Origin of the sequence: Streptosporangium sp. NPDC050284, assembly GCF_044459525.1 — a bacterium.
In the GTDB taxonomy this organism is placed as follows: Bacteria; Actinomycetota; Actinomycetes; order Streptosporangiales; family Streptosporangiaceae; genus Streptosporangium.
Window position 1 is genome coordinate 1 of sequence record NZ_JBITIZ010000029.1, and the last position, 54718, is coordinate 54718.

Sequence of the window (54718 nt, forward strand, 5' to 3'; positions counted from 1 at the left end):
CGGAGAGCACCCCCGGATAACCGCCGAGCCTGACCGAAGGGCGGGCGGGGGGGGGGGGGGGCGCCCCCCCCCCCGCCGCCGCGGGGTCGCGGCGGGGGGGGGGGGGGGGGGGCCCCCCCCCCCCCACCTCTCCGTATTTCAGTTGACGGTTACCCGTCCGGTGCGGCCGTTTCCGGACTTCACTCTCCCGGTCCTAGGGACCTTCGAAGTGAACCGCAGGACGGGAACATCTCAATCGACCTGTTTCCATGAGACCGCTGAAAATCTCAGCAGACTCTCACGGCCGTGCAGATGGTCGGAGGAGCGGCAGCAGCCCAGACGATCGGGGCGGTGACAATCGGCGCCCTGACGATGTGGGTACTGACGATCGGGTAACCGAAAGCCGTTCCGCTGGTTGTCGCCGTTCCGGGCGGGCCTTGCGGTCCGATCGGCCCCTGAGGTCCTGCGGGTCCGACTGGTCCTGCCGGTCCTTCGGGTCCGGGAGCACCGTCAGCGCCTGCCGGTCCTGGTGCGCCATCAGCGCCTGCGGGTCCTGTCGGCCCTGCGGGCCCTGCGGGTCCTGGTGCGCCGTCAGCGCCGTCGAGTCCGTCGGCACCAGCTGGCCCTGCGGGTCCTTCGGGCCCTTCAGGTCCTTCAGGTCCTTCAGGTCCTTCGGGTCCGGGTGCGCCATCGGCGCCTGCCGGTCCTTCGGGTCCGGGTGCGCCGTCAGCGCCTGCGGGTCCGGGTGGTCCTTCGGGTCCGGGTGCGCCGTCAGCGCCTGCCGGTCCTGCGGGTCCTTCGGGTCCGGGTGCGCCATCGGCGCCTGCGGGTCCGGGTGGTCCTTCGGGTCCGGGTGCGCCATCGGCGCCTGCGGGTCCGGGTGGTCCTTCGGGTCCGGGTGCGCCGTCGGCGCCTGCGGGTCCGGGTGGTCCTTCGGGTCCGGGTGCGCCATCGGCACCAGCTGGCCCTGCGGGTCCGGGTGCGCCGTCAGCGCCTTCGGGTCCGGGTGCGCCGTCGGCGCCTGCCGGTCCTGCGGGTCCGGGTGCGCCGTCGGCGCCTGCGGGTCCGGGTGGTCCTTCGGGTCCGGGTGCGCCGTCAGCGCCTGCCGGTCCTGCGGGTCCTTCGGGTCCGGGTGCGCCATCGGCACCAGCTGGCCCTGCGGGTCCCGGTGCGCCGTCAGCGCCTGCGGGTCCCGGTGCGCCGTCAGTCCCCGCTGGGCCCGCCGGACCTGTGTAGCCTCGGGGGCCCACCGGACCCCTGGGGCCTGCTGGGCCTGCTGGACCTGCTGGGCCCTGGATCCCCTCAGGGATTCGGCAGAGGAAGATCGGCAGCCCCAGCCACCTGCACAGCGGGATGTAAATCGCATCGCTCGCGGTGGGCTGCAGGCCCCTGTGGATGATCGCTCCGGTGGTTATGACATCCCTGCTGCGGATCACGGTGGGCAGGGATACGAAGTTCGTGCAAATGCTGGAAAGCACCACAGGGCAGGGGTCCCCCTGCGTGCTTCTGGCGGATTGGATTTCGTCGTGGCGAGCCTGCGCCGATATCTGAAGTTGCGAATCGGCCGAAACTGGGACAGGGGAGTGCAGAAGCAGGACGGCCCCGGCGAGCGCGCCGCCCGCAAGGGTCCGTTTCATGAAAGTAGACACGTGCGTTGTTTCTCCCTTCCCGTTGAGAGAAAACTCCGCGCGGACATTCTTGGGGCGCCCAGGAGATAGGCCGTAGAAGTGTGCTTCAAATCTGGAATGGAAGCTTGATGGAGGGCGCGCGTTTCTTTACGCTCCGGATATTTGAGTATCTTTATAGAGTATTAATGTCGCCGTTTCTGTGATTGTTCGGATAGGTGAACAATGATGGGATAAAGCGTAAATTACGCTATGGGATTGTTTCGCGCCAAGATTCCGTGGCCGGATCCGGACCTCGGGGCTGCCGCGTGTATCCATGCGGTTTCGCATGGCCAGACGATGCCGGGGTGCGGAAGGCCCGCCGGTTTCCGGCACCGCCTGCGCCTGCTGACGTCATCTCGGCAGACGGCGGACGTACGCGGTGGGCGGCATGCCGATGACGCCGGTGAAGTCGCGGGTGAAGTGGGACTGGTCGCTGTAGCCGAGATCGGCGGCGAGCCGCGACCAGTCGGTGGCGGGTCCGGCTCTCTCGGCGGCCTCGTGGATGCGGTAACGGCGGATCACCCACTTGGGGGAGACACCGACGCGGTCGCTGAACAGCCGCTGCAGGTGCCGGACGCTCAGCCCGTGCAGGGCGGCCAGATCGCCGACGCGGACGATGGCCGGGTCGGCGAGCACGCTCGCGACGAGGTCCGCCGCCCGCTCGGCGACGGGGTCGCGGACGGGGAGCCGCGTGAGCAGGAACCCTTCCAGCGCCCGCACCGCCTCCTCGTCGGAGGCGGCCAGTACGGCCGGGGTCACCGCGTCGGCGTCCGGACCGAGGATCCGGGAGGCCGGGACGCGGAGATCGGTGATCGTGGAGAGCGGGGCGCCGAGGAAGGGACGGAAACCGGCGGGCCGGAAGCGGGTGCCGACCACGATCCCGGTGCCGTTCAGGACCTCCAGATAGTCACCGGTGATGACCCCTGCCACGTGGGAACCGCGCTCGTGGAAGACCAGGTTCACCGATGGGTGGGACACGATCCGCTGCTCGTACGGTTCTTCCAACTCCCAGCGGACGATCCAGTGGTGCTCGACGAAGGGGGCCAGGGCCGGGTGGCACGCGTGGCGCCCGTAACGGAACCGGGCCGCCCCGAAGTTCAGGATTCCGCGGGTGTCGTCGGCGGGCGTGCCCGTCACGACGGGATGGGGATGTGGATTTTCGGCAGACCCTGTGGTTCCTTGCCCGGATACTCGCCCCCCAGCATGGTGGCCACGGTGTAGAGGTGCCAGGCGTGGGTGGGTTTCTTCAGGACGGGTTCGGCGAACAGCTTACGTACCTCGTCGGGCTTGACGATGGGAGACAGCAGGTCCAGGCGGCCGAGGACGTGGTCGCGCATCAGGCCGGTCAACTCGGCGCCGGGACTGGTCCGCCAGTTCCAGCCGCCCCCTCCGGTCTTCTGCGCGGTCAGCGCCGGCGGCCTGCGCTGCCAGGGGTAGTAGCGCTTCCCCGCGGTGAACCGCCACGGCTTGCCCTCGACCGGGATGTTCCGCAGAGACGGGGCCAGGATGCCGAGCAGTTCGTAGATGACCTCCTCCGACAGCCGCCAGGTCTGGTCGAGACCCAGCGCGGCGCGGACCACCCGGTTGTCGAAGAACGGCCAGATCTGGTCGCCTCTGCGCAGCGATCCCGCCCGCGCCCCCGCCTGCCAGCGGCCGACCTTGTAGGAGATGTACATGTGGTCGAGCGCCTCCAGCGGAGCCCGCTTGCGCCAGGGCTCGGCCAGTTCGCGGGCGTGCTCGTTGGCCTCCTCGGTGAACAGCGCGGGATCTCGCAGGAAGGTCACGTCCACCCGGCGGCGCAGCGCCTTCTCGCTCAGGTCGGTTTGGAGCAACAGCAGGCTTCCGGCCCGCAGGCTCTCCCCGCTCTGCCCCGACATGGTGGGTTTGGCGCTGTAGGGGAGGTAGCCGACGATCGACTCGTACGCCGACGTCATACCCTCACAGGCGCGCAACGTCTCGTAGGTCCGCGCGAGGGGGTGCTCGACGACGATCGCGTCCTTCTTCTCGACACGGGCCGGAGGGATGACGGTGTGCTCGATGCGGAGCGCGCGGGCGACCTTCCCGGCGATGACCACGTCGGGATGGGTGTCCAGGCCGTTGGTGGTCGCGCGCAGCGGGATGCCGGCCGCGTGCAGCACCGCGGCGATCAGGCGGCTGTCCCTGCCGCCGGTGAGGGCGAGGTTCACCGGCTCCCTGGTCGTGCGCAGCGGCTCCACCGTGGCCAGAAGCGCCTCGGCCAACTCCCGGACGAGGTGTTTCTTCTGCCTGCGTGACTCGGGCGCGGGCACGGCCGTGGGGAGCGGGGTCGTGACGATCGTACGCCGGCCGTTCCTGACGGTCACCGACGAGGACGGTGGCAGCGCGCTCACCCCTCGGTAGGGCGTCTCGTCCGACAGGAAGTATCCCTGCCTGACCATCGACTGCAGAGCGAGCACGTCCCACTCCACGCGCTCACCGCAGCCCGCGAGGTGGACGAGCAGCGCCCGGCTGCCGATCACGTGCACGTCGGGGGTCTCGGCGTAGTAGACCGGGCAGATCCTGTGGACCGCGGTGGCGGCGGACAGCTCGTCCTCGGTCGCCCGGAACACCGAGAAGCACCCGCCGATCGCCTCGGTGTCCAGCACCGGCATGGCCGCCAGCCGGTTCACGTCACCCGGTGCGGTCAGGTAACCGTTCACCCCGGTCACCCGGTCGTGGCCGGTCTCCAGCAGGGGAGGACGCCGCGAGTCGTCGGGCTCGTTGGTCCAGGAGAACACCGCGATCCCGGGACGGTGCCACTCCCGGGATCTGATGACCTCGGGCGGTACGGCGAACGCGCTCTCGATCGCGCCCCTCACGGTGTGCAGCATCGCCTCGGGTATTCCGGCTCCTGGGTGTTTGGCCGCGAGGCCGAGATACACGCGCATGCTGCAGGATCCTATGACGCGTTTTTTCAAGACAGCTGTGAGTTCGGCTCGACAGCATGGCAGGCATGAACGAGATGCTGTCACGCGCCGTCACCGGCACGGCGGCCGTCGCCCGCGGCGTCCGCGACGACCAGCTGGGCCTGCCCACCCCCTGCGACGGCTTCGACGTACGGGAGCTGCTCGACCACCTGGCCTGGACGGCCGCGATGTTCGAGGCACTGGCCCGCCGCGAGCAGCCGCCGTCGCAGGACGCCGACCACGCCCCCTTCGCGGACCGGGCCGCCGCGCTGCTCGCCGCCTGGTCGGAACCCGGGGTGACCGAGGGCACCAGCCCCGCGATGGGGATGCCCATGGCCATGGTGCTCCAGCTGGTGCTGGGCGACACGGTGATCCATGGCTGGGACCTGGCCAGGGCCACCGGTCAGGACTACACGGTGGACACCGCGACCGGCGAGGTCGTGGCCGCCTTCGTCGAGGGGATGGCGCCGCAGGGACGGCGCCTGGGAGTCTTCGGTGAGGAGGTGCCCGTGGCACGCGACGCCTCGCCGTTCGAGCGGGCGCTCGGGATCAGCGGGCGGGACCCGGCCTGGAAACCCTGATCACGCGCCGAACACGGTTAGCGCTCGCTTGGGTCAAGCTCCCGGCGGACCGCGGAGAGGAGTCGTCGTAGGGGATGACACGCATCCCCAGGAGGCGACATGAAGTCACGTCCGCTCACCATCGTCCTCGCCGTGCTCGCGCTGCTCGCCCTGATGTTCGTCGCCGCCTGCGGCGGATCCGGCAGTCAGCCGATGCCGGAATCCGGAAGGGCGGGCCCGTCCATGCCCTCGGACGCCGCCCCCGAGGCCGGAGATCAGAGTTCCGCAGGAACCGAGTCCGAAGTCCGGGCCACTCCCAGGAGCGAGGCCACCCGGAGGCGCGACACCTCCGCCGAACAGATCTCGACCTTCGCCCTCGACGTGGACACCGCCTCGTACGGCTACAGCAAACGGACCCTCACCGAGGGCAGGTTGCCGGAGGCGGGCCAGGTCAGGCCGGAGGAGTTCGTCAACTCCTTCGCCCAGGACTACGCGGAACCCGAGGACGACGGTTTCACCGTGCACATGGACGGCGCCCGCACCCCGGGAAACGGCACCGCGCTGCTCCGTGTCGGCCTGCAGACTCGGAGGGCGAGCGCGCAGGCCCGGCGACCGGCGAACCTCACCTTCGTGGTGGACGTGTCCGGCTCGATGGGCGAGCCGGGCAGGCTCGACCTGGTGAGGGATGCCCTGCACAAGCTCGTCGACCAGCTCGGACCCGGCGACCAGATCTCCCTCGTGGCCTTCAGCGACGAGGCGGACGTCATCCTCTCCATGACCCCCGCGACCGACAAGGAGAAGCTCCACGCCGCCGTCGAACGCCTCGTCACCCAGCAGTCCACGAACCTGGAGGCGGGGCTGACCAGTGGGTACGCCGAGGCTGCGGCGAGCTTCAGAGCGGTGGCCGTCAACCGCGTCATCCTCCTCTCTGACGGCCTGGCCAACGTCGGCGACACCACCTGGCGCGGCATCCTCGACCGGGTCGAGGATGCCGCGGCCAAGAAGATCACCCTGCTGTGTGTCGGCGTCGGCCGTGACTACGGCGACGAGTTGATGGAGCGGCTCGCCGACAACGGCGACGGCGCCGCGGTCTACGTCGGTTCCGTCGACGACGCGCGCAAGGTCTTCGTCGAGCAGCTCGCCACCAACATCGACCTGCGCGCCCGCGACGCCAAGGCGCAGGTCGTGTTCAACCCCTCGGTCGTGGAGTCCTACCGCCTGATCGGCTATGAGAACCGGCGGCTCGCGACCGAGGACTTCCGTGACGACAGCAAGGACGGCGGAGAGATCGGCCCCGGCCACTCGGTGACGGCCCTGTACGAGCTCCGGCTGCGCGGGGGGTCGTCGGGACAGCTGGCCACCGCCACCGTGCGCTGGCAGGATCCCGACACCCGCGACCCGGCGGAGGCCTCTCGCTCCCTCGCGGCGGGCGATCTGGCGACCTCGCCGTGGGAGGGGCCCACGCCGAGGTTCCAGGTCGACGTGGTGGCCGCGGGCTTCGCCGAGTATCTCCGCACCGGGGAGGGGATCGCCGGAGCCACGCCCGGTGATCTCGCCGCCCACGCCACCCGCCTGGCCGCCTCCACCGAGGACCCCGCGGTGACCGAGCTCGCCGAACTGATCGAGAAGGCCGCGTCGCTCCGATAGGCACCCGTAGGCACTCCATGATCGAGTGGGCCGGCTCCTCGTGAGCCGGCCTCGTGGGCGGCCCGCGCCGGTTACGCCGGTTACAGGGTGCGGGGTGATCTCCTATACACTGGCGTGGTCGCCGGGTCAGGCCCGGGGCATCGACGAGGGGCTATGGCGCAGTTGGTAGCGCGCCTCCATGGCATGGAGGAGGTCTGGGGTTCGAATCCCCATAGCTCCACCTCTGACCGTTCTTGAGTCAGCTCAGTGACGGTCGACGAGATCCCGTCCGATCGCTTGATCGGGCGGGATTTCGTCGTTTCCGAGGTCTTGCGATCGCCGGCCGGGCTTCGGGTGAGCTTTGGAGCGGGGAATTATCGCGCCGGCCCTTGAGTGATCAAGGGGCGGCGACGCTTCTTGCGCATTCCGTACGGTGTCGCCGTCGGCTCGTTCCTGGAAATTTGTCCACGCTCTGCACTAATTCGCGTGGCCCCATGGCGGTGATGAAAGTTTCTTCGGGATTTCGTGCGCGGGCGAGGTCTGAGAACGAACCGAAAGGGCCTTGACAACCATCTTGAGGGGTCGGCAATGGGATGACCTTCCCCTTCCGAGCAGCCAGAAGGCGTCCACGGCGGGCGTCGTGCGCCTTTGGCCGAGATGTGGTGTTTCCATGCCAGGCTGATTGGCCGGATCCGGCCCGGAAGGGATGCCTTGACTTAAAGGGTTAAGTGAACTTGGCTCACCGAAACCATGTGAATGACCTGGGGTTTCAGTGCGTTCGGCTCCGGTCCTGCGCCCAAGAGGGAGGCAAGAACATGATCTTGCGACAACGAGGACCGGCGATCCTCAGGAGCGCGGCGGGAATCCTCTGCCTGGCGGCGGGCCTGGTCGCGGCGCCGGTCTCCGCCGCGTCGGTCTCCGCGGCGCCCGGCTGCCAGGTCGCCTACTCGGTGGCCTCCCAATGGGGCGACGGGTTCGGCGCGAGCGTCACGATCACCAATCTGGGGGACCCGCTCAACGGCTGGCAGTTGAAATGGTCGTTTACGGCCGGACAGGCCGTGACGCAGGGCTGGAACGCGACCTTCTCCCAGAGCGGTAGCACGGTGACCGCCGCGAACGCCGCCTACAACGGCGCTCTGGCGACCGGTGCCGCCACCACGATCGGTTTCAACGGCACCTGGAGCGGATCCAACCCGGTGCCCACCTCCTTTACTCTCAACGGGGTCGCGTGCACCGGTTCGGTCACCAACCCGCCGTCGCCGAACCCCACACCCACACCCACCCCCACTCCGACGCCTCCGCCGCCCAACACCACCGGTCTGGTCGGCTGGGCGACCCAGGGGGGAGGCACGACCGGTGGTGGCAGTGCGGCCGCCACCACGGTGACGAGCGCGTCGGCCCTGACGAGTGCAGCCTCGGGGACGGGCGCGGCCGTGATCCGGGTGTCGGGCACGATCTCCTGCTCGGGCATGCTGAGGATCGGCTCCAACAAGACGATCATCGGTAACTCCGGAGCGACGATCGTCGGCTGTGGCCTGAACGTCTCCAACGCGTCCAATGTGATCATCCGGAACCTGACCTTCAGGAACTGGGACGACGACGCGATCAACGTCCAGTACTCGACCCGGGTCTGGATCGACCACAACACGCTGTCCAACGGTTACGACGGCGCCATCGACATCAAGCGCGCCAGCGACTACGTCACCGTGTCGTGGAACCGCCTGTACAGCCACGACAAGGCCATGCTGCTCGGGCACAGCGACGACAACGGCTCCGAGGACAGGGGCCACCTGCGCGTGACCTACCACCACAACTGGCTCGACGGCACCAACCAGCGCAACCCCCGGGTGCGCTTCGGCAACCCGGTGCACGTCTACAACAACTACTACTCCAACGTCAGGGGATACGGGGTCGCCTCCACTCAGGGCGCCGGTGTGCTGGTCGAGGGCAACTACTTCGAGAACGTCCCCGACCCTTACCACCTGGGCGAGGCCGCGTCAGGACCCGGCACCCTGGTGGCCCGCAACAACCATCTGACCGGTTCCGGCAGCGGGCAGCAGGGTGGTTCGGTGGCCTCCATCCCGTATTCCTACGGTCTTGATGGAGCGTCCGCCGTCAAGTCCATCGTCACCTCCGGTGCGGGAGCAGGAAAGATCAACGTCTGAACGGCCGTGAAGCCGATTTCCCGGAGCGTTATGTCCGCCCCGGACGGTGTCCTCGCTCCGCAGGGCCGGGCCGGGGAGGTCCCGGCCCGGGGCGGAAAAGAGAAGAAGTCGAATATCGCTCACCGTCTTGACGCTCCCAATGGCGCTCCTTAGCATTCTTTCACCGATATCGGGAGCGAGCCGATCGACGACGACCCTCAATATGGCACTCGACCAGAAATTTGGTCGAGTGCCATATTGCTGTGTGTCTCGACGGCAACGTGGTGGGTGCGAAGGAGAAGGCTTGAACAAGCCGTTCGGCCGCGGCGGAAACTGTCGACGCGGCGGGTCGACTCACCAGGACAACCACCTCCGGCAGGAACGCGCGCCGGAGAATACGCGCGGGATTTTATGCGGTTTTTTGTGCGGTCCCCCGGCAAGGAGGACCGCGATGACCGGTAGTGGCCGGAGATGAATGACCTGAAAGTTCGCTTCTCCGGCTCCCGATCGGGCCGATGGCCCATAACGACCGGTCAGAGGAATGTGCTGAGCTGGATCAGCCCGGATCTGCCGGGGCCGGCCGACATCCTGTCAACGGTTGTGCGTGTGCCCCGGGGAAGCACCATGGACGCGGTCGGTGCGGCGCTGGGTGCGCTGATCGGTCGTCAGGAGGCACTGCGGACCCTCCTGCGGGACGGCGAGCAGTTCGTGCACGCGTCGGGGACGCTCATCGCCAGGGTGGTCGAGGCCACGGGCACTCACCAGGACTGGTTCCTGCCGGGCAGGGTTTTCGATCCCGCCGTCGACCTCCCGGTGAGGGCGAATGTGGTGACCCGATCGGGATCTCCGCTCCTGGTCGTCCTGCACGTGTCGCACGTGGCGGCGGACCTGTCGGCGATGACGATTCTGCGCGCCGAACTCGCCGCGCTGCTGGCGGATCGGCGGCTTCCTTCCGCCGTGTACCATCCCGCCGACCGTGCCACCTACGAGCTCACCCCGGCCGGGCAGCGCCAGCTGGAGGGGGCGACCGGATACTGGGCCCGTCAGCTGGCGGAAAGGCCGTTGTGCTCGCTCGGTCTGCCCTTCCGCTTTCCCGAGGCCCGCGGCCATCATCACGTCCTGCTGGGCTCCCAGGTCGCCGCGGAGGCGGTGGTCCACGTCGCGGCGAAGACGGGCGCGCAGCCGTCGGCGGTGGTGATGGCCGCGTTCGCGGCGCTTCTGACAAGCTGGACCCAAGAGCCGGAATGTCAGCTGCACTGCCTGTGCAACAACCGTTTCTCCCCGGAGTTGCGCGACTACGTCGGCACGCTCGCCCAGGATACGATCATTCCTTTCAGCGCCTCCTCCTCGTTCCTGAGGTCGGTCCAGCGGACGAACGCCGCCGCCCTGACGGCTTACAGGTACGGCCGATACGACCCGGTCCGACTGGACGAGACGATGGGCGCGGCGGAACGGGCCCGCGGCATGCGCTGTCACCGCGACGTGGTCGTCAACAACACGAGCGGCCACGTTCATACGATCCTGCCGAGGGCCGGCGTGGAACCCGGCGTGGGCGATCGCGTGTTCGGCGCTCCCGCGGAGTTCGACATCTACCGGCTGGACGGCAAGCTCGGCTGCGGGCTCGGCCTCGATGCCCGACTGGCCACCGCCGACGAGACCGCCGACATCCTCGGCGGAGTCGAGCGGCTCGTCGTCGCCGCCGCGGACGGCGACGTCGATCCGGCGGACTTCGGGATCCCTCCGGCGGAACGGGGACCGGGCTGGGTGCGTGCCCGCTCGTGCTGGGTCGATCTCTCCGGTGTTCAGGCCGCGGTGGATCTCGCCCTCGGCTCCGATGTCGCGCGGATCGAGGCCGTCGGCGACGGGCTCATCGCGCGGGTCGGGCGTGACATCGACCTCTCCGCTGCCGCCAGGGCGGTGGTCGAGGTGGTCCTGCGCGAAGGGCGTCACGGTGTCGTCGCCCCCAGCGACTACGTGCGGACCGTCGGCTGAGAACGACCGGCCATGAGCGTGCTCCCCGATGTTCTTCCCGGGGTGCACGCCGCATGACCTGTCGTCCTCACGTGCCGGACCTGAGGGGGTCAGCTGCCGGTGATCACGAAGGTCGTCCCCGGCTGTCGCACGATGTCGCCGGTGGCCGAGTTGGTTATGGTCACGTTCGTCAGCGTCGCGTTACCGCGAGCGCCGCTCATGGCGAGGATGCCGGCCCCGTTGTTGGACCTGTCGATCCTCACATTGGTGATCGCGACGTTCGGCATGTTGCCGCCGCCCGTCTTGAACTGGATGCCGTCGTAGGTCGAGTCGCGGATCTCGGTGTCGCGGATGGTGACGCCGGTGATGTCACCGCCCTGCGGGAACAACGTGATCGCTCCGAACTCCTGATCCTCGTTCCAGAAGGCGCCACCTGTGCGGTAAAGCCCGTTGTTGGCGATCAACGTGGTCCCCGAGAAGGGCAGGGGGCTGTGGTCGGTCGCCAGCATGATGCCCGGGTAGTTCATGGTGTCGTAGATCAGGTTGTTCTCGATCGAGTTGTTGTAACCGCCGTAGATCGCGATGCCGTTCGCCCGCCAGGGCAGCTGGATGGTGTTGTTGACGAAGTGGTTGTCGTGCGTGTTGTCGACGACCCGGTCCTTCACCGCCTGGTTGGCCCAGATCGCGAGGGCGTCGTCGCCGGTGTTGCGGAACGAGGAGTTGAACACCCGCGAGTTCCGTGTGCCGTTGGTGAAGTTGATGCCGTCGGCGTAGGTGTTGCGGATACGCATGCCGCTGAACAGCAGGTTGTCGCCCGGACCCCACAGGGCGGGGATGTTGTCGTAGTCGCGGCCGACCCAGGCACCCACGTTGGCGTGTTCGATCCACACGTTTGTGATCTTGGTGTTCTCGCCGAACCGGCCGTTCAGGCCCACCCCGCCCTCGTCGTTGCCGTCTCCGCCGCGAATGCGGCCGGAGCCGAAGATGGCGATGTCGGAGATCTGGGTGTTGCTGTCGACGTCGAAGCCGAAGTTGCCCTCGTGCGGGTGGTTGATGCCGCCCACCACGTCCTGCGGCTCGGTCAGGGTGTACAGCTGGGAGTGCCACATGCCCGCGCCGCGGATCGTGACGTTCCTGATGCCCACCTGGTTCCACTGCCCACGGTTCAGCGGGTCGTCGGTGAGGATCTTCTGCTCCTGCCGCCACTGTCCCGCCGGGATCCACACGCAGCCGATGACGCCGTTCTGGTCGTCGGTCACCGCCCGCTGGATGGCGGCCGTGTCGTCGAGCCCGTCGTTGGGCACCGCGCCGTAGTCGGTGATCGAAGCGCATTCGGCCGGTCGGCTCGTCGGAGGCGCCACCTGCTCCAGGTCGATCAGGTCGATGACGTAGAAGGCGGCCGTGTCGGTCGCGTCACGCTGCAACCGGAATTTGGTGCCGGCCGGGTAGGTCTGCGAGAGCAGCGCGTGCGACTCGTCGAACAACCGCCGGGCGTCGGCCTGGGGGGTGTTCGACAGTGACTCGGGGCCGTCGGTGTTCCCGTACAGCCAGCTGTGGCGCGAGGAGAGGGTGAGCTTCCGCGAGAAGGTGCCGTTGACGTAGAGGCTGATGGTCGCCTCGATGCCACCGCCGCCCGGCGCGTCGGGGATGGAGTTGCGGACCACGATCGAGTTGGAGGGGTTGGTCGAGGTGAACTCGACGAACTGACCTGTGCTGTTCAGCCGTACCGACTTGCGGCCCGAGGACTCGGTGGCGAAGTTGGTGTGCCCGAAGGTGCGCAGCGGGTCGGTCTCCAGCAGGGTGCCCTGGTAGTCGGCGGATTCGGCCTCGTACTCGACCCATGGGACGGCCGCACCGCGCCCGACCACGATCGACAGCGAGAACGTGTTGTTGTTCTCGTTGGTCTCGGCGACGGCGTTGGTCGCGTCGGCGGTCGCGGTGACGGTGGCGCCGCCGCCGGTGGCGGTCCAGCTTCCGTTCACGGCCACGTTGACCGTCGCGCCCGCGGCGATCGACGCGGTGTTGGCGTTGAGCGTGGTGCCTCCCACCGTCACACGGGTGACCGTGGTCGCGCCCGTCGCGGTGGTTCCCCGGTTCTTCACCGCCACGGTGAACGTGACCGGCGCTCCGACGGCCGGGTTCGGCGGGTTGGAGGTGACGCCGAGAACCTGCAGGTCGGGGCCGGGAGCCTGCGAGACCACCAGCGGTGACGACGCGGTGAGGGTGTTGTTGTCCTCGTTCTGCTCGAAGACCGAGTTGTCCGGATCCACCCTGGCGCTGACCGTGTGGCTCCCCTCGCCGCGGGTGCCGATGTTGTGGGTCACCGTGGCGGTGCCGTTGACGGGGAGCGCGGGGACGGCGACGGTCGCGACCGGAGTGCCGTTGAGGTTGAGGTTCACGCTGTCGGCGGGGGAGGGCGCGGTGCCCGCGTTCCTGACCGTGGCCGACAGCGTGATCGCGCTGGTCTCGTTCGGGGACGCCGGAGTCCACGAGAGGTTCGTGACCGTGAGGTCGGGGTTCGGCGCGGGGACACCGAAGATCTGGAACTCGGCGACCTGCCCGCCGGGCGCGCCGCTGTTGGAGGTGAACCTCAGCTGGACGTCGGCGACGGTGGCGTTGAGGGGGATCGTCACCGAGTTGCCGCCGGAGGCCGGGGCGAACGTGTAGTTCTGCGCCGACACCAGGCTGGTGTAGCCCGTGGCGTTCTGCTCGCGGCCCAGGATCTGGATGTTCTGCGTGCGGGTCCCCCATGTGGAGTCGGGGTTGAGCTTCAGCACGACGGAGCTGACGTTCGCGTTGGCGCCGAGCTTGGCGGTGAGTGTGTTCGGGAACGCGCCGGAGTTGGCCTCCCAGTAGGTGGAGAGGTTGTTGTCGTTCGCGTTCGCGGCGACGAACGAGTGCACGTGGCCGGACTCGGTCATCTCCTTGCCGATCGCCAGGTTGGATCCCGGGGTGCCGGTGCCCTCGCGGGTCACGGAGTTGCTGTTGGCCGACTGGTTGCCCGCCGCGTCCTTGGCCCGCACGAAGTACGTCACGGTCGCCGACGCCGGCTGGTTGTCGGTGTAGGTCAGCACGTTGCCGACGCTGCCCCGCAGCTGGTTGTCGGCGTAGATGTCGTATCCGGTGACGCCGACGTTGTCGGTGGAGGCGTTCCAGGTCAGCCTGATCTGGCCGGCGGCGGGCTGGGTGAAGGCGAGGTTGCCGGGGGCCGTCGGGCGCTGGTCGTCGCCGCCGGTGGCGGTGCCGTAGATCTCGAACTCGGAGATCTGCGCTGCGGGCCAGCCGGTGTTCGCGGTGATGGTGACGCGCCAGTACCGGTGGGTCGCGGCACCGAAGTCGATCGTGACCGTGTTGCCGGTCGCCGGGTTGAACGTGTGGTTCGCCGAGGCCACGACCGTGCTGAAGGTGCTGCCGTCGGCGCCGCCCTGGATCGAGAGCGTCTGGGTGCGGGTCTGCCAGGCGGCCGCGGGGGGCACCTTCAGCACGATCCGGTCGACGCTCGTGGCGGTGCCGAGGTCGATCCGCGCCCACTGCGGGAAGCTGTTGTTGGGACTCTCCCAGTAGGTGTCCGGGTTTCCGTCGTTGACGGCGGACACCGGGTAGCCGCCCGTGGAGCCGCTCGCCAGGGTCGCCTTGCCCGGCGACAGATTGGGTCCGGCCGCGGCGGAGGCCGGGACGACCGACCCCACGACGAGGAGTAAGCCGGTGACGACCATGGTCGCCACCAGCCGTAACGGTCTGTACAGCATTCTCATTCGCCTTCTTCTTCTCTCGTCGGGCACGGCGGGGCCGAGGCGTGAAGGTGGGACCTTCACCGCACACGTAATGGGGGGCAGGTGCACGACGCGGTGCATCCCTGGAGAGTTGCGATGAGTAGCAAGAAAACGAACAGAGCTTTGCAATATTCTTGCGTGGTGTTGGCCAAAGGTTACATACGTGCTACGGGCGCGTCAACGGCGGGGAAGCGGCTTTCTCGATTGGCTTGACGCGAGATGTGACATGTCACCAAAACCGACAAAAGGGTGGTGAGCCCCTCTCGCGCGCCGGGTGCGAAGCCGGCGCGCGAGAGGAGGCGTTCTCAGCCCAGCTCGTAGTCGAGGTGGAAGGAGTGGGCGCCGCCGTCGTTGACGATCTGGCCGCCGCCCCGGATGCCCAGCAGCTCGCCGGTGCCGGAGTCGGGAAGGATCGTCCAGCTCAGCCCCGCCTCCCCGGCCGTGTGGTGGAGCACGAAGGTGCCCTCGCGGCCGTGCGCGGTGCCGGTGAAGCGTTCGAAGCCCACGTAGGCCGCCGATGTCTCGACCCGGGGGATCGCGGTGATGATGTCGGCGGTGCTGGTGCCGACCAGGTCGCCGTCGAAGGTCTTGGTGAGGTGCACGCGGGTGAGCGCCGCCCCCTCGGCCTCGTCGTAGGTCTGCGGCTCCCAGCTGTCGATGGTGAAGGTTCCTGTGGCGCGAGGCATGTGTGCTCCCATGTGGAGTTCCGGATCTCGCGCCAATCCTGGCGACCGTACCTGACGTCTGATGTCAGGTACGGATCCGCGCCGTATCCGCTATGAGAGCTGCCATTTGTCCATGTTCCAGGTGATGGTCGACTGCGCGGGGTTGGGGACGACGTTCTGAAGCTTCTCGTCCCAGGCGCTGAGGCCCGGATGCTGGAAGAGCGGGATGGTGGCCAGGTCGCTCCAGAGCCTCTTCTCGATCTCGCCGATGATCGGGTTCTGGGCCTCCAGGTCCACCGTCGAGTTCAGCTTCGCGATGAGGCGGTCCACCTGCTCGCTGGAGTAGCAGCCGTTGTTGCTCCCCTTGTTCTGGGCGTCGCACTTTCCCGGCGAGGTGAAGTTGGAGGCCCAGCCGCTGACCAGGGCGGAACCCGACCAGGCGAACAGGGCCACGTCGTAGCCGTTGTTCGGCAACACGTTGCCGAGGAAATCCTCGGAACCCTTGTCGACGACCTTGAAACCGGCCTTGTCGCAGGCCTCGATGATGAGCTGGACCGCCGCGGTACGGCGCGGGTTCGGGGTCTGGTAGCCGATGCTCACCTCCAGGCCCGTCTTGCCGGCCTTGCGCAGCAGCGCCCTGGCGCCCGCGATGTCCTGCCGCTCGTACAGGCCCGCGCTGCCGCTGGCCGCGACGACCGCCGCGCTGTTGGCCTGGAAGGGGGCCACGGTGCGGACCTCGAGGGGCTTGGCGGCGGGCGCGACGGGTCCGATCAGGGTGTTGACGATGAGCTGCCTGGGCACGCACCTGGCGAACGCCTCACGCAGCCTCCTGTCCCTGAACGGGCTGGAGTCGAAGTTGAAGTCCAGATGCTCGTAGGTGTACTTCTCGAAGACGCCGACCTTCACGCCCCGCAGCGACTGCAGTTGCCTGAGCACGTCGGGCCCCGGCTGGGGCTCGACGATCTGGACCTCGCGGTTCTGCAGCGCCTGGGCCTGCTCGTCGAGGGTGATGAAGCGCTCGACGATCGTCGGGGTCGCGGCGGGGGTGCCCCACCACCTGTCGTTGGCGACGAGGGTGAGCCGCTGCCCGGCGTCCAGCTTGGAGAGCTTGTACGGCCCCGAGGACGGGATCAGCTCGGCGTCGGGCAGTCTGCCCTCGGAGACCCAGCCGTCGTTGAAGAACCTGATGCCCTTCTCCATCTTCTTCGAGTCGGCACTTCTGACCGCCGCGATGAACTCCTCCTCCGACAGGCCGTCCTGCTTGGCGACCACATGGGCGGGCATCATCTCGGTCGCGCCGGGTCCTCCGGCCACCCAGTCCGCGAACGGCTTGTCGTAGACCAGGGTGAACTGCCTGCCGCCCTTCTCGCAGTCGGGGATCCGGGTGTCCCGAAGGCCGGTGGTGTCGGCGGAGGCGAAGCCCTTGACCTTGCCGGACCGAAAGGCCCACCACAGCATGACGTCGTCGCAGTCGATGGGGGTGCCGTCCGACCAGACCGCCTTGTCGTTGATGGTGTACTTGACGCTCAGCGGGTCGTCGGAGATCTTCTCGTACGTCCCGAAGTCCTTGTCGGGAGTGATCGCGCCCTTCTCGCCGTAGAACCAGAAGCCCGTCAGCACCCGCTGTAGCGGGGCGGCGTTGCGCGTGGCGTTCTCCGCGGTGGTGTTGTTGTTGTAGGAGTGGAACTCCTGCTCGTAGGCGTAGGTGATGGTCTCTCTCGGTGGACCCGACTCCGAGGCCGTGGGGTCGTCCGCCGTGCCGTCGTCCGCGCAGGCGCCCAGCAGAAGCGAGCCGGCGGCGAGCAGCGCGAGAAACCCTCCCGGCCTTCGTGCGTGGAACACGGCACCACCCCTTCGATCGCCCGGTCCCCGGCAAGGCCCCCGTGCCGGTCGAGCATCGTCACCTCTCGCGACCGGGCGAGCCCCGGACGGGCATCGTGCCCGCTCCGTGACCATGCCGGGCGCGAAACCCTCAGGTCAGGAGAATAGGAAAAACGTAACCTTTGAGCGAATTCACCCAAAATGTGAGATGGAGATCTTCTGGGTTCGCGTCACGGGTGTATCCGTGAGCGAGGAGGCTCTGGCCTGATTCTTGCGGTTATTGGCACTCGGGCCACTCGCTGGGCGAGGTGCCGCCCCACGATTATGGGGCGCATGACAACGACACTTCGGGCGCCCAACCGCAGACTCCACCGCGCCTGGATCGTGGCGGGAGTCGCGTTCGTGGCCATCCTCGGCGCGGCGGGGTTCCGGGCGACGCCCGGGGTGCTGATCACACCGCTGCAGGAGGAATTCGGCTGGTCCCGGGGCACGATCTCGCTGGCCGTCTCGGTCAACCTCATGCTCTACGGGCTGACCGCGCCCTTCGCCGCCGCACTCATGGACCGCTTCGGCATGCGCAGGGTTGTGACGTACGCCCTGCTGCTGGTCGCCGCGGGCAGCGGGTTCACCATCCTGATGAACGCCCCCTGGCAGCTCATCCTCTGCTGGGGCGTCCTGGTCGGACTGGGCGCCGGCTCGATGGCCCTGGTCTTCGCCGCCACTCTCACCGAACGCTGGTTCGTCCGCCACCGCGGCCTCGTCACCGGCGTGCTGACGGCGGGCGGGGCCACCGGGCAACTCGTCTTCCTGCCCGTCCTCGCCCATCTGGCGGCGGACAGGGGGTGGCGGTCGGCGGCCGTCACGGTCGCCGTCGCCGCCCTCGCCGTGGTCCCCCTGGTCTGGTTCCTGCTGCGCGACCGGCCGGAGGAGGTGGGCACCACCGCCCTGGGCGCCGATCCCGCCGCACCCCCCGCCGTTCGGCCGGCACGGGTGGGAGGCGCCGCCTCACGCGCACTCGGCGTGCTGTGGAGCGCGGCGCGTACGCGTCCCTTCTGGCTGCTCGCCGGAGGCTTCGCGATCTGCGGGATGAGCACCAACGGCCTGGTGGGCACCCACTTCATCCCCGCCGCCCACGACCACGGCATGGCAGAACCCGTGGCAGCGGGACTGCTCGCCCTGGTCGGGATCTTCGACGTGGTCGGGACCGTCGCGTCCGGCTGGCTGAGCGACAGGGTCGACTCGCGCATCCTCCTCGGCGTCTACTACGGGCTGCGCGGCCTGTCGCTGATGGCCCTGCCGAGCCTGTTCGGAGCCACCGCGGAGCCGAGCATGCTCGTCTTCATCATCTTCTACGGCCTCGACTGGGTGGCCACGGTCCCGCCGACGGTCGCCCTGTGCCGCCAGATCTACGGTCCGGAGGGGGCCGTGGTGTTCGGCTGGGTCTTCGCCTCCCACCAGGTCGGTGCCGCGATCGCGGCGGTCGCCGCGGGGATCACCCGTGACCACTTCGGCGCCTACGACCTCGCCTGGTACGCCGCGGGCCTCCTATGCCTCGCCGCCGCCGTCATGTCGATCGCCATCACCAGGAAGTCGTCCCTCGGCGGGGAGTCCACCGCGGGGAAGCAGGCATCCTTGAAGGCGTGAGAGAACGAGGCGGGCGAACCGCGGGAGACGGAACCGGAACGGACGCGCGGTGGCCGGAGAAGACCGCATGACCGGCGCCGGGGACGACGCGACAGGGGCGACGGGCGGGACGGCCGGCAGGAACGGCGGGGACGGCGGAGACGCTGATCGGGACAGGAGGGTCCTCCCGCTCGTGGTGCGCATCGAACGCTCCGCGCCGCCCGAGCGGACCGACGCCCTGGAGGCGGCGGCACTGGCCGTGCTGGCGCTGCTCGACGACCCGCGCGCTCTCGACGGCGGCGAGTGGGCCGAGGCGGTACGTGTCTGGGACGGCAGCCGGTTCAGGAAGGTCGTCCGGCGGGCGCGCGGGGCGGAGTGGCGCAGGGTGCTCGACCTGCCCGGTGTCACCGTCACCTCGGGCACCGCCGAGGTCCGCGTCCACCCGCCGGTCCCGCTGGACGGCTGGCCCAAGGACCTCTCCAGGCTCCAGGTCTCCGGTACCGAACTCACCGACTCCTCCGAGCCGGGACCACCGGGAGACGTGGTGCTCTGGCTCAACCCGGGACTGACGATGTCGGCCGGCAAGGCGATGGCCCAGGCGGGACACGCCGCCCAGCTCGCCTGGCAGGCGAGCGGGGACGACGCCAGACGGGCCTGGCGGGAAAAGGGTCCGGCGGTCTCCGTGCGCACCGCCGATCCCGCCGCGTGGGCCGGGCTGGTCGCCTCGGGTCTGCCGGTGGTGAGAGACGCCGGATTCACCGAGATCGAGCCCGGCTCCCGTACGGTCGTCGCGGACGCCCCTTGGCTGCGCGAGGGCGGCCGGTGACCCCTTCAGGGAGTTCGATTCCCGTACGGCGCCTCGTCCGCGGTCGGTGAGGGGCCCGGGGTGCCGGCGCGCGCGATCGGCAGGTCGGTGTGCGGCTCCCGCCTCGCGGGAGGAGGCATCGGAGGTGAGCCCGGCCTCGCACTCCACGAACATTCCGAATTCGTCGCGGAGCGTTTGACACGGGGGCGAGAAAGGTACTCGTTCCCGAAGTGTGATGGGGATCCCGCACGGGAAAACCGGATTTGTCGTACGCTCCCGATCGTGCTCGATGGGTTGGGTGGGACTCAGGGGACCCGGGAGACGGGTCCCGCGCCGACATACGTGACCGCCGAGGCGGCCACGTCGGAGATGCCGAAAATTGTGGCGGAGAGTCCCCCGAAGCTACCGGATTCCCCCGTGAAACGGTCCCGCATCGGCGACCTGCCGATGCGCGTGATCTACCGAATCCTGGCCGTGGGCGTCGCGGTGATCGTGGCCGCGGTCGCGACGGTGGTCGGCTTCGTCTCCTCGGGCTCCTCAGATCAACCGGGCGAGGGAAAGACGGGGCAGATCGCCGCGCCATCTGCCGCGCCCCCCTCGCCCGGTTCAGTCTCGGCGGAGCCGTCCACCTCGGTGTCGGAGCAGGCGTCCACGCAGGCCTCCGCCGCGCAGGCGTCCCCCTCGGACACCCCCTCCGCGTCGGCGTCCCCCTCGGGGAGCCCGAGTCCTTCCGAGACGGCCGCCCCCGCCTCGGCGTCCGACGGCTTCGAGCCCGCGCCCGACCGCAGCGCCGTCATCGCGGCCCTCACCGATCCCCGGGTGCCCGACCCGCCGCGCGACAAGCGGCTCGGCCGCCTCTCGGGCAAGGCGGCCAAGAGCAAGCGCCGCGTCCAGGACGAAAGATCGGGCGTGTCGCTGGTCCGCCTGGGCAAGCCCTGGAAGGTCTTCGGCGCGTCGCCGTTCGCCACCAAGCAGGTGCTGCCGAAGGCGAAGGGGGCCGGTCACCGGGCGATGGTCGTGAGCTGCCCGGTGCCGATCCTGGTGCAACGGGAGTCCAAGGACACCGCGCTGCTGGCCGCTCGGTGGACGCTCAACCACCACCCCAAGGGCGGCAGGATCACCTGGACCGCCTCGCAACCGATCAAGAACGGCTGGCTGCTCGCCTACCGGGTGAAGTACAAGCTGAAGGGCAAGACGCGCTTCTCCATGGCCGCCGTCGCCGTGACCGAGATCTCCGGTGCCAAGCCCGCGATGCTTTTCGCCACGATTCCCGACACCCAGAGCAAGTACTGGCGCGCCATCAACACCGCGGTCTCCTCCCTTCGAGTGAAATAGCGTCACCCGAGTCCGTGGCGAGAGGGCAGGGAGAGCCGCGCTAGGCTCGGTCGCCGTGACCCAGATCGTCCTCGCCTCCGCCTCTCCCGCCCGCCTCGCCCTGCTCCGCAGCGCCGGACTCGATCCCAAAGTGATCGTCAGCGGTGTGGACGAGGACGCCATCACCGCCGACAGCCCGAGTGAGCTCTGCCTCACGCTGGCCCGCGCGAAGGCGACCGTGGTCGCCGGCGGCCTGAGCAGCGGGCTGGTCATCGGCTGCGACTCGATCCTCGAACTCGACGGTCGTGCCTACGGCAAGCCGTCCTCGCCCGAGGAGGCCGTGGCCCGCTGGCGCGACATGCGCGGACGTGAGGGACGACTGCTCACCGGCCACTGCGTCATCAACGTCGCGGACGGGCGCGAGGCGGCGGAGGTGGGCGCGACGGTGGTGCGCTTCGGCACCGCCGGAGACGACGAGATCGCCGCCTATGTCGCCACCGGCGAGCCTCTCCACGTCGCGGGGGCCTTCACCCTGGACGGGCGTGGCGGCTGGTTCGTCGACGGCATCGACGGCGACCACGGCAACGTCCTGGGCATCTCCCTGCCCCTGCTCCGCCGCCTCCTGGGCACCCTCGGGGTCTCCGTTCCCGGCCTCTGGCAGCGCCCCTGAGGCCGCGGCTTCTTTTCCCGGGACATCTGCCGTCCGCGCTCTGTTCGCGGGATCGCCGACCGTCCTCCCAAGGGGATCCGATCCCGATAATCTTCCGCCATGGGTCATTTCCGCTCCTTTCTGGACGGCATCGGGTTCTTCTTCCAGGGACTGCGCTGGGTCGCGCGAAACCCGCGCTGGTGGCTGTTCGGGTTGATCCCTGCGCTGATCGCGTTCGCCCTCTACGTGACCGGCCTCTACTTTCTCGGCACGAACGCGCTGGACCTCGCCGCGTGGGGCACGCCGTTCGCCGACGGATGGGGCGAGGGGGCACGGACCGCGCTGCGGGGACTGGTCGGACTGGCGATCTTCGTCGCCGGGCTGATCCTGTCGGTGGTGACCTTCACGGCGATCACCCTGATCCTGGGCGACCCCTTCTACGAGAAGCTCTCCGAGAAGGTGGAGGAGACCTACGGGGAGGTGCCGACCGGCCACGACCTTCCGCTGTGGAAGTCGATCCCCCGATCCATCAGGGACAGCGTGATCACCCTCGGATGGCTGTTGCTGTTCACGATCCCGCTCTTCTTCCTCGGTTTCGTGCCGGTGATCGGGCAGACGGTGGTGCCGGTTCTGGGTGCCCTGGTCTCCGGGTTCTTCCTCACGGTCGAGCTGACCACCCTGGCCCTCGAGCGCAGAGGGCTGGTGCGCAAGAACAGATTCGGCCTGCTCAGGGGGAACAAGGCCCCCGCGCTCGGCTTCGGGGTCCTGCTCTTCCTGCTCTTCCTCATCCCGTTCGTCGCGGTGGTCGCGATGCCCGCCGCCGTGGCCGGTGCGGCCATCATGGTCCGCACCCGTCTGGCACCGGCCGTCCTGCCTGAGGGAAGCACGGCCGGGGGCCCACGCGTCGACAGGGGTGTCTGAGGGGGCGACTCCAGGAGGGGAGTCACCGGGCCTTCAGCGGGTCCCGTTCAGGTGCCGGCGGCCAGGTGAGGGGTGACGGGGGCCGTCCGGCTGTGGACGGTCGCGGGCTCTGTCCACAGAATGCCGTTCGGGGCGGGAGCGGTGGCCCGGTTCCGGCGAGGCTTCCCGGCATGACACCAGACCACCCGGCCTCGCCCGAGTCCTCCTTCCCTCGGTTCCCGACCTCGTCGAACGATTCCTCGGCTTCGTTCGAAGCGCTCTCTCCTTCGTCTGCGGTCTCGTCCGAGTCCTTCTTTCCGCAGTCTCCACCCTTCCCGCTCGCCTCGGCGCCCCGGCTCCTGCTCGGTTCCACGGAAGACGTCCTGGGGGCCGTTCCCTACCTGCTGGGGTTCCACCCCGCCGACAGCCTGGTCGTCATCGGACTCACGGGCAGTCCGCCCAGGATCAGGCTGCACCTCACCGTCCGCTGGGATCTGCCTCTGGGCTCCGGCGCTCTCGGCCAGATCGTCCCGCTCTTCGGAAAGGAGGGCGTCGCCCAGGTCATCCTGGTGGGGTACGGTCCCGGCCCGCTGGTGACCCCGGCCGTCGACGAGGCCGTGGCGCTGTTCCGCCGGAGCGATCTCGTCGTCGTCGACGCGCTCCGGGTGGAGGGCGGTCGCTACTGGTCGTACGAGTGCTCGCGGACCGACTGCTGCCCGGCCGACGGCGTGCCGTACGAGCGGCGGGCCGACGCGGTCGCGGCCGAGGCGGTCCTGCACGGGCTGGTCGCCCTGCCGGACAGGCAGACCCTGGAGCGCTCGCTCGACCCAATCGCCGGGTCCGCGCGGGAGGCGATGAGCGAGGCGACGGACCGTCTCACGGCGGAGCTTCGCGGCAGGCTCGCCAGATGCCGCGACGCCGACGGGTTCGCGGCGGAGTTCGTCGCGGACGGCATGGCCAGGGTTCGCGAGGCGATCGTCACCTACGCCTCGGGAGGGCGGCTCGGCGAGGAGCAGGCGGTCAGGCTGGGGATCGACCTGGCGGTGATCAGGATCCGTGACGAGGCATGGGCGCTGGTCGGCGAGGAGAGTCACGAGGCGCACCTCAGGCTCTGGCACGACCTGACCCGGAGGCTCGAGCCGCGGTTCGTGCCTCCGGCGGCCTCGCTACTCGGCCTGGTCGCCTGGCAGCGGGGAGACTCCGCGCTGGCGGGCGTCGCCCTCACCCGGGCGCACGAGGTCAACCCCGGTTACTCGATGGCCAACCTGCTCGCGCACGCGATCCACCATCTTGTCCCACCGCACGCGCTCAACGACAGGATGCCCAGCCCCGAGGAGCTCGACCGGGAGATGGGCACTCCCCGGATGGCCTGGCTGCTTCCGATGGCCGCGCTGCTGGAGAAACCCGGCGGCCCCGCATCCGAGGGGGCCGCTACGGGGGCGCGTCATTGATGCTTCAGCTCACCGGTCTGGGGGACCCAGGGAACACTCGGCCGCCCTCCCACGAGACGCTGAAGCACGCCGACCCCAGCTCCCGCCGCTCCCACGAAGGTGACCAGAAGATGGACGGCGCCGAAGTAGAGGCCGAAGAGGAGACCTCGGCGGGCGAACACCCGCCGGTAGGTGCTGCCGTCGAGGACCACGGCGGCGGCGACGAGGAGCGGCGACACGAGGGCACCGGCGGGACCGACCAGCAGTGGCAGCGAGATCGCCGGTACGGCGGCGACCAGCAGGACACCGCCGAACGCGCGCGGTACGGAGTCACCGGGCGTCTCGCCCCGGGTCCATTCCCGGGCGCTCACCCGTGCGCGCCGGAACACCTTGCTCACGATCATCCGCAGTGTGGAGTCGTGGTCGGCCCGGCCGCAGACGGCGTCGGTGATGCGCACCTCGTAGTTCTTCCGCATCAGCCGGGAGCGGTAGTCCGCGGACACCGTGTCGCTCAGATGGGGGTTGAAGGGGCCGATCTCCTTGAACACCTCGGTCGGCACGGCGAGCACGGCGGCGTGCAGCTCAAGGGTCGGGCGGTCGGTCGGCATCCACCAGTGATACATCTGCAGCGCGCGATACTGCGCGGCGAGGCTTCTGGTCGCCAGCGGCTCGGGGTGGAGGATGCCGCCCAGGGCACCCAGCCTGGGCTCGGATCTGAGGATGTTCACCGCGTTCTCGACGCTGTCCGGGTCGAGTGCTATGTCGCCGTCCTGGAAGAGCAGGATCTCGCCGTGGGCGTGCTCCGCGCCGAGGTTGCGCGCGGTCGACGCCCCGCTGTTGACCTCGGTGCGCAGCACGGTGACGCCCATCGACCTGGCCACCTCCGCCGCGTCCTCGGTGCCGCAGTCGTCCACCACGATGACCTCGATGGGCGAGTAGGTCTGCTCCTTTATCGCACGTAGGCACAGGCGTAGCACGTGGGACCGGTTGAAGCTGGGGATGATGACCGAGACTAGCGGGCGTTCTCGATTCATGGGTGCTCCATTGGCTGAAGGCCGCTCTTTCCGAACCGCGGGGTGTTGGCCGATGATCAGGGCGGACTGCCCCGGTGGGTTCTCGGTCGACCGGCCGTGGCTCGTCGCCAGGCCTCGGACCGCCTTGCTTCCGGCTTGCTTCCAGTCCACGCTAGCCGCGACGGCTTGTCTCATTCTTGTCGTCCGGTTCGCCGCGTCGTACGGTTCCCTTTCCATGCGGCCTGTGCCGCGGCCCGTGTGGTCCGCGGCGCGGTTGATTCCGCGGGCGCGGACGACAAGGAAGCGACAAGAACCGGTCAGTACGTTGAGGTGTCGCTGGAAGTGATCGCGGATCTTCAATGGCTGTCGCCGGCCTGACCTACGTGCCGAGGTGGTGTGCTGATGGGCGACCGGGACATCTTGACCGAGGATCAGCCCACGGAGATCCCCCCGGAGAAGCCGGTCGGCCGGTGGGCTCGCCTCGGTCGGTTCATCCGGCCGCGGCGACGATGGTGCCTGGGAACCCGGCTGGTGGTGACCGCCACCACGGGGTGGCTGCTGTTCGTGGTCGTGCACCTGCTGGTGAGCGGCCGCACCTCGCTGTGGGCTCCGCTCGACCTGATGCCGCCGTTCATGTTCGTGGCGGTGCCGGTTCTGGTGCTGGTGGTGGCGCCGCTGGCGCGCCCGGTCCGCTGGCGGGTCATCTCGGTGCTGGTGTTCGCCCTGGTGCTCGGCGCGGGACAGAGCGGGATCAATGTGGCGACCCTCTGGTACACCCCGCCGCCCGCACCGCCCGGGGCGATCACCGTGGTCACCTGGAACACCGAGTTCTGGGACCAGGATTGGCGCACCTCCGACGGAAACAGCTATTCACCCGACTTCTATGACTACCTGCGCGAGATGGACGCGGACGTCTACCTGCTCTCGGAGTATCTGTACGTCGACACCTCGGCGGGGGACATGATGACGTCGAAGTGGACCGCCGACATGGCACTCCGCATCGACAAGCTGCCGGAGTTGCGGCGCGAGTTCCCCGGATACGAGGTCGCGACGTCCGGGGAGCTGATCACACTCTCCCGGCTCCCCATCGTCGGGGAGCGCGGGATCGACATCACCCGGTGGCTGCCCGACGACCAGAAGGCGGTGCCGGAGGTGATGCGGGACTGGCCGACCTCCTACACGGTCGAGACGCTGCGCACCGACATCCAGGTGAACGACACGGTCGTCTCCTTCTACAACACGCAGATCAACCAGCCTCCGATCGAGTGGCGGCTGTACGACGGCGAGGCCCGTGACTCCAACCAGTACGCCCACAGCCGGCGGGAGGCGAGCTATCGGGCGCTTCGCGCGGACATCGAGGCCAACGACCATCCGGTGATGCTCGGCGGCGATCTGAACACCACCTCGGCGATGGGGATGCTCCGGCTGCTGCCGGAGAAGCTGGTCGATCACACCCGGGCGCTGCCGTCCCTCTACCCGGTCACCTACCTCGCGGGAGTCGCCGAGCTCTGGCGGATCGACTGGGTGCTCACCACGCCGGACCTCCTCGTGCACCGCTACGAGATGCCCGAAGCCGCCGGACTGTCCGACCACCGCCCTCAACAAACGGTTCTATCGGTTGGCCACTGAGCCGCGGAAGGAATTCACATGACGGAACCGGCGACGGCGCGGCCCGAGGACGTCGCGGTCATCGTGCCGAACTACAACAAGAAGAAGACTCTCCGAGCCTGCCTGGAGGCGGTGTACGCGCAGACTCACCCCCCGGCCGAGGTGATCGTGGTCGACGATCGCAGCACGGACGGCTCGTTGGAGATCGCGCGGGAGTTCCCGTGCACGATCATCGAACTGCCGAGCAACCGGGGGCCTTCGGCGGCGCGCAACACCGGGGTGGACGCCAGCAGCTCGCCCCTGCTCTTCTTCGTGGACTCCGACACGGCGCTGGCTCCGGACGCCGTACAGAACGCGGTGCGCGCCTATCGGGACACGCCCGGCTGCGGCATGGTCCAGGGGATCTACGACAAGGAACCGCTCTTCGACGACGGCCCGGTGGAGCGCTACCGCGTCTTCTCCGAGCACTTCGACCGCCAGCGGGCGGTGTCCACGTTCCTGTCCAACTCGCTGATCCCGCGCACGGTCTTCCGCGAGGCGGGTGGGCTGGACGAGCGGTTGCGCGACGGTGAGGACTTCGAGTTCGGCAACCGGGTGCCGTCCAAGTACCGGCTGGTGGTGACCGCGACCGTGGTCACCAGAGCGGACGATGTCGACCGGTTCTGGGAGTGCATGTGGGAGCGGTTCGTCAGGGCCAGCACCCTGCCGGTGATCATGTTGAGGGCGCGGCGGCTGTACGACGACGACACGATCGGATTCCGGCTTGACATGATCGGGCCGGAACCCCGCACCCGCCGCCTGCCGCCACGGATCTCCTCCGTCTCGGCGGCGCTGAGCCTGTTCACGCTGCCGTTCGTCTTCCTCGCGCCGTGGCTGCTCCTGGTGCTCGCGCTGCTGCTGGCGGCGTTCGTGACGGTGAACCGTGACTTCCTTCGATACTCCTACCGCTACAGGGGCGCGGGCTTCGCGCTGCTCATGGCCTCGATGCAGTTCTGCTATCACACGGCGTTCTTCCTCGGAGCCGGCGCGGGGCTGCCACGGCTCGTCTTCGAGCTGCTCCGCCGCCAGGGGCACCCGGCCAAGACCGGCCTGACCACGGTCTCCTCGGCCGGCGCGCCGGAGTGAGCGAGAGCCGGTCGTGGCGCCTGTCGTGGCGTCCGCCTCGTGCGCTCGTACGCGCCCTGATGGCGGCGTTCGCCCTGGTCCTGGTGGGTGCGGTGGCGATGGCGCTGGCCGGGCAGGACTGGAGCGTGGTCTCGGTCATGCTCGCCAGGAGCGACGGCGGGCGGATCGGCCTCCTGCTCGCCGGTGCGTTGCTGATCAGCATGGTCGGGCTGGGGTTCGGCTATCTGGCGTGGCGGGCGGTGCTGTTCGAGCTCGGCCCGCCGGTGAGCGAACCACGGGTGGCGCGCGTCTTCTTCGTGACGTTCCTCAGCAAGTACGTGCCGGGGAAGGTGCCGGGCCTGATCGCCGCGACCAAGGTGGCCACGGCCAACGGCGTCGGTTTCGGGCGGTTGATGAGCACGGCGGCGCTGAGCATGAGCCTCGTCCTGCTGACCGGGCTCACGATCGGGCTGCTCGCGGGCGTGCAGATGCTCGGCACCCAGGTGGCATGGCTGGTGGCGGCGGCGACGGTGCTGGTCGTGGTCGTGCTGGTACGACCGCAGCTGGTCAACCACGGCGCGCACCTTCTGCTGCGGTTGCTGCGCCGGCCGGACCCGACCAGGTCGGCGTCGGCACGTGGGATACGGCTGGCCGTTGTCTCGCAGGCGGTGTCGTGGACGGTCACCGGCCTGCACCTGTGGCTGCTCGCGGTCGCGATGGGGGCCGACCCCGTGCGGTCCCTGGGACTGTGCGTGGGCGCGTTCACCCTGGCCACGACGGTCGGAATGCTGACGGTCGTGCTGCCCGACGGGATCGGTGTCCGCGAGGCGGTGCTGACCGCCGCCCTGACGGTGGTGCTGCCCGCGCCGGCCGCCGCGGTGGTGGCGGTGGCGAGCCGGTTGGTCTCCACGGTCAGCGAAGTGGCCTTGGGAGCGGCGGCGCTGGCGGTGGCCGAGGTCGCCATCAGGCGCGCTCCGGCCTCGGCGGCGGAACCGGAACCGGAGCTGGCGACAGAGCAGGCGACAGAGCGGGCGACGGAGGCCGAAGCGGCAGCGGCACCGGCACCGGCGGGAGACAAGTAGCCATGTCAAGCATCGGAAGAAGACACGAATGCGCGCGAGCGTCCGCCGGGCAGGTCCCCTCCCGGCCGGCGGACGCCCGCCAACCCGAAGGGGGCATCGACCATGGATGAGCAGCGACCGCTGGTCTCGGTCATCGTGCCGAACTACAACTACGCCCGCACGCTGGACCTGTGCCTGAGCGCGCTGGAGCGGCAGGACTATCCGCACATCGAAGTGATCGTCGTCGACGACCGCAGCACCGACGACTCGGTGGAGACGGCCCGCCGGCACGGGGTGCAGGTGGTGGTCACCGACACCAACATCGGGGCGCCGGCGGCGCGCAACCTCGGCGTCCTGCACGCACGCGGGGAGGTGCTGTTCTTCCTCGACTCGGATGTGGCGCTCACCCCGGACACGATCGGGAACGCGGTGGCGCTGCTCACGTCCGATCCCACGCTGGGAGTGGTGTGCGGCACGTACGAGCCCGAGCCGTTGATCCCCGACAGCCGCGTGGAGCGGTACCGCAGCCTTCAACTGCACTACTGGATCTCCGGTGACGCGGGCGACATCACCACGATCTATTCGGCGATCTTCGCGATGTGGGCGAGGGTCTTCCACGAGGTGGGTCCGCTCAACCCGGCGTTGCGCCACAGTGAGAACGCCGACTACGGTCACCGGATCACCCAGCGCTACCGCATCGTGCTGGACACCACGATCAGGGGCGCGCACGACCACGACGACCGGCTGAGCGTGGTGCTGTCGAAGTTCTTCCACCGCGCGCGCCTGCACATTCCGCTGTACCTGCGCCGGCCGGACTTCAACGGCGGCCCGACCAACAGCAGCCGCGGCTGGGGTTCGCTCGCCGCCCTGTTCGCGGTGGTCACCGTGGTGCTGCCGGTGCTGTTCGGCCCACTCTGGGCGCTCGTGCCGATCGTGCTGCTGATCGGCTCCATCGCGTCCGACCTGGGGATGTACCGCTTCGTCTGGCGCTACGCCGGTGCGGCGTTCACCGTCTACTTCACCGCGATCCACTTCCTGGTGAACGTCACCGTCGCGGTGGCGGTGTTCGTCGGCGTCGCGCAGTGCCTGCTGTCCAGCAGGTTCCGGCGCACCTACGACATGCCGAACCCGTCCGCGCCGGCGATGGGGGCGTGAGCGATGACCCGCCCGCTGGTATCGGTGGTGGTGCCCAACTACAACTACGCGGCCTCGCTGGAGCTCTGCCTGCGCGCCATGAGGGAGCAGACCTACCGGCCCATCGAGCTGATCATGGTGGACGACGGCAGCACCGACGACTCCGTCGCGGTCGCGGAACGGCTCGGTGTCCGGGTCGTCCACACCGGGCGCAACATGGGCGTGGCCGGCGCGCGCAACCTCGGCGCCGCCCACACCGGTGGAGAGATCCTGGTGTTCGTCGACTCCGACGTGGCCGCCTATCCCGATGCCATCGAGGTGGCGGTGGGCATGCTCGCGGAGAATCCGCGGCTCGGGGCGGTGTGCAGCATCCACGACCCGGAGCCGCTGATCCGCGACAGCCTCGTCGAGGAGTATCGGGCGCTGCAGTACTACTACTGGACGGCGAGCTCCGAGGGGCCCATCTCGTTTCTCTTCCCGGCGATGGTCGCGATGCGCCGCAGTGTGTTCGACGAGGTCGGGCCGTTCAACACCCGGTTGCGCGAGACCGAGGAGGTCGATTACGGCCACCGCCTCACCCAGCGGTACGACATGGTGCTCACCACGGCGGTGCGGTCCCGGCACGACCACGACGACCGGCTGTTCACGTTGCTGCGCAAGCTGTTTCGGCGAGGGCGCGCCCGGGTGCCGCTGTACGCGCGGCGCAAGCGCTTCGCCCGTGGGTTCGAGACCTCGAACCGGGCCGGTGGAAGTCTCGCCGCCCTGGCGGCGGTGGTCACGCTGCCGGCGGTGGCGCTCGGTCCGGCCGGTGCCGCGTTGCCGGTCCTCGCCCTCGCCGTGTCGATCCTGGCGGACCTCGGCATGTACCGGTTCGTGCTGCGGCGGCGCGGCCCGCTGTTCCTGCTCTACTACGGTACGGTGCATTTCGTGGTGAACGTGACCATCGCCGCCGGAGTGGCGGCCGGAGTCGCGCAGTGGTTCTGCTCCGCCAGATTCCGCCGACTCTACGATTCCGACCTGCTCGTGCGGCCACCGGCAACCGGGGAGGCGACGACATGACAGCTCGCCCGTTCCCGCCCATGACGTCCGCGGCGCCCATGGCGTCCGCGACGTCCGCGGTGCTCACAACACCCGCGACGTCCGCAGCGCCCGCGACGACCGCGACACGCGCACGTTCCGGACCCGGTCGCCGTCGATGACCGATACGCGGGTCGTGACAGCGACCGCAGGGGCCCGGCCCGCGTGGCGGTCGCGCTGGAGGACCTGGCCGCTGCTGTCCGCGCCGGTCGCCTGGCTGGTGTTCGTGGTGCTCCATCGCGTGCTGTCCGGCCGGGTGTGGTGGTGGCAGGTTCCGGAACTCGTGCCGCCGATCGCCTTCGCGGTCGTCCCTGTCCTGCTGCTCGCGGTGGCCCTGCCGGCGCGCCAGGCACGGGGGTGGATCGCGGCGGTGACGCTCGCCTCCCTGGTGCTCGGCGGAGGCGGGAGCGGGCTCAATCTCGCGGCCCTGTGGCACCGGCCCCCACCCGCGCCGCCGGACGCGATCACGGTGTTCTCCTGGAACACGTTCTATTGGGACCAGCGGCCGGAGAACGGGGCGGCGATGCCGCCGCCCACCGGCACTCCGCCACGTGACATCGCCGACTTCTACCGGTATCTGCACGACCAGAAGGCGGACGTGTATCTCCTACAGGAGTACGTCTACTTCGGCCAGGACTCGAAGGCGATCCGGGTGGACGACCTGGCCAGGCTGCGCCGGGAGTTCCCCGGCTATCACATCGCCGCGGCGAGCGAGCTGGTGACGGTCTCCCGGTTCCCGATCGTCCTGGAGTCGGGGATCGACCTGCGTCCGTGGTTGTCGGAGGAACGCGACAAGGCCATACCTCCCGACCCGGGTCTGCCGGATTTCTCCACGGTGAAGACGCTGCGCACGGACGTACGCGTCGGCGGGGACGGCAGGGACGGCGGAAAGACCGTCTCGCTCTACAACACGCACATCAACTCTCCCGTCCACGCGTTCCCCCGGGGCCCGGATCCCCGCCGCCTCAACCGGACCCAGCACGAGCGGCGGCAGGCCAACCTCCGCGCGCTCGCGGCCGACGTCGAGCGGAATCCGCACCCGATCCTGCTGGCGGGGGACTTCAACGCCTCACCGGCGATGGGCATCCTGCGCCTGCTGCCGGACCGGCTCGTCGACGCCACCCTGGTGCTCGGATCGCTCTACCCCACCTCCTGGGACGACCGCTGGCCGCTGTGGCGGATCGACTGGGCGTTCACCACGCCGGACGTCACCGTGCACCGGTACGAGTTGATCCGGTCTGGCGGTCTTTCCGACCACAGCGGGCAGCGCCTGGTCGTCTCGACGAGCGGTTGACCTGGGAAGAATCGCCCGGAAACGAGGATGCTCAGAAGGACCGGGGAAGAACGGTCAGGGCCTCCGGGACAGCACCCGGTCGGGCAGGTGGGCTGTGGGACGGGTCCAGCTCAGCGATTCGGCGCGTGCTGGCTTCCCGAGGGGCACCCAGCCGAAGCCGGCGTGGTCGGCGCCGGCCAGGACCACGTCCCCGGCCGCCCAGGTCGGCTGATCGTGATCGCCTCGCAGGATCTCCTGGTGCAGCGCGCGCAGCTCAGGCCCCGGCTCGATGCCCAGGTGGTCGGCCAGATATCCGCGCAGGAGCGCGTACTGGGCCACCGCCTCCGCGGTGCGTCCCAGGGCGCACAGTGCGCGCATCAGCATGCTCGCGAGCGGCTCCACGAGCGGGTAGCGGGGAACGAGGGGGGTGAGCTCGGTCACGACCGTGTCAGGCCGTCCCAGCCGCAGGTGCGCCTGCGCCCAGGTGACGACGGCGCCGACGAACTGCTGCTCGATGCTGTAGCGCATTCGGGAGGCCCAGTCTCCCGAGATGCCGGTCAGCGGCGAGCCGCGCCACAGCTCCATCGCCTCGGCGAGTAGTGCGACCCGGACGGAGTCGTCGTTCGCATGGGTCTGCGCCTGTTTCGCGAGCCGATGGAACCGGTGGGCGTCCACCCGCTCCGGGTCGGCCTCCAGCACGTAACCGCCGCCGCGGCGCTCGATGGAGACCGCGGATCCCGTCAGTGCCTGCCGCAGGCGTGCGATGTGGGCGTACAGCGAATCCGTCGCCCGGTCCGGAGGAAGGTTCCAGACCCGGTCGATCAACGTCGGAAGTGACACGGGATGATTGACGTCGACCGCGAGGGCGGCCAGCACCGCACGTCGTTGCGGTGGTCCCAGGGGAACACGCCGGCCGTCGACGGTCACCTCGACCGGACCCAGTATGCGGACTTCCATTCTTTCCTTCCGTGTCGCTTTCACAACGCCGCTTTCACAACGCCGCTTTCACAACGCCGCTTTCACGACGGGACGAGATGGTGGGCGAGCACGAGCGTCACACCCAGGGTGGCGGCCCACAGCACCGAGTTGGCGACCATGACCCGGTCCCGAAGCAGGATCCGGACCGGGTCACCACCGTCGTCGTCTATCAGCTGGATCTGCAGGTAGCGGAAGAGGGCGAAGAGCGCGAAGGGCGTGGACAGCAGCATCGCCGTCTGACCGTACTGTGGGCCGAACGGGCCTTCGTCGCGCAGGTAGATGAGGCCGGAGAGGAGGGCGAGCACGGAGGCGATCTGCAACAGCCAGTTGGTCAGCTCCATCGAGTAGCCACGGAGTGCCGGGCGGTGCGCGGCACCGCTCTTCAGTTCCTGACGTCGCTTGCCGATGAGGAGCAGCAGGGAGATCGAGAACACCGTGACCAGCAACCAGGCGGCGGCCCGCCCTCCGGTCACCTCGTATCCCTGGATGACCCGGAGGACGAAACAGACGGCTATCGTGCCCACGTCGACCAGCGGTACGTGTTTGAGAAAGCCGCTGTACGCGATGTTGATCACGAGGTAGGCGAGGATCGGCCAGTAGGGGCCCGGGGTGAGCCCGACGATGGCGCCGAGCAGCCCGAGCAGGATGGCGCAGTAGACGTACGCGAGCCTGATCCCCACGCGGCCGGCCGCGACAGGACGGTGACGCTTGACGGGGTGGTGCGCGTCACGGTGCCGGTCGGCGATGTCGTTGCCGACGTAGACGGCGGCGGAGGCGAGGATGAACGCGACCGTGGCCAGGACGATCTCACCCAACGCGGCGAGGCTCCACAGGGAGGTGTCGACGAGCGCGATCGGCACGAGGAGGATCGCCTTGGCCGCGTGCGACGGCCGTATCAGCCTGAAGAGGTCCGTGACCAGGTGTGGCCGGGCCTTCGCTGCCTCTTCCGGTGCCACCTCCCGGGGCTGTGGGAGCTCTGGGATGTCTGCCGATTCGACGACGTACATGCTTTCCCCGTCACTTCAGAAGAAGACTTTCGCCAGGGACAGCGCGCCCTGCCGCCACGCGTCGCGGCTGGTCTGGCCGGCGCCCCGAGGCGAGCCGGCGCCGCGATTCTCCCGCCACCAGGCGTACGTGCGGAGAATCGCGTCCCGGTTGGACAGCCGGGGCCGGAAGCCGAGCCGCTCCCCGGCCTTGTCGATGCTGACGTAGGAGTCGGCGAGCAGTTTGTGCACCAGTCGTCCGTACACCGGCGACAGCCGGGTCCTTTCCAGCAGTCGGAGTCCGGTCAGGGCCGGCCGGACGGGCAGTGACACGACACGTTTTCCGTGACCGGCCGTGTCGAGTACCGCCTGGAAGTCCTCTCGCAGCGTGCCGAACTCCGCGGCCGCGAGATTGTAGGTGTCGTTCGCGATGTCGGCCGGCACCGTCAGGACGTCGGCCACGGCATCCACCAGGTCCTCTATGGCGAGCATCTGGATGCGCACGTCCCCGCGGCCGAGGACCGGGAAGTTCCGGCCCTCCTCGGCCCACTCGAAGAGCATCGCGAACAGGCCCATCCGGCCGGGACCGAGGAAGGTCTTGGGGCGCAGGATCGGCACGCACATTCCGCCGGCGCGATACTTGTCGGCGAGTTCCTCCGCCTCGGTCTTGGCCCTGGTGTAGGGGTCGACGGGCTCGCGCGGGTGCTCCTCAGGGGTGGGCACCAGTTTCGGGAGCCCGTACACGGCGGTGGAGGAGATGTGGACCGTTCTTTCCACCCCGGCCCGGCGCGCGGCCTCCAGCACGCTGTGGGTGCCACCGACGATCAGGCTGTGGATCTGCTCCGCCGGATAGCTCGGCAGCGCGCCGGCGCAGTGCACGACCGCGTCCGCCTCGGCCATCGCCTCGGTCATCAGCGAGACGTCCCGTACGTCGCCGACTCGGTGGACGTATCCGGGGTCCGGCTCCGAGGGCGGGCGCAGGTCCACGCCGACCACCTCGTGACCCGCGAGTACGAGCCGCCGGACCAGGTTGCCGCCGAGCATTCCGGCGCTGCCGGTCACTACGACCCGATAGGCCACCGTGACCCCACCTTCTCTCGCACGAACCTGGCGAGCAGGCGCGGCAGGCCCTTGGCCAAGGTCTTGTGGAGGCTCTCCAGGAAGTACTCGAGGTCGTCGGGCTCGATGGCGAGGGTCGGCGCGACGACGAGCGGGTTCTCGACGTTCGGGCTGTAGTACGACACGATGTCGTGCTCGCGGTAGAGTTCCGCGATCACCGAGAGGGTGATCAGCTTGGTGCGGAAATTCGGGTCGCCGGAGAAGCCCGGTGCCAGCTTGCCGGCGAGGTCGAGTACCTTGGGGCCGCCGGTCAGGAACACCCCCCACAGCGCCCCGGTACCGGTCACCTGGCCGACCACCTCCGGATAGCGCTTCTGGATGTTCTCCAGTCCGGGGCCCAGGATGCGCTCGATCTGCCTGGCCCGCGCGGGGTAGTCCTCCTCGACGATCACGTTGATCGCCTCGATCGCGGTGGCGGTCTCCTCGCCGAACCCGTAGTAGGTGGTGCTGTGCAGGATGACGTCGGAGAGCCGGTCGTATGCCTTGCGGAAGATGGGCTCTCGGGCGGTGTACCCGGCGATCGACGCCTTCCCGCCGCCGAGCGATTTCGAGTAGACGAGGATGTCCGGCAGCAGGCCCGGATATCGCATGAAGTAGAAGAGACTGCCGGTCTTACCCCATCCGGTGTACACCTCGTCGAAGATGAGGATGATGTCGTGCTCGTCGCAGAGCCGTCGCAGCCCGTGCAGGTCGGCCTCCGACCAGGAACGCATGCTCGAAGCACTGAAGGGCTCGACCATGATCGCGTAGACGTCGCATTTCCCGTCGGGGGTGCGCGCGGCGTCGACCGCCGCCCGTACGGACGCGAGGTCGCCGTAGGGGTGGATGACGATGCCGGGAAGCCCGGGGAACCGGAACGAGTTCTCCGAGGATCCGGTCAGGCTCCCCGCACCGAGGGTCTTGCCGTGGAAGCTGATGTCGGACCGCAGGATGGTGTTACGCCGTCCGCCGTGATACTTGTACGCCATCTTGATGGCGCCCTCGTTCGCCTCGGCGCCCGAGTTCGGAAAGTAGGAGATGTTCAGGTCGCCCGGCAGCAGCGTGGCCACGTTGTGGCTCAGGGCGGCCACGTAGGGCGAGAAGAACGCCTTGTGGACCTCCATGCGCCCTCGGTCGGCGAACCGGCGGCGGGCGGCCAGGATGCGCGGGTGGTTGTGGCCGTGGTTGAGTACGCCGACCCCTCCGGTGACGTCGAGGATCCGGCGGCCGTCACGGGTCCAGATCCAGGCGCCCTCGGCTCGCTCGGCGAGTTCGCGACCGAAACCGAAGGAGGTCATGAGGTTGACCTGGCTGCGGCTGACGTACTTCCCGTAGAGGTTCTGGACCTGCTTCACGGTAAGGTTTTCACACTCATCGATGCCGATTAGATCCGACACGTCCGCCCTTTCCTGGCGTTTTTCTGAAACTTTCAGCTTCTGGCGTCACGGATGAGTTCGGTTCGAGGATGGCGATCGTCGCGAGGCGGGTGTCCGTCGGGTGCCTGCGGTGGTGCCACCGCTGTCATCGATCAACCCCCGGAGCTTCCTGTGCAAGATGCCGGCCTTCTCTCTACAGATGTGAGAAGACGAGAGAGATGTCGCTAATAGTGATGAATGTTGCTATACCTCGCACCACACAAGTTTGTGTAGGTCGAAGCTTTGCTCGATGAGGCATGGGCGCGAAAAAACGGCGCGGCACGCGATCCCGGGGATTCGCCTTTCGAGGCCCGTGGCCATTACGGAGATGTGGCGATGATTTCGGACATGCCGAATCCGATATTTACGGTGAGATGGATCGAGAATGATTTCACGCGCGGTGAATCCGCGGCCACCGCAGATGCATGGAGAGTGATTTCCGGCGCGTCAGATTCTGTGATTACGGCGGCTGGAGACGAGGATTGTTTCCACCGCGTCAGATCCTTCGCCGGTTTCGATCGCTCATTTCCCATCGCCACGACGGCTGGCGCGAAGCGGCGCCGTGGACGGTCGAGAGACCGGTGACGTCCCCCGCCGCGCCGGGCGCCTGGCGGGCGGTGGAGATCAGGTCGGCCATCTTGGCGTTGAGCCATCGGGGATCGATCGTGCAGTCGTCGGGCGACATGCTGAAGCGGCCGAGTGCCAGGTGACCGAACTTGGCGTCTCGCCTGGCCCGTCGGTGGCGCACGTCACCGAGGGTGCAGGCGATGACGAGAGAGCTGTGAAGCGCCCGCCTCACGGCCTGCACCTGCTCCTCCTCGGTCTCCTCCTGCCGGGTGCGCTCGCGGGCGAACAGGCAGAGCAGGTCGTGCATGCGATACCGGCCGGCGTCGCGCACCTCAAGGAGCTGGGCGTCCGCGAGATGATCCAGGAGGTCCGCGGTCTGTTCCTCCGAGCGATCGGCCAGCGCCGCGGCGACCGCGACGCTGATGTCGGATCCACCGAGCAGGCCCAGCAGCCGGAACAGGCGAGAATGCTCGGCCTCCAGGGCGCGGTAACTCACCATGAAGCAGGCCCGGACCGCCCGGTCGTCGGCCTGCAGTTCGGAGAGGCGATGATCCTCGACCGCGAGGCGGTCGGCGAGCCCTCGCAGCGACAGGTCCGGCCGCGCCACCAGCCGGGCGGCGGCGATCCTGATCGCCAGCGGCAGGCCGCCGCAGAGCCGCACGATCACGCGCGCCGCCCGTGGGTCGGCCGCGACACGCTCGCCGCCGATCAGGCGGCTCAGCAGGGTGGTCATCTCGTCCTTGGCCATGACGCCGAGGCGGAGATGCGCGACGGTGTCCAGAGAGGTCAGCATCCTCCGAGCGGTGATCAGCACGCGGCAGGTGGGGCTGGCGGGCAACAACGGCCGCACCTGCTCCGCGTCGCGAGCGTTGTCGAACAGGAACAGCAGGTGTCTGCCGTCGGTCAGCGAGCGGAATCGCGCGGACGCCTCGTCCACCTCGGTCGGGACGGCCACGTCGTCGCCACCGAGGGAGCGCAGGAGGCGGGCGAGGACCTCGGCCGGGTGCAGTGGTTTGACGTCGGGGGTGGAGCCGTGCAGGTTCACGTAGAGCTGCCCGTCGGGGAACCGGTCCGCGATCTGGTGGGCGACGTGTACGGCGAACGCCGACTTGCCGATTCCCGCCGCTCCGGCGACCGCGGAGACGACGATACGGCCAGGGGCCGCTGAGGTGAGCGCCGTCCGTAACCAGGAGACCTCGGAGGCACGCCCGGTGAAGGCGGCCGAGGCGATCGGGAGCTCTGCCGGCGCGAAAACCCGGCGGACGGCGACCGACGGTGACGGCGCCGCCAGCGCGGAGTCGTCGGCGAGGATCTGCCGATGCATGCGGACCAGGTCGGGGCCGGGATCGACACCCAGTTCCGCGGCGAGCATCTCCCGCGCGTGCTGGTACACCGCGAGCGCGTCGGCTCGGCGGCCGGAACGGTACAGGGCGAGCATGAGCTGCGCGCGGAGTCGTTCGTTCAGCGGATCCCTGCGAGTCAGCGCCTCCAGATCGGGAAGCACCTCGCCATGCTGGCCCAGCGCGAGGCGGGCCTCCAGCGAGGCGTCCACGACGATCGTTCTCAGCCGTTCCAGCCGTGCCGCCTCGCCTCGCAACGGCTCGGGCAGGGAAAGCCCTTCCAGAACCGCCTCGGCGCGCCACAGACCCAAGGCCCGGGTGTACCGTTCGAGCGCGACGTCATTTCGCCCTTTGGATAACATCAGACGTCCTTGAGCGGCGAGTTCCTCGAACAATCTCACGTCTATTTCATCGGGGGCGACCCGGAGCACGTACCCGTTGGAGCCCGCCTCGATCCGGGAAGGCGAGCCAAGCACCCGGCGCAGCGCGGAGATATAGGTGTAGAGGTTCGACTCGGCGTTGGCGGGAGCCTGTTCCCCCCACAACCAGTCGAGCATTCGATGGGTGGGGATCGCCTTGCCGGCATTGAGGAGCAAGGCGGCAAGCAACACCCGCTGTTTGCGTCTCCCGAGGGTGATCGGTTGCCCGTTGGCCGCTCGCACTTCGATCGGCCCGAGAATCTTGAAATCCATCGGCATCACTCTTCAGCGGATACCATGCACCAACATGAACCGTACAAATGCGTATAAATCCGTTTTTACATAGCGATTCATGATCGTGGGCTCTAACCTTCGGAGGGTACTCACCTGAAGGGAAGAAAAAGATTACGCGGCAGGCGCGCCCGAACACTCACGCTCCGGTGCGACGTTCCTCGCCGTGTGTCGTGATCACCCCTGACCGGCCGCCCTGACCAGGGCATCGCACATCGTCAGAGGGTGTGCCACGGCGCGGGTCCCGGACGCGCCGACCGGTGCCGGCAGCGCCGTCGGCGTCGGCGAATCAGGGCCGGCCACTCGATGGGGGCGTTCCTCGCGGGTACCGGTGGCCCCGGGCCGGTCGGTCATCCGGCCGACGCGATCCTCGGCCGCGTCGGCGGACCGCAGCCGGTCATCCCGTCGGCCTCTGTCCGTACCGCGGTAGGAGTGAGGCGGCCCCTGGCGACGAGAGGGCCGCCGGTTTCTCGTGTCCCCGTGTCACCGGATGACCGCGGGGCTCCCCGGTTTCGGTGATGAGGGGAGCCCGGCTCTCTCCGCTCAGCCCTCGGCGCGTTTCTGACGCTCGTTGTAGGCCCTCATCCGGGGGGGATAACCGGTCAGCTGGACGTCGTAGACGGGCAGGGCCAGGTCGCGGGCCACCTTGCGGATCACCGCGGGGGAGCCGACCCGGCGCCGGGTCCACTCACCGTCGTCGGCGACGGCCACCGCCGTGGTGTTCGTCGCGAATGTCTCGGGCTCGACGTAGAACTCGACGCTCTTGCGCGACTTCGCGAAGGCGATGAGCGCCTCGATGTCGGCGTCGGTCGTGGCGCGGTCGAACTTTGCGATCTTCGGCCCGCGTAGCCGCCTCAACCCGTAGCGATCTCGCCATCTCATGTTTTCTTGTATACCTCTCCTGCTCGTTCCGTGGCGGAAGGCCAGGGATGGGTCTCAGGGGCTTATGGGGGTTCATCCTGATATACGGGGCCGACAATCTGGACGAACATTGAGGTCGAAGCGGCGAAGAAAGGGTATCGGTCTCATGGCAGGCACAGCGACACCAGCAGGCCCGGGGTACGGGGGAGTGCCGGCGGCAGGCCCTCGGTCCGGTCACGCGGGGCTTCGGGTCAGCAACCAGGATCGCGAGCGGGTGGTCGAGCACGTCCAGGCCGCCTACGCGGAGGGAAGGCTCGACAAGGCCGAGTTCGACGACAGGCTGGAGCGGGCGATGACGGCCCGCGTCCACGGCGACCTCGTCCCGATCATGAACGAGCTGTACGGCACGCGTCCGGCCCGTCTCGCCTCCTACCCGCCCGCCACGGGCCAGGTCGCGTACGGTCATCACGCACACCCCTTCGGCCGGGGGGAGACCGGAGCGGAGCGTCTGGGGGCGGTGGCGTCGCACCTGCTCCCGCTGGTGGGCCTTCCCGTCATCGGTCCGGCCGTCATGATGCTCACCGCGGGCAGGACGTCGCCCTACATCCGGGCGCACTCGGTGGAGGCACTCAACTTCCAGCTGACGATGCTCGCGGCCACCATCGTGCTGGCAATCACTTTCATAGGCTTCGTCCTGACGCCCCTGCTCTGGATCGGCGGCGTGGTGCTGTCCGTGGTCGGCTCCGTGGCCGCGGCGGGCGATGGCGACTTCCGATACCCCTTCACCCTGCGTCTCGTGAAATGACGCCTCCGGCGTCCTGAGGCCGCAGGACCTACGGGACGGCGGCCGCGCGAGGGACGTGGCACCCGCGCGGCGGTACGCCGGACCACGGACGTGACACGAGCGCGAAGACAAGTCAGAGCATGAGGGCGCGGACCATGTCGACGGTGTCGGCCTGGTCCGCCGTCTTGTCGGTGCGGTAGCGGATGACTCTGGCGAAGCGCAGCGCCATGCCGCCGGGATAACGGCTCGACTGCTGCACGCCGTCGAAGGCGATCTCGACGACCGTCTCGGGACGGACGGTGACCGTCCAGCCGTCGGTGGGCCCTTCGGCGATGCCGAGGAAGCGGTCGGTCTGCCAGGCGAGCAGCTCGTCGGTCAGGCCCTTGAAGGTCTTGCCGAGCATGACGAACCCACCGCTCACCGGGTCGCGGGCGCCCAGGTGCAGGTTGGAGAGCCTGCCCTCGCGGCGACCGTGGCCCCATTCCGCGGCCAGGACGACGAGATCGAGCGTGTGCCGGGGCTTCACCTTGATCCAGCCGGCACCGCGCCGCCCGGCGGCGTAGGGAGTCAGGAGCGACTTGACCACCACGCCCTCGTGGCCGCTCCTGATCGCGTCCTTGAAGAACGCCTCGCCGTCCGCGACGTCGCCGGTGACCAGGCGGGGGGTCACCAGCTCCGCGGGCACGGCGGCGGTCAGGGCCGCGTGGCGTGCCTCACCCGGCAGGTCGAGCAGGTCGGCGCCGTCGACCCGCAGCGCGTCGAAGAAGAAGACGCTCAGCGGGGTCCTCTCGCGCACGCGCGGCAGGTCGGTGCGGCTGGACACGCGGCCCGAGGTGACCTGGAAGGGCTCGGGGCGACCGTCGGCCCGCAGCGCGATCACCTCGCCGTCGAGGACGAGGTCGCGGGAGGGTAGGGCGCTCACCGCCTCGACCAGCTCGGGCACCTGCGCGGTGATGTCCTCAAGGGCGCGGGTGAAGACGGTGATCCGGTCATCCGAGCGGTGAGCCTGGACCCTGACGCCGTCGAGCTTCCACTCGATGGCGACCGGCTCGCCGAGCTTGCCGAACGCGGTCGCGATGGAGGTGGCGCTCTGGGCGAGCATCGGCGACACCGGGCGGCCGACCTCCAGGTGGAAGGCGCGCAGTGCCTCGACCCCGCCGCCCAGGGCGGCGGCGCCGACGGCGGGAAGCCAGCCGCGCAACGTCAGCGCCCGCCTGACCTCGGTGGCCGGCACCCCGGCCGCCTTCGCGATGGCCTCGACCATCACTCCCTCAAGCGCGCCCTGGCGCAGCTCGCCCCGCAGCAGCCGTGACAGGAAGACCTGCTCCTGGCGGGTGAGGGCGCCGAACAACTCGGAGACCAGCGTCCTGCGCGCGCTCTGCGAGCCGGGACCCGACAGGGCCTTGATCTCATCGAGGAGGTCGTGGACCCCGCGCAGGGTGGCGGTGGCGGCGAGCCGGGGTTCCGGCGGGTTCTGCAGACTCGTCCAGCCCACTCCGACGTTGCGCTGAGGCAGCTCTCCTGAGAGGTAGGCGATCGCGATCTCGGCCTCGTCCGGCTCGACCCTGCCGAGCAGCTCCGCGAGGTGGGCGGTCTTCGCCAGCCGGGCGGAGACGGCGGTCACGGCCGCGGAGGTGCGCGCGAGGTCGATCAACAACACAGTGACTCCTCCGCTCCCCGAAGGGAGCGGCTTCTCGCTTCCCTCGGTCGAGGTAGGCGACGGCCAAGCCCTGACCGTTTCAAACACACGAACGGTAACAGGGAGACGATTCACCTGCCAGGTAAACCTGGCAGTTCCCTCGCTAAGAACGATGGCCATTCTAAGAGCTACGAGCGGAATTTCGGTGAGGTGAGGCGCTGCTTTTCTGAGTCATCGCGCCTCGCGGGGAGGTCGGACCTGCCCTTGAACCTCGCGAACGTGAGATGGCCGTCAGGTCGGGGCACACAGAGGACGACATCGGACACAGAGGGCGACACCGGACGCAGGGGACGGTGCCAGGCGCGGGGGATGGCGCCGGATATTGAGGACGGTGCAGGACGACAGGGACGGCAGTGGGGGCCGGGGAGGTGACAGGACACGCGGGGCGGGCCACCCGTCGCCGGTGAGGCCCGCCCGCATGCGTCGTTTCGTCCCGAGTCAGCTCACGCCGAGGAGGTCCACGACGAAGATGAGCGTCTCACCCGGCTTGATGCGGTTGCCCGCGCCTGCGTTGCCGTAGCCGAGGTGCGGCGGGATGGTGAGACGGCGGCGGCCGCCGACCTTCATGCCCGCGACGCCCTGGTCCCAGCCTGCGATGACCCGGCCCCCGCCCAGCGGGAACTGGAAGGTGTCTCCGCGGTTCCACGACGCGTCGAACTCCTCGCCCGTCGAGAAGGCAACGCCGACGTAGTGCACGGTGACCTGGTGTCCCGGCTTGGCCTCCGGGCCGTCCCCTACGACGATGTCGACGATCTCCAGCTCCGAGGGCGGGGCGCCTTCCGGAAAGTCGATCTCCGGCTTCTCCAGTGCCACGTGGTTCTCCTTGGTTGGATGCGCGCCGGTCGATTTCCGACCGGCCGGACGACTCTACGGGTTTCGGCGTCACCACGAGAGACGTGGGGGCCGGGGTGACTTCCGCGTCGTCTTTCCGAAGTCGTCCTTCCGAGGAGGGGAGGGGCGGGTGGCCTCCCGTACAGGGGTGGCGAGCACTCGTACGCGAGGTCGCCCGGGATCATCTCGCGAGGGCGGCGACCAGCGGTGCCACGGGCGCGGGCGGCGCGTGGACCACGGGGAGAATCGCGAGGGAGCGCTCTCTGAGATAGAGGGTGGCCCGCTCGGCGGGGAGTGTCAAGAGGTCGGCGCGGCTCTGTGGAACACGGTGGAAACGCGACCTTAATGTGACCTTTCAGCGTGGGAGCGCTCCATTTTCTATAAAATTTAACTTCAAAACCTCTCTGGGCTGCGGAAACATCCAAGAGAGCGAGAGGGGGCTTTCCGTGAAAAGCCGACCGTCAGGCGCGGGGCGAGGTCGGCGGGGCCGTTGACACGCAATCCCCTTGGCGTCAATCTGCTCAGAGAGCGCTCTCTTCATGATCATTTATGAGAACCCTGGGAGGGTTCCATGCGTAAGTCACGTCAGCGGTTCCTCGCCCCGATGGTCGCCGTTTCCGCTCTGGTCCTGGGCCTCACCGCCTGCGGTGGTGGCACCGAGGCCGCCGGGAGCGGCGGGACGGCCTCTCGGCCGGCCGAGAAGATCAAGCTGACCGTCGGGCTGTTCAGCGACTTCCACTACGCGCCGCTGTACGAGGAGTTCAAGAAGACCCACCCCAACGTGGAGATCGTGGAGCGCCGCGCGCAGTTCAACGACCACCACACCAACCTCATCACCCAGCTGACCACCGGCGCGGGCGCCGCGGACGTGGTCGCCGTCGAGGGCGGTTACATCGGCGCCTTCACCCCCGTGCCGGACAAGTTCCACGACCTCAAGGAATACGGCCTGGACAAGCGCGAGAGCGAATACCTGGACTGGAAGTGGAAGCTGGGCGTCTCCAACGACGGCTCCGCCCTCCTGGGCCTCGGTACCGACGTCGGCGGCCTGGCCATGTGCTACCGCCCAGACCTGTTCAAGAAGGCAGGCCTGCCCGTCGACCGCGACGAGGTCTCGGCGCTCTGGCCGACCTGGGACGCCTACATCGAGACGGGCAAGAGGTTCGTCGCGGGCAAGGTGGAGGGAGCCAAGTTCACCGACGGTCCCGGCGAGCACTTCCGCGCCATGGTCGAGCAGGCCCCCATCGGCTTCTACGACGCCGAGTACAACATCGTCGCCGCCACCAACCCCGACGTGCGCAAGGCGTACGACACGGGCGTGAAGATGATCCACGAAGGTCTCTCGGCCAACCTCGCCGCGTTCTCGCCGCCGTGGAACACCGGCATCGCCAAGGGCAGCTTCGCCACCATGGTCTGCCCGGCCTGGAAGACCGGAACGATCAAGGACCAGAAGCCCGGCGAGGGCACCTGGGACATCGCGGCGGTCCCCGGTGGCGGCGGCAACCAGGGCGGCACCCACCTGATGCTGCCCAAGCAGGGCAAGCACCCCAAGGAGGCCGCGGCGTTGATCGACCTGCTGACCAGCAAGGAGAGCCAGATCAAGCTCTTCAAGGAGGCGAGCGCGCTGCCCTCGCTGCCCGCCCTGTACGACGACCCCGCGGTGAAGGACTTCGTCAACCCGTACTTCGGCAACGCGCCGATCGGCAAGATCTTCACCGACGCGGCCAGGTCGCTCAAGCCGCAGCCCGTGGGTCCCAAGGCCAGTGACGTCCTGCAGGCGATCGGCGACGGTCTCCAGCGGGTCGACCAGGGCAAGCAGAACGCCGAGGAGGCCTGGGCACAGGCGCTCAAGGACGTCAGCAGGATCAAGTAGTCGCCCTCCCGGCCGGCCGGTCTCGTACCGGTCGGCCACCTGCTCGTGCCCCTGTCCGGTGGCGGGCGCGCGTCCCGTGCCGCGGAACCGCACGCCTCCCGCCGCGACGGGCCGCACGTCTCCCGCCGTCCGAAGAACCGCAGAACCGCAGAAAGGAGCTGCCATGGCCACCCGCGCGCCCGATCGCCTGGCGGCGGTCCCACCGAACAGGCAGGCGGGACCCCGCCTCCGCCGCCAACTGGTTCACCAACTCGACGTCAAGGGCTCGCCGTACGCTTACGTGGCACCCTTCTTCCTGCTCTTCTCCGCGTTCGGGTTGTTTCCCCTCGCGTACACCGCCTGGGTGAGCCTGCACGAGTGGACGCTGCTCCAGGACGAGCAGACCTTCGTCGGCCTGGAGAACTTCAGAACGCTGCTCGCCGACGACTACTTCTGGAACGCCACTTTCAACACCCTGTCCATCGGGGTGCTGTCCACCGTGCCGCAGCTGCTGCTCGCCATCTGGCTCGCCCACCTGCTCAACCGGCCGCTGCGGGCGCAGACCTTCTTCCGCATCACGCTGCTGCTGCCCAACGTGACCAGTGTGGTCGCGGTGGTGGTCATCTTCAGCCAGTTGTTCGGCCGGGACTTCGGCATGATCAACTGGGTGTTCTCCCTGGTCGGCGTCGAGGGCGTCGCCTGGAACGAGGGGGTGCTCAGCTCTCACTTCGCCATCTCCACCATGATCATGTGGCGGTGGACGGGCTACAACGCCCTCATCCTCCTGGCGGCGATGCAGGCGGTGCCGCGCGAGTTGTACGAGGCGGCCACCATCGACGGCGCGAGCGGGATGACCCAGCTCCGCAGGATCACCATCCCGATGATCAAACCAACGATCATCTTCGTCGTCATCACCTCGACGATCGGCGCGATGCAGATCCTCGCCGAGCCGCTGCTGTTCGGCTCCTACCTCGTCACCGGAGGGGTGGACCGGCAGTATCAGACGCTCTCCCTGTTCATCTACGAGAACTTCACCAAGCTCGACTTCGGTTACGCCTCGGCCATCTCCTGGATGATGTTCGTCTTCATCGTGGTGGTCGTCGGCGTCAACTACCTGCTCACCCGTCGTGGGAAGGGAGGGCTGACATGAGCGCCCACACCGCCGCCCCCGCGGTCCGCCGTCGTTCCGGTGGCGCCGCCCGCAGGCTCACCTACCTCACGCTCGCCGCGGTGGCGTTCTTCTCAATGATGCCGCTCTACTACAGCGTCGTGGTCGCCTCCCGCGACAACGCGGCCCTGGCCGACGTGCCGCCGCCGCTCATCCCCGGCGGCAACTTCTTCGCCAACGTCGCCCGCGTCTTCGACACGGTCCCCTTCGCCCTGGCGATGCTCAACTCCGTCGCCGTCTCCGGCACCGTCGCGTTCGCGGTGATGCTCTTCTCCACCCTGGCCGGGTTCGCCTTCGCCAAGCTGCGCTTCCGCGGGCGCAACGCCCTGCTCCTGCTCACCGTGGCGACGATGATGGTGCCGACCCAGCTCGGCATCATCCCGCTGTACATGCTGATGGTGAAGCTGGAGTGGACCGGCACCATGTACGCGCTGATCGTGCCCGCGCTCGTCAACGCGTTCGGGGTGTTCTTCATGACCCAGTACCTCTCCAGGGCGCTGCCGACCGAGCTGCTCGAGGCGGGCCGGGTCGACGGCTGCAGCACCTGGGGCCTGTTCTGGCACGTCGTGCTCCCGGCCGCCCGCCCGGCGGCGGCGGTGCTGGGCATGCTCACCTTCATGTCGGTCTGGAACGACTACTTCTGGCCGCTGGTCGTCCTGACCCCGGAGGATCCGACGGTCCAGGTCGCCCTGTCCACACTGGCCAGCGGATACGTCAACGACTACGTGCTCGGCCTGGCGGGCACCACGCTCGGCACGCTGCCACTGGTCATCGTGTTCGCCCTGCTCGGCAAACAGATCATCGGAGGAATCATGCAGGGGGCGGTGAAGGGATGACCGTCGTCGGCACTCGGGGGCCACCCTTGCTTCCGTCATGCCGACGACAACGGCCACCCGCGCGTCGTGCACACCGCGATCGCCGAAGGGGCGGACGCGCGTGGTTATCTGGTCTGGGCGCTGCTGGATAATTTCGAGTGGGCCGAAGGGGGCCGGCGTAGGTTCGGGATCGTGCGTGCGGACTTCGCCACCCGGCGCCTGCTCAAGGACGGCGCGCCGTTACACCGCGATGTCATCGCACGTAACGGACTGCAATCGACGGTAGGGGAAGAACACGATGAGACGTCCCACTCTGGAGGCGGTCGCCGCCCGTGCCGGGGTCTCCCGGTCGACCGTCTCCCGGGTGGTGAACGGCCAGACCACGGTCACCGCCGACATCCGGGACCTGGTCATGCGCGCGGTGAACGAGCTCGGCTACGTCCCCAACGGGGCGGCGAGAAACCTGGTGACCCAGCGGACCAACTCGGTCGCGCTGGTCGTCTCGGAGTCGCCGAACCGCGTGTTCTCCGACGATCCGATGTTCTCCACCGTCATACGCTCGGCCAGCCTGGAGCTGGAGGCCGTCAACAAGCAGGTGGTGCTGCTGCTGGCCGGGTCGCCGGAGAGCCATGCCCGGGTGGAGCACTACATCGCCGGCGGCCACGTCGACGGCGTCATGCTCGTGTCCAGCCACGGCGCCGACCCGCTGCCGGTCGCGCTCACCCGGCTGCGCGTCCCGGTCGTCTCCTACGGCAGACCCGCCGTGCCGGTCGAGATACCGTACGTCGACAACGACAACGTCGAGGGCGCCGCCACCGCCGTGCGGCACCTGCTGGAGCGAGGCAGGCGGCGCATCGCCACCATCGCGGGGCCGCTGGACATGATAGGCGGGCAGGACCGGCTGACCGGCTACCGCGAGGTGCTGCGCGACTCCGACCGCCGCTCGATCATCGCGGTCGGCGACTTCACCCGGGAGTCGGGGGCGGTCGCGATGCGGCAGCTGCTCGCCGACGACCCGGAGATCGACGCGGTCTTCGCCGCGAACGACCTGATGGCGATCGGTGCGATGCACGCGCTCCGCCAGGCGGGCAGGAGGATTCCCGACGAGGTCGCCATCGTGGGTTACGACGACATAGAGGCCGCCCGCTACACCGACCCGCCGCTGACGACCATCCACACGCCGCACGCCGAGCAGGCCGCGGCGATGGTCCGCCTGCTGCTCTCCCTTCTTGAGGGAGGCCCCGCCGAGTCGATGATCGTGTCCACGGATCTGGTCGTCCGGGCGTCCTCGTAGTCCCGGTTCGGCGCTCTGGCCTGACCCCGGCCGGGTGCCGAGGCTCCGGCACCCGGCCGGGGATCCGGACTCGTGGTCGTCGTCGGATCTTGAGCCTCGTCCGCTCGCCGCGGCCGGAGGGCGACCGGGTTCAGGACGCGGTGGACTCCCGGACGACCAGCTCGGTGGGGAGTGTCACCTGCGCCTTCTCCTCCAGTTCGAGGACCATGCGGGCGAGTCTCCGTCCCATCTCGACGGTCGGCTGCCTGACCGTGGTCAGCGGGGGCTCGGCGTAGGAGACGGCGGGGATGTCGTCGAAGCCGACCACCGCTACGTCGTCGGGGACCCGTCGGCCCGCCTGGCGCAGGGCCGGTAGCGCGCCCAGCGCCATCAGGTCGTTCGCCACGAAGACCGCGTCGATCTCCGGGTCGTCGGCGAGCAGCTGCCGCATCGCGATCGTCCCCGACTCCCGGGTGAAGTCGCCGACGGCGACGATGGAGCGGCGGTCGGAGTCGCGCAGCACGGCGCGGTAGCCGTCGAGCCGGTCGATTCCGGCGATCATGTCCTGCGGTCCGGCGATGGCGGCGATGCGCCGCCTGCCCCGTTCCATCAGGTGCCGCACCGCGCGCTCGGCGCCGCCGACGTTGTCCACGTCCACGTACGGCAGGCTGCTGGGCACGGTCGGCCTGCCGCTGCACACCACCGGCACCCCGCGCCTGGCGAGGATGGCCGGCAGCGGGTCGGTGCCGTGCATCGACGCGATGACCACGCCGTCCACGTGGCCGTTGGTGGCGTAGCGCTCGGCCCGCTGGTAGCCGCCCGTCGCGCCGATGAGCATCAGCACGAGCTGCTTGTCGGCCTCCTCGATCTCCAGGCTGACCCCGCGGATGATCCCGGCGAAGGTCGGGTCGTCGGAGAAGACGCGGGTCGCCGGCTCGGGGAAGACGAGCGCTATGGAGTCGGCCCGCTGGGTGACCAGGCTCCGCGCCGCCTGGTTGGGCACGTAGCCCAGCTCCTCCACGGCGCGGTTGACCGCGTCGCGGATCTGGGGTGCCACGCGCGTGGAGCCGTTGACCACGCGCGAGGCCGTCGCCCGGGACACACCTGCCCGGGCGGCCACCTTCTCCAGGGTGGGACGGGTCCTCACAGTCCGTTCCGGCGTACGACCTGGCTGTACCACAGGGCGCTGTCCTTGGGGGTGCGGCGTTGCGTCGCGTAGTCGACGTGTACGACGCCGAACCGCTTGTCATACCCCTCGGCCCACTCGAAGTTGTCCAGGAGCGACCACACGAGGTAGCCGCGCAGGTCGGCGCCGCCCTCGATCGCCGCGTGCGCCGCGCGCAGGTGGCCGTCGAGGTAGGACAGACGGCCGACGTCGTGCACCTCGCCGTCCTCGACGACGTCGTCGAAGGCGGCACCGTTCTCGGTGATGATCAGAGGGGTGCCCGGATAGTCGCGCGAGAGCCGCAGGAGCAGGTCGGTGAGGCCGAAGGGCTGCACCGGCCATCCCATCGCGGTCTGCGGCGCGTCGGCTCCGCCGAAGGCGATGCCCTCGCTGCCCGGATAGACCGGGTTGGCGGGCTCGCCGGCGTGGACGGTCACGGTCTGCGGGTGGTAGTAGTTCACGCCCAGCAGGTCGATCGGCTGACCGATGATCTCCAGGTCCCCGTCCTGGACGAAGGACCAGTCGGTGAAGCGACGGGCGCGCTCGACGACGTCGGCGGGATACTCCCCGCGCAGCACCGGGTCCAGGAAGATCCGGTTCTGCAGGCCGTCGACGAGCTCGACCGCAGGGGCGTCGTCGCCGATCACGGGGGAGAGGTTGAGCGTGATGCCGATCGTGGCGGCGCCCGAGGCGCGCAGCGCCTGGACGGCCAGGCCGTGGCCGAGCAGCAGGTGGTGGACGGCGGCGAAGCCCAGCGCGGGCTCGGCGAGGCCGGGGGCGTGGATGCCCGACGCGTAGCCGAGGAAGGACGAGCACCAGGGCTCGTTCAGGGTGGTCCACGTCTCGACCCGGTCACCCAGCCTGCCGTGCGCGATCGCGGCGTAGTCGGCGAAGTGCGCGGCGGTCTCCCTGCTGGTCCAGCCGCCGCGGTCCTCCAGGGTCTGCGGCAGGTCCCAGTGGTAGAGCGTCACGATGGGGGTGACGCCCTTTTCGAGGAGCTCGTCGACGAGGCGGTCGTAGAAGTCCAGGCCGCGCGGGTTGGCAGGCCCCGACCCGTCGGGCTGCACCCGGGGCCAGGAGATGGAGAACCGGTAGGAGTGCAGGCCGAGGTCGCGCATGAGCGCGACGTCCTCGGGATAGCGGTGGTAGTGGTCGCACGCGACGTCACCGGTGTGGCCCGCGTGAACCTTGCCGGGGGTGCGGGAGAACGTGTCCCAGATGGAGGGGCCCCTGCCGTCATCCCGGGTGGCGCCCTCGATCTGGTAGGCCGCGGTGGCGGCACCCCAGATGAAGCCCTCGGGGAATCTCAGCACGCCGGAGTCCTGAAGGTCGTAGGACTTTTCGGCGGACATGGTCATGTCCTCACCGCCCCATTCTGTTCGGCTGTTACGTGAGAGCGCTCTCTGGAGCATCACGGTACCGCATAGATGGTGTCAAGAATTCTGGGATGGTAACCGTAATATCACGGTTCTTGACTTTGCGTTGCGGGCAGACAACTCTTCCGGAGAGCGCTCTCACGCTCCCCGGCAATTGTGTATTTGGAGGATGGTTTCATGTCGCTCCTCTCTCGCTCCCGGCGCACCGCCTTTGCGGCGGGCACCATAGGGCTGGCGTTGGTCGTCACCGCCTGCGGATCCGCGGACCCCACGCCATCGGCGGGTGGCGACGCCGGTACGTCCCCCGAATGTGCCGCCTTCAGCCAGTACGGCAAACACGAGGGCAAGACCGTCAGCATCTACTCGCCGATCCGCGACGTGGAGGCCGACCGCTTCGAAAAGGCGTGGAAGCCGTTCGCCGACTGCGTCGGAATGAAGATCACCTACGAGGGCACCGGCGAGTTCGAGGTTCAGGTCCAGGTCCGTTCGGACGGCGGCAACCCCCCCGACATCGCCTTCTTCCCCCAGCCGGCCCTTCTGGAGCGTTTCGCCAAGGCGGGAAAGCTCAAGCCCGCCTCCAAGGAGATCAAGGAGCTCACCGCCGAGGGCTGGTCGGAGGACTGGGCCAAGTACGCCACCGTCGACGGCGTCTTCTACGGCGCCCCGCTCGGTGCGAGCGTGAAGTCCTTCGTCTGGTACTCGCCGAAGATGTTCACCGAGAAGGGCTGGGCCGTCCCCAAGACCTGGGACGAGCTCATGACGCTCACCAACACGATCGCCGACTCCGGCGTGAAGCCGTGGTGCGCGGGCATCGAGTCCGGGGACGCGACCGGCTGGCCGGCGACCGACTGGATCGAGGACCTCATGCTCAGGGAGGCCGGTCCCGAGGGATACGACGACTGGGTGAGCCACAAGACCCCGTTCAACGACCCCAAGGTCACCGCGGCGGTCGACAAGGTCGGCGCGATCCTCAAGAACGAGAAGTTCGTCAACGGCGGCTACGGCCCGGTCAAGTCGATCGCCAGCACCGCCTTCCAGGAGGGTGGCGTCCCGATCACCGAGGGCAAGTGCGCCCTGCACCGCCAGGCGTCCTTCTACGCCAACTTCTGGCCCGAGGGGACCAAGGTCGCCGAGGACGGCGACGTGTTCGCCTTCTACCTGCCGGGCAACGACCCGGCCAAGAAGCCGGTGCTCGGCGCGGGTGAGTTCGTGGTGGCCTTCACCGACCGCCCCGAGGTCCAGGCCGTCCAGGCGTATCTCGCCTCCGCGGAGTTCCCCGCCGCCCGCATGAAGCTGGCGACCTACGTCACCGCGCGCAAGGGCGTCGACCCGGCCAACGCCCAGAACCCGATCGACAAGCTCTCCATGGAGATGCTCCAGGACCCGAGCACGGTCTTTCGTTTCGACGGCTCGGACCTGATGCCCGCCGCGGTCGGCGCGGGCACGTTCTGGAAGGGCATGACCGACTGGATCAACGGCAAGGACACCAAGACGGTCCTCGACTACATCGAAGCCTCCTGGCCCAAGTCCTGATATATCCCGATGAGTCCGGTTCCGCGTGATGTGCGGGACCGGACCGTCGTCCTCCCGGGAGATTCTCCGATGGACTTCGACTTCGCCGCCGAACTGCCCAAACTCCTCCAACTGCTGATCGGCGTCGCCGCCTTCCTCGTGGTGGTGGCGGTGATCCTGGTGCTCCTCGACCGCGCCCCGATGCGGCGGCGCGCGTGGACCCACGCCACGATCCTGCTCCTGCCCGCCCTCCTGCTCCTCGCCATCGGCCTGGTCGTACCGGCTGTGCGCACCACCCTGCTGTCGTTCATGAGCGGCGACGGCAGGGAGTGGGTCGGCATGTCCAACTACGCCTGGATGTTCACCCAGCCGGAGGCGGTGATCGTACTCCGCAACACCCTCATCTGGGTGCTGCTCGTCCCGCTGCTGGTGACCTCGGTCGGGCTGGTCTACGCAGTCCTGGTCGACCGCACTCGTTTCGAATCGCTCGCCAAGTCACTCGTCTTCCTGCCGATGGCGATCTCCTTCGTCGGGGCGGGCATCATCTGGCGCTTCGTCTACGCCTACCGCTCCGAGGAGCAGGACCAGATCGGCCTGCTCAACCAGATCACGGTCGCGTTCGGCGGCGAACCGCAGCAGTGGCTCCAGGAGGCACCGCTCAACACGCTGTTCCTCATCGTGGTCATGGTCTGGATCCAGGCGGGTTTCGCCACCGTGGTGCTCTCCGCCGCGATCAAGGGAATCCCTGCCGAGATCGTCGAGGCCGCCCGGCTGGACGGGGCGAGCCCGCTGCAGATGTTCTTCCGGGTGACGCTGCCGTCCATCCGCTCGGCCGTGATCGTGGTGCTGGTCACGCAGTCGATCGGCACGCTCAAGCTGTTCGACATCGTCCGCACCATGACCGGCGGCCAGTTCGACACCGGCGTCATCGCCAACGAGATGTACAACCAGGCGTTCCGGTACGGCGAGACGGGCAAGGGCGCGGCCCTCGCGGTCTTCCTGTTCGTCCTGGTGACCCCGATCGTGATCTACCAGATCCGCCAGCGCAGAGAGGCCGTCGGGTGACCGGGCGAGCAGGCAGGCCCCGCGTCGCGAGCACGCGGACGGCGAAGGAGTCCACATGGCCACGTTGACCCAGACCATGGTGCGGCCCGAGGTGACGACGGCACCGCAGCGCGTACGGCGGAGGCTGAGCGGCCGCATCGCCGGCGTCGCGGCGATCGTCATCGCGGTCCTGTGGACCACCCCGACCTTCGGTCTGCTGCTGTCCTCGCTGCGCCCGGAGGACCAGATCAAGACCACCGGCTGGTGGACGTTCTTCTCCGACCCGCAGATCACCCTGGAGAACTACCAGCAGGTCCTGTTCGGAACCTCCTCGTCCTCCGGCCAGATGATGAGCTTCCTGATCAACTCGATCGTCATCACGATCCCGTCGGTGCTCTTCCCGCTCGCCCTCGCCACCTTCGCGGCGTACGCGCTCGCCTGGCTGCCGTTCCGCGGACGAGAGTGGATCTACATCGGCGTCTTCGCGCTGCAGATCGTGCCGCTGCAGATGGCACTCGTGCCACTGCTCTCGTTCTTCTCCGAGGGCGTGTCCGTCTTCGGCCTCCAGTTGATGCCCGCCTGGGAACTGGAGGGCCCCGCCCGGTTCATCCAGGTCTGGTTCGCCCACACCTGCTTCGCGCTACCGCTGGGCGTCTTCCTGCTGCACAACTTCATGTCCGAGCTTCCCGGCGAGCTGATGGAGGCGGCGAGGGTCGACGGGGCGAGCCACGGGAAGATCCTGCGCACGATCGTCCTTCCGCTGGTCGGGCCCGCGCTCGCCACCTTCGCGATCTTCCAGTTCCTCTGGGTCTGGAACGACCTGCTGGTGGCCCTGATCTTCGCCGGGGGCACCCCGGAGAGCGCCCCGATGACGGTACGGCTGGCGCAGATGGCCGGTACCAAGGGCAACGAGTGGCAGCGCCTGACCTCGGGAGCGTTCGTCTCGCTGATCATCCCGCTGATCGTCTTCCTGTCGATGCAGCGCTACTTCGTCCGCGGCCTGCTCGCGGGCGGCGTCAAGGGCTGAGCACCCTCTTCCACGTCCACCTGCCGGGGGGGGGGGGGGGGGGGGGGGGGCGCCCCCCCGCGCCGCCCGGGGGGGGGGGGGGCCCCCCCCCCCCACCGGGGC

At 68.8% G+C, this 54718-nt stretch carries 41 protein-coding genes, 1 tRNA gene and 1 pseudogene; 26 read left to right on the top strand and 17 right to left on the bottom strand.

Translation table 11 applies throughout. The annotated features are described in order from the left end of the window. Positions 1-277: 277 nt before the first annotated feature. From ACIBH4_RS37535 to ACIBH4_RS37545, 3 genes are all read right to left on the bottom strand, one after another. Positions 278-1120 (bottom strand): hypothetical protein, encoded by an 843-nt coding sequence (locus ACIBH4_RS37535; protein ID WP_399173747.1) that lies wholly within the window; start codon positions 1118-1120, stop codon positions 278-280. An 877-nt stretch (positions 1121-1997) separates the two neighbouring features. Continuing rightward, on the bottom strand, positions 1998-2783 hold the full coding sequence (locus ACIBH4_RS37540) for an AraC family transcriptional regulator (RefSeq protein WP_362518514.1): 786 nt from the start codon (positions 2781-2783) through the stop codon (positions 1998-2000). Then, positions 2780-4552 carry an asparagine synthase-related protein gene (locus tag ACIBH4_RS37545; RefSeq protein ID WP_362769552.1) on the bottom strand — a complete coding sequence of 591 codons (1773 nt, stop codon included), beginning with the start codon at positions 4550-4552 and terminating at the stop codon, positions 2780-2782. The genes ACIBH4_RS37540 and ACIBH4_RS37545 overlap by 4 nt, the downstream gene beginning before the upstream one ends. A gap of 65 nt (positions 4553-4617) precedes the next feature. Between ACIBH4_RS37545 and ACIBH4_RS37550 the strand changes: the two genes are divergently transcribed. The 5 genes from ACIBH4_RS37550 (at position 4618) to ACIBH4_RS37570 (ending at position 10892) form a co-directional block, all read left to right on the top strand. Beyond that, positions 4618-5151, top strand: coding sequence for a TIGR03086 family metal-binding protein (locus tag ACIBH4_RS37550; RefSeq protein WP_362518526.1), 534 nt, complete (start codon positions 4618-4620; stop codon positions 5149-5151). A 99-nt stretch (positions 5152-5250) separates the two neighbouring features. Continuing rightward, complete coding sequence (locus ACIBH4_RS37555) at positions 5251-6777, top strand: von Willebrand factor type A domain-containing protein (RefSeq protein ID WP_362518531.1); 1527 nt, start codon at positions 5251-5253, stop codon at positions 6775-6777. Between the two features lie 147 nt (positions 6778-6924). After that, positions 6925-6997 (top strand) — tRNA-Ala (locus ACIBH4_RS37560). A gap of 574 nt (positions 6998-7571) precedes the next feature. Continuing rightward, positions 7572-8921 carry a cellulose binding domain-containing protein gene (locus tag ACIBH4_RS37565; protein WP_362518536.1) on the top strand — a complete coding sequence of 450 codons (1350 nt, stop codon included), beginning with the start codon at positions 7572-7574 and terminating at the stop codon, positions 8919-8921. Positions 8922-9371: 450 nt separating this feature from the next. Then, complete coding sequence (locus ACIBH4_RS37570; RefSeq protein ID WP_362518541.1) at positions 9372-10892, top strand: condensation domain-containing protein; 1521 nt, start codon at positions 9372-9374, stop codon at positions 10890-10892. A gap of 89 nt (positions 10893-10981) precedes the next feature. Here ACIBH4_RS37570 and ACIBH4_RS37575 read toward each other — a convergent pair whose 3' ends face one another. The 3 genes from ACIBH4_RS37575 to ACIBH4_RS37585 all read right to left on the bottom strand — a co-directional run bounded on the left by ACIBH4_RS37575 (position 10982) and on the right by ACIBH4_RS37585 (position 17151). Continuing rightward, positions 10982-14626 carry a CARDB domain-containing protein gene (locus ACIBH4_RS37575; RefSeq protein ID WP_362518546.1) on the bottom strand — a complete coding sequence of 1215 codons (3645 nt, stop codon included), beginning with the start codon at positions 14624-14626 and terminating at the stop codon, positions 10982-10984. A 323-nt stretch (positions 14627-14949) separates the two neighbouring features. Next, complete coding sequence (locus ACIBH4_RS37580; protein WP_362518549.1) at positions 14950-15330, bottom strand: DUF3224 domain-containing protein; 381 nt, start codon at positions 15328-15330, stop codon at positions 14950-14952. A gap of 90 nt (positions 15331-15420) precedes the next feature. Further along, positions 15421-17151 carry an ABC transporter family substrate-binding protein gene (locus ACIBH4_RS37585; RefSeq protein ID WP_362518552.1) on the bottom strand — a complete coding sequence of 577 codons (1731 nt, stop codon included), beginning with the start codon at positions 17149-17151 and terminating at the stop codon, positions 15421-15423. A 312-nt stretch (positions 17152-17463) separates the two neighbouring features. Between ACIBH4_RS37585 and ACIBH4_RS37590 the strand changes: the two genes are divergently transcribed. The 6 genes from ACIBH4_RS37590 to ACIBH4_RS37615 all read left to right on the top strand — a co-directional run bounded on the left by ACIBH4_RS37590 (position 17464) and on the right by ACIBH4_RS37615 (position 23872). Further along, entirely contained in the window at positions 17464-18774 is a 1311-nt protein-coding gene (locus ACIBH4_RS37590; protein ID WP_362518555.1) for an MFS transporter, read from the top strand. Between the two features lie 67 nt (positions 18775-18841). Then, positions 18842-19579, top strand: a complete 738-nt coding sequence (locus ACIBH4_RS37595) for a peptidyl-tRNA hydrolase (RefSeq protein WP_362518558.1) — start codon at positions 18842-18844, stop codon at positions 19577-19579. 396 nt (positions 19580-19975) lie between these two features. Further along, positions 19976-20893 carry a hypothetical protein gene (locus tag ACIBH4_RS37600; RefSeq protein ID WP_362518561.1) on the top strand — a complete coding sequence of 306 codons (918 nt, stop codon included), beginning with the start codon at positions 19976-19978 and terminating at the stop codon, positions 20891-20893. Positions 20894-20948: 55 nt separating this feature from the next. Beyond that, positions 20949-21542, top strand: coding sequence for a nucleoside triphosphate pyrophosphatase (locus ACIBH4_RS37605; RefSeq protein WP_362518564.1), 594 nt, complete (start codon positions 20949-20951; stop codon positions 21540-21542). Between the two features lie 99 nt (positions 21543-21641). Then, complete coding sequence (locus ACIBH4_RS37610) at positions 21642-22442, top strand: EI24 domain-containing protein (RefSeq protein WP_362518567.1); 801 nt, start codon at positions 21642-21644, stop codon at positions 22440-22442. A gap of 170 nt (positions 22443-22612) precedes the next feature. Then, on the top strand, positions 22613-23872 hold the full coding sequence (locus tag ACIBH4_RS37615; protein WP_362769554.1) for a DUF4192 domain-containing protein: 1260 nt from the start codon (positions 22613-22615) through the stop codon (positions 23870-23872). On the opposite strand, the gene ACIBH4_RS37620 is transcribed toward ACIBH4_RS37615, so the two are convergent. After that, positions 23866-24885 (bottom strand): glycosyltransferase family 2 protein, encoded by a 1020-nt coding sequence (locus ACIBH4_RS37620; RefSeq protein ID WP_362518573.1) that lies wholly within the window; start codon positions 24883-24885, stop codon positions 23866-23868. The two genes, ACIBH4_RS37615 and ACIBH4_RS37620, sit on opposite strands and share 7 nt — an antisense overlap. Before the next feature lie 381 nt (positions 24886-25266). Here ACIBH4_RS37620 and ACIBH4_RS37625 point away from each other — a divergent pair, with 381 nt between their 5' ends. From ACIBH4_RS37625 to ACIBH4_RS37650, 6 genes are all read left to right on the top strand, one after another. Beyond that, positions 25267-26493, top strand: coding sequence for an endonuclease/exonuclease/phosphatase family protein (locus tag ACIBH4_RS37625; protein ID WP_362518576.1), 1227 nt, complete (start codon positions 25267-25269; stop codon positions 26491-26493). A gap of 18 nt (positions 26494-26511) precedes the next feature. Then, the gene (locus ACIBH4_RS37630) at positions 26512-27597 is read left to right on the top strand and encodes a glycosyltransferase family A protein (RefSeq protein WP_362518579.1); all 1086 of its coding nucleotides are present in this window, start codon (positions 26512-26514) and stop codon (positions 27595-27597) included. After that, the gene (locus ACIBH4_RS37635; protein ID WP_362518582.1) at positions 27594-28658 is read left to right on the top strand and encodes a lysylphosphatidylglycerol synthase domain-containing protein; all 1065 of its coding nucleotides are present in this window, start codon (positions 27594-27596) and stop codon (positions 28656-28658) included. The genes ACIBH4_RS37630 and ACIBH4_RS37635 overlap by 4 nt, the downstream gene beginning before the upstream one ends. A 102-nt stretch (positions 28659-28760) precedes the next feature. After that, a complete protein-coding gene (locus tag ACIBH4_RS37640) occupies positions 28761-29792 on the top strand; it encodes a glycosyltransferase (protein ID WP_362518585.1) in 1032 nt (343 codons plus the stop codon). 3 nt (positions 29793-29795) lie between these two features. Next, positions 29796-30830 (top strand): glycosyltransferase family 2 protein, encoded by a 1035-nt coding sequence (locus tag ACIBH4_RS37645; RefSeq protein WP_362518588.1) that lies wholly within the window; start codon positions 29796-29798, stop codon positions 30828-30830. A 154-nt stretch (positions 30831-30984) separates the two neighbouring features. Continuing rightward, on the top strand, positions 30985-32142 hold the full coding sequence (locus tag ACIBH4_RS37650) for an endonuclease/exonuclease/phosphatase family protein (protein ID WP_362769556.1): 1158 nt from the start codon (positions 30985-30987) through the stop codon (positions 32140-32142). 54 nt (positions 32143-32196) lie between these two features. On the opposite strand, the gene ACIBH4_RS37655 is transcribed toward ACIBH4_RS37650, so the two are convergent. The 6 genes from ACIBH4_RS37655 to ACIBH4_RS37680 form a co-directional block, all read right to left on the bottom strand. Next, the gene (locus ACIBH4_RS37655; RefSeq protein WP_362518594.1) at positions 32197-33078 is read right to left on the bottom strand and encodes a BTAD domain-containing putative transcriptional regulator; all 882 of its coding nucleotides are present in this window, start codon (positions 33076-33078) and stop codon (positions 32197-32199) included. A gap of 62 nt (positions 33079-33140) precedes the next feature. Then, the gene (locus ACIBH4_RS37660; RefSeq protein WP_362518597.1) at positions 33141-34055 is read right to left on the bottom strand and encodes a UbiA prenyltransferase family protein; all 915 of its coding nucleotides are present in this window, start codon (positions 34053-34055) and stop codon (positions 33141-33143) included. 66 nt (positions 34056-34121) lie between these two features. Beyond that, positions 34122-35162 (bottom strand): NAD-dependent epimerase/dehydratase family protein, encoded by a 1041-nt coding sequence (locus ACIBH4_RS37665; RefSeq protein WP_362769558.1) that lies wholly within the window; start codon positions 35160-35162, stop codon positions 34122-34124. Beyond that, complete coding sequence (locus ACIBH4_RS37670; RefSeq protein ID WP_362518603.1) at positions 35144-36535, bottom strand: aspartate aminotransferase family protein; 1392 nt, start codon at positions 36533-36535, stop codon at positions 35144-35146. The genes ACIBH4_RS37665 and ACIBH4_RS37670 overlap by 19 nt, the downstream gene beginning before the upstream one ends. Positions 36536-37091: 556 nt before the next feature. Further along, entirely contained in the window at positions 37092-39194 is a 2103-nt protein-coding gene (locus tag ACIBH4_RS37675) for a BTAD domain-containing putative transcriptional regulator (RefSeq protein WP_362518606.1), read from the bottom strand. A gap of 561 nt (positions 39195-39755) precedes the next feature. After that, positions 39756-40094, bottom strand: coding sequence for a hypothetical protein (locus tag ACIBH4_RS37680; protein ID WP_350945893.1), 339 nt, complete (start codon positions 40092-40094; stop codon positions 39756-39758). 145 nt (positions 40095-40239) lie between these two features. Between ACIBH4_RS37680 and ACIBH4_RS37685 the strand changes: the two genes are divergently transcribed. Further along, entirely contained in the window at positions 40240-40878 is a 639-nt protein-coding gene (locus ACIBH4_RS37685; protein ID WP_362518613.1) for a DUF1707 and DUF4870 domain-containing protein, read from the top strand. A 112-nt stretch (positions 40879-40990) separates the two neighbouring features. Here ACIBH4_RS37685 and ACIBH4_RS37690 read toward each other — a convergent pair whose 3' ends face one another. Continuing rightward, positions 40991-42517, bottom strand: a complete 1527-nt coding sequence (locus ACIBH4_RS37690) for an ATP-dependent DNA ligase (protein ID WP_362769560.1) — start codon at positions 42515-42517, stop codon at positions 40991-40993. A gap of 477 nt (positions 42518-42994) precedes the next feature. Then, complete coding sequence (locus ACIBH4_RS37695; RefSeq protein WP_350925951.1) at positions 42995-43369, bottom strand: FKBP-type peptidyl-prolyl cis-trans isomerase; 375 nt, start codon at positions 43367-43369, stop codon at positions 42995-42997. Positions 43370-43958: 589 nt separating this feature from the next. Between ACIBH4_RS37695 and ACIBH4_RS37700 the strand changes: the two genes are divergently transcribed. The 5 genes and pseudogenes from ACIBH4_RS37700 to ACIBH4_RS37720 all read left to right on the top strand — a co-directional run bounded on the left by ACIBH4_RS37700 (position 43959) and on the right by ACIBH4_RS37720 (position 48513). Further along, positions 43959-45257 carry an ABC transporter substrate-binding protein gene (locus tag ACIBH4_RS37700; protein ID WP_362769562.1) on the top strand — a complete coding sequence of 433 codons (1299 nt, stop codon included), beginning with the start codon at positions 43959-43961 and terminating at the stop codon, positions 45255-45257. Positions 45258-45420: 163 nt separating this feature from the next. After that, the gene (locus tag ACIBH4_RS37705) at positions 45421-46386 is read left to right on the top strand and encodes a sugar ABC transporter permease (protein ID WP_362518632.1); all 966 of its coding nucleotides are present in this window, start codon (positions 45421-45423) and stop codon (positions 46384-46386) included. After that, the gene (locus ACIBH4_RS37710; RefSeq protein ID WP_362518638.1) at positions 46383-47240 is read left to right on the top strand and encodes a carbohydrate ABC transporter permease; all 858 of its coding nucleotides are present in this window, start codon (positions 46383-46385) and stop codon (positions 47238-47240) included. The genes ACIBH4_RS37705 and ACIBH4_RS37710 overlap by 4 nt, the downstream gene beginning before the upstream one ends. A gap of 66 nt (positions 47241-47306) precedes the next feature. Continuing rightward, positions 47307-47477 (top strand): annotated as a pseudogene (locus tag ACIBH4_RS37715) (family 1 glycosylhydrolase); the annotation flags it as partial. A 40-nt stretch (positions 47478-47517) separates the two neighbouring features. Then, positions 47518-48513 (top strand): LacI family DNA-binding transcriptional regulator, encoded by a 996-nt coding sequence (locus ACIBH4_RS37720; RefSeq protein WP_350945899.1) that lies wholly within the window; start codon positions 47518-47520, stop codon positions 48511-48513. Between the two features lie 130 nt (positions 48514-48643). Here ACIBH4_RS37720 and ACIBH4_RS37725 read toward each other — a convergent pair whose 3' ends face one another. Continuing rightward, the gene (locus ACIBH4_RS37725; RefSeq protein WP_362518644.1) at positions 48644-49639 is read right to left on the bottom strand and encodes a LacI family DNA-binding transcriptional regulator; all 996 of its coding nucleotides are present in this window, start codon (positions 49637-49639) and stop codon (positions 48644-48646) included. Further along, positions 49636-51015, bottom strand: a complete 1380-nt coding sequence (locus ACIBH4_RS37730) for a GH1 family beta-glucosidase (protein ID WP_362518648.1) — start codon at positions 51013-51015, stop codon at positions 49636-49638. Before ACIBH4_RS37730 ends, ACIBH4_RS37725 begins: the two co-directional genes overlap by 4 nt. A gap of 195 nt (positions 51016-51210) precedes the next feature. Between ACIBH4_RS37730 and ACIBH4_RS37735 the strand changes: the two genes are divergently transcribed. The 3 genes from ACIBH4_RS37735 (at position 51211) to ACIBH4_RS37745 (ending at position 54616) form a co-directional block, all read left to right on the top strand. Further along, on the top strand, positions 51211-52566 hold the full coding sequence (locus tag ACIBH4_RS37735) for an ABC transporter substrate-binding protein (RefSeq protein WP_362769564.1): 1356 nt from the start codon (positions 51211-51213) through the stop codon (positions 52564-52566). A 69-nt stretch (positions 52567-52635) separates the two neighbouring features. Continuing rightward, the gene (locus tag ACIBH4_RS37740; RefSeq protein ID WP_362518655.1) at positions 52636-53610 is read left to right on the top strand and encodes a sugar ABC transporter permease; all 975 of its coding nucleotides are present in this window, start codon (positions 52636-52638) and stop codon (positions 53608-53610) included. A 55-nt stretch (positions 53611-53665) separates the two neighbouring features. Next, complete coding sequence (locus ACIBH4_RS37745; RefSeq protein WP_362518660.1) at positions 53666-54616, top strand: carbohydrate ABC transporter permease; 951 nt, start codon at positions 53666-53668, stop codon at positions 54614-54616. The last annotated feature ends 102 nt before the right edge of the window (positions 54617-54718 follow it).

Coding starts and splice junctions, on each gene's coding strand:
- ACIBH4_RS37595 (WP_362518558.1), top strand. CDS start 18,842: ATGACCGGCGCCGGGGACGACGCGACAGGGGCGACGGGCGGGACGGCC.
- ACIBH4_RS37575 (WP_362518546.1), bottom strand. CDS start 14,626: ATGAGAATGCTGTACAGACCGTTACGGCTGGTGGCGACCATGGTCGTC.
- ACIBH4_RS37720 (WP_350945899.1), top strand. CDS start 47,518: ATGAGACGTCCCACTCTGGAGGCGGTCGCCGCCCGTGCCGGGGTCTCC.
- ACIBH4_RS37645 (WP_362518588.1), top strand. CDS start 29,796: ATGACCCGCCCGCTGGTATCGGTGGTGGTGCCCAACTACAACTACGCG.
- ACIBH4_RS37545 (WP_362769552.1), bottom strand. CDS start 4,552: ATGCGCGTGTATCTCGGCCTCGCGGCCAAACACCCAGGAGCCGGAATA.
- ACIBH4_RS37745 (WP_362518660.1), top strand. CDS start 53,666: ATGGCCACGTTGACCCAGACCATGGTGCGGCCCGAGGTGACGACGGCA.
- ACIBH4_RS37590 (WP_362518555.1), top strand. CDS start 17,464: ATGACAACGACACTTCGGGCGCCCAACCGCAGACTCCACCGCGCCTGG.
- ACIBH4_RS37710 (WP_362518638.1), top strand. CDS start 46,383: ATGAGCGCCCACACCGCCGCCCCCGCGGTCCGCCGTCGTTCCGGTGGC.
- ACIBH4_RS37570 (WP_362518541.1), top strand. CDS start 9,372: ATGAATGACCTGAAAGTTCGCTTCTCCGGCTCCCGATCGGGCCGATGG.
- ACIBH4_RS37700 (WP_362769562.1), top strand. CDS start 43,959: ATGCGTAAGTCACGTCAGCGGTTCCTCGCCCCGATGGTCGCCGTTTCC.
- ACIBH4_RS37730 (WP_362518648.1), bottom strand. CDS start 51,015: ATGACCATGTCCGCCGAAAAGTCCTACGACCTTCAGGACTCCGGCGTG.
- ACIBH4_RS37630 (WP_362518579.1), top strand. CDS start 26,512: ATGACGGAACCGGCGACGGCGCGGCCCGAGGACGTCGCGGTCATCGTG.
- ACIBH4_RS37555 (WP_362518531.1), top strand. CDS start 5,251: ATGAAGTCACGTCCGCTCACCATCGTCCTCGCCGTGCTCGCGCTGCTC.
- ACIBH4_RS37680 (WP_350945893.1), bottom strand. CDS start 40,094: ATGAGATGGCGAGATCGCTACGGGTTGAGGCGGCTACGCGGGCCGAAG.
- ACIBH4_RS37705 (WP_362518632.1), top strand. CDS start 45,421: ATGGCCACCCGCGCGCCCGATCGCCTGGCGGCGGTCCCACCGAACAGG.
- ACIBH4_RS37610 (WP_362518567.1), top strand. CDS start 21,642: ATGGGTCATTTCCGCTCCTTTCTGGACGGCATCGGGTTCTTCTTCCAG.
- ACIBH4_RS37615 (WP_362769554.1), top strand. CDS start 22,613: ATGACACCAGACCACCCGGCCTCGCCCGAGTCCTCCTTCCCTCGGTTC.
- ACIBH4_RS37740 (WP_362518655.1), top strand. CDS start 52,636: ATGGACTTCGACTTCGCCGCCGAACTGCCCAAACTCCTCCAACTGCTG.
- ACIBH4_RS37580 (WP_362518549.1), bottom strand. CDS start 15,330: ATGCCTCGCGCCACAGGAACCTTCACCATCGACAGCTGGGAGCCGCAG.
- ACIBH4_RS37620 (WP_362518573.1), bottom strand. CDS start 24,885: ATGAATCGAGAACGCCCGCTAGTCTCGGTCATCATCCCCAGCTTCAAC.
- ACIBH4_RS37535 (WP_399173747.1), bottom strand. CDS start 1,120: ATGGCGCACCCGGACCCGAAGGACCCGCAGGACCGGCAGGCGCTGACG.
- ACIBH4_RS37685 (WP_362518613.1), top strand. CDS start 40,240: ATGGCAGGCACAGCGACACCAGCAGGCCCGGGGTACGGGGGAGTGCCG.
- ACIBH4_RS37675 (WP_362518606.1), bottom strand. CDS start 39,194: ATGGATTTCAAGATTCTCGGGCCGATCGAAGTGCGAGCGGCCAACGGG.
- ACIBH4_RS37565 (WP_362518536.1), top strand. CDS start 7,572: ATGATCTTGCGACAACGAGGACCGGCGATCCTCAGGAGCGCGGCGGGA.
- ACIBH4_RS37550 (WP_362518526.1), top strand. CDS start 4,618: ATGAACGAGATGCTGTCACGCGCCGTCACCGGCACGGCGGCCGTCGCC.
- ACIBH4_RS37655 (WP_362518594.1), bottom strand. CDS start 33,078: ATGGAAGTCCGCATACTGGGTCCGGTCGAGGTGACCGTCGACGGCCGG.
- ACIBH4_RS37640 (WP_362518585.1), top strand. CDS start 28,761: ATGGATGAGCAGCGACCGCTGGTCTCGGTCATCGTGCCGAACTACAAC.
- ACIBH4_RS37735 (WP_362769564.1), top strand. CDS start 51,211: ATGTCGCTCCTCTCTCGCTCCCGGCGCACCGCCTTTGCGGCGGGCACC.
- ACIBH4_RS37625 (WP_362518576.1), top strand. CDS start 25,267: ATGGGCGACCGGGACATCTTGACCGAGGATCAGCCCACGGAGATCCCC.